General features: G+C 69.6%; 41 protein-coding genes and 6 pseudogenes (1 of these 47 cut by a window edge). 21 read left to right on the top strand and 26 right to left on the bottom strand.

All coding sequences use genetic code 11. The annotated features are described in order from the left end of the window. Nucleotides 1-129: 129 nt before the first annotated feature. The 7 genes and pseudogenes from ACZ592_RS34640 to ACZ592_RS34610 all read right to left on the bottom strand — a co-directional run bounded on the left by ACZ592_RS34640 (nt 130) and on the right by ACZ592_RS34610 (nt 9,049). Nucleotides 130-1,035 carry an AfsR/SARP family transcriptional regulator gene (locus ACZ592_RS34640; protein ID WP_471585672.1) on the bottom strand — a complete coding sequence of 302 codons (906 nt, stop codon included), beginning with the start codon at nt 1,033-1,035 and terminating at the stop codon, nt 130-132. Nucleotides 1,036-2,760: 1,725 nt separating this feature from the next. Beyond that, nucleotides 2,761-3,405 (bottom strand): ScbR family autoregulator-binding transcription factor, encoded by a 645-nt coding sequence (locus tag ACZ592_RS34635; protein ID WP_471585671.1) that lies wholly within the window; start codon nt 3,403-3,405, stop codon nt 2,761-2,763. 921 nt (nt 3,406-4,326) lie between these two features. Continuing rightward, on the bottom strand, nt 4,327-5,904 hold the full coding sequence (locus ACZ592_RS34630) for an acyl-CoA carboxylase subunit beta (protein ID WP_471585686.1): 1,578 nt from the start codon (nt 5,902-5,904) through the stop codon (nt 4,327-4,329). Between the two features lie 368 nt (nt 5,905-6,272). Then, nucleotides 6,273-6,482: pseudogene (locus tag ACZ592_RS34625) on the bottom strand (transposase family protein); the annotation flags it as partial. Between the two features lie 299 nt (nt 6,483-6,781). Then, the gene (locus ACZ592_RS34620) at nt 6,782-7,504 is read right to left on the bottom strand and encodes a hypothetical protein (RefSeq protein WP_471585670.1); all 723 of its coding nucleotides are present in this window, start codon (nt 7,502-7,504) and stop codon (nt 6,782-6,784) included. Nucleotides 7,505-7,638: 134 nt separating this feature from the next. Then, nucleotides 7,639-8,011: pseudogene (locus ACZ592_RS34615) on the bottom strand (transposase family protein); the annotation flags it as partial. A gap of 204 nt (nt 8,012-8,215) precedes the next feature. Beyond that, nucleotides 8,216-9,049 (bottom strand): enoyl-CoA hydratase/isomerase family protein, encoded by an 834-nt coding sequence (locus tag ACZ592_RS34610; RefSeq protein ID WP_471585669.1) that lies wholly within the window; start codon nt 9,047-9,049, stop codon nt 8,216-8,218. 106 nt (nt 9,050-9,155) lie between these two features. On the opposite strand from ACZ592_RS34610, the gene ACZ592_RS34605 reads away from it, so the two are divergent. Continuing rightward, nucleotides 9,156-9,548 carry a winged helix-turn-helix transcriptional regulator gene (locus ACZ592_RS34605; protein WP_471585668.1) on the top strand — a complete coding sequence of 131 codons (393 nt, stop codon included), beginning with the start codon at nt 9,156-9,158 and terminating at the stop codon, nt 9,546-9,548. A gap of 106 nt (nt 9,549-9,654) precedes the next feature. Here the strand turns inward: ACZ592_RS34605 and ACZ592_RS34600 are convergent. The 4 genes and pseudogenes from ACZ592_RS34600 to tuf all read right to left on the bottom strand — a co-directional run. Beyond that, a pseudogene (locus ACZ592_RS34600) lies at nt 9,655-9,762 on the bottom strand (IS5-like element IS4811 family transposase); the annotation flags it as partial. Between the two features lie 273 nt (nt 9,763-10,035). Next, nucleotides 10,036-10,362 (bottom strand): annotated as a pseudogene (locus ACZ592_RS34595) (phage tail protein); the annotation flags it as partial. A gap of 91 nt (nt 10,363-10,453) precedes the next feature. Further along, complete coding sequence (locus ACZ592_RS34590; RefSeq protein ID WP_471585667.1) at nt 10,454-10,687, bottom strand: hypothetical protein; 234 nt, start codon at nt 10,685-10,687, stop codon at nt 10,454-10,456. Between the two features lie 977 nt (nt 10,688-11,664). Continuing rightward, nucleotides 11,665-12,858 (bottom strand): elongation factor Tu, encoded by a 1,194-nt coding sequence (gene tuf, locus ACZ592_RS34585; RefSeq protein ID WP_471585666.1) that lies wholly within the window; start codon nt 12,856-12,858, stop codon nt 11,665-11,667. Nucleotides 12,859-13,491: 633 nt separating this feature from the next. On the opposite strand from tuf, the pseudogene ACZ592_RS34580 reads away from it, so the two are divergent. From ACZ592_RS34580 to ACZ592_RS34560, 5 genes and pseudogenes are all read left to right on the top strand, one after another. Beyond that, nucleotides 13,492-14,308, top strand: a pseudogene (locus ACZ592_RS34580) (IS5 family transposase). 213 nt (nt 14,309-14,521) lie between these two features. After that, a complete protein-coding gene (locus ACZ592_RS34575; RefSeq protein ID WP_471585665.1) occupies nt 14,522-15,604 on the top strand; it encodes a hypothetical protein in 1,083 nt (360 codons plus the stop codon). 736 nt (nt 15,605-16,340) lie between these two features. Next, nucleotides 16,341-16,541 (top strand): annotated as a pseudogene (locus ACZ592_RS34570) (transcriptional regulator); the annotation flags it as partial. A 336-nt stretch (nt 16,542-16,877) separates the two neighbouring features. Next, nucleotides 16,878-17,708: a TetR family transcriptional regulator gene (locus ACZ592_RS34565; RefSeq protein ID WP_471585664.1), complete on the top strand. Its 831-nt coding sequence runs from the start codon at nt 16,878-16,880 to the stop codon at nt 17,706-17,708. Nucleotides 17,709-18,084: 376 nt separating this feature from the next. Next, on the top strand, nt 18,085-18,855 hold the full coding sequence (locus tag ACZ592_RS34560; RefSeq protein WP_471585663.1) for a glucose 1-dehydrogenase: 771 nt from the start codon (nt 18,085-18,087) through the stop codon (nt 18,853-18,855). A gap of 285 nt (nt 18,856-19,140) precedes the next feature. Here the strand turns inward: ACZ592_RS34560 and ACZ592_RS34555 are convergent, their stop codons facing one another. Further along, entirely contained in the window at nt 19,141-19,806 is a 666-nt protein-coding gene (locus ACZ592_RS34555; RefSeq protein ID WP_471585662.1) for a ScbR family autoregulator-binding transcription factor, read from the bottom strand. A 521-nt stretch (nt 19,807-20,327) separates the two neighbouring features. Then, nucleotides 20,328-21,029: an HAD family hydrolase gene (locus ACZ592_RS34550; RefSeq protein ID WP_471585661.1), complete on the bottom strand. Its 702-nt coding sequence runs from the start codon at nt 21,027-21,029 to the stop codon at nt 20,328-20,330. 1,049 nt (nt 21,030-22,078) lie between these two features. Here ACZ592_RS34550 and ACZ592_RS34545 point away from each other — a divergent pair. The 3 genes from ACZ592_RS34545 (at nt 22,079) to ACZ592_RS34535 (ending at nt 26,214) form a co-directional block, all read left to right on the top strand. Next, a complete protein-coding gene (locus ACZ592_RS34545; protein ID WP_471585660.1) occupies nt 22,079-23,227 on the top strand; it encodes a ScbA/BarX family gamma-butyrolactone biosynthesis protein in 1,149 nt (382 codons plus the stop codon). A gap of 1,515 nt (nt 23,228-24,742) precedes the next feature. After that, a complete protein-coding gene (locus ACZ592_RS34540) occupies nt 24,743-25,960 on the top strand; it encodes a cytochrome P450 (RefSeq protein ID WP_471585659.1) in 1,218 nt (405 codons plus the stop codon). Continuing rightward, nucleotides 25,957-26,214 (top strand): ferredoxin, encoded by a 258-nt coding sequence (locus ACZ592_RS34535; protein WP_471585658.1) that lies wholly within the window; start codon nt 25,957-25,959, stop codon nt 26,212-26,214. The genes ACZ592_RS34540 and ACZ592_RS34535 overlap by 4 nt, the downstream gene beginning before the upstream one ends. Before the next feature lie 94 nt (nt 26,215-26,308). On the opposite strand, the gene ACZ592_RS34530 is transcribed toward ACZ592_RS34535, so the two are convergent. Beyond that, nucleotides 26,309-26,923 carry a TetR/AcrR family transcriptional regulator gene (locus ACZ592_RS34530; RefSeq protein WP_471585657.1) on the bottom strand — a complete coding sequence of 205 codons (615 nt, stop codon included), beginning with the start codon at nt 26,921-26,923 and terminating at the stop codon, nt 26,309-26,311. 197 nt (nt 26,924-27,120) lie between these two features. Here ACZ592_RS34530 and ACZ592_RS34525 point away from each other — a divergent pair, with 197 nt between their 5' ends. From ACZ592_RS34525 to ACZ592_RS34515, 3 genes are all read left to right on the top strand, one after another. Continuing rightward, entirely contained in the window at nt 27,121-28,578 is a 1,458-nt protein-coding gene (locus ACZ592_RS34525) for an MFS transporter (RefSeq protein ID WP_471585656.1), read from the top strand. 228 nt (nt 28,579-28,806) lie between these two features. Further along, entirely contained in the window at nt 28,807-29,418 is a 612-nt protein-coding gene (locus ACZ592_RS34520; RefSeq protein WP_471585655.1) for a zinc metalloprotease, read from the top strand. 26 nt (nt 29,419-29,444) lie between these two features. Next, nucleotides 29,445-29,975, top strand: a complete 531-nt coding sequence (locus tag ACZ592_RS34515; protein WP_471585654.1) for a hypothetical protein — start codon at nt 29,445-29,447, stop codon at nt 29,973-29,975. 3 nt (nt 29,976-29,978) lie between these two features. Here ACZ592_RS34515 and ACZ592_RS34510 read toward each other — a convergent pair whose 3' ends face one another. Beyond that, nucleotides 29,979-30,770 carry a 2-phosphosulfolactate phosphatase gene (locus ACZ592_RS34510; protein WP_471585653.1) on the bottom strand — a complete coding sequence of 264 codons (792 nt, stop codon included), beginning with the start codon at nt 30,768-30,770 and terminating at the stop codon, nt 29,979-29,981. Between the two features lie 93 nt (nt 30,771-30,863). Here ACZ592_RS34510 and ACZ592_RS34505 point away from each other — a divergent pair, with 93 nt between their 5' ends. Continuing rightward, complete coding sequence (locus tag ACZ592_RS34505; protein ID WP_471585652.1) at nt 30,864-31,247, top strand: VOC family protein; 384 nt, start codon at nt 30,864-30,866, stop codon at nt 31,245-31,247. 172 nt (nt 31,248-31,419) lie between these two features. Here ACZ592_RS34505 and ACZ592_RS34500 read toward each other — a convergent pair whose 3' ends face one another. Continuing rightward, the gene (locus ACZ592_RS34500; protein ID WP_471585651.1) at nt 31,420-32,019 is read right to left on the bottom strand and encodes a short chain dehydrogenase; all 600 of its coding nucleotides are present in this window, start codon (nt 32,017-32,019) and stop codon (nt 31,420-31,422) included. A 124-nt stretch (nt 32,020-32,143) separates the two neighbouring features. Here ACZ592_RS34500 and ACZ592_RS34495 point away from each other — a divergent pair, with 124 nt between their 5' ends. After that, entirely contained in the window at nt 32,144-33,010 is an 867-nt protein-coding gene (locus tag ACZ592_RS34495) for a LysR family transcriptional regulator (protein WP_471585650.1), read from the top strand. 13 nt (nt 33,011-33,023) lie between these two features. On the opposite strand, the gene ACZ592_RS34490 is transcribed toward ACZ592_RS34495, so the two are convergent. Beyond that, nucleotides 33,024-33,650 (bottom strand): TetR/AcrR family transcriptional regulator, encoded by a 627-nt coding sequence (locus ACZ592_RS34490; RefSeq protein ID WP_471585649.1) that lies wholly within the window; start codon nt 33,648-33,650, stop codon nt 33,024-33,026. Between the two features lie 66 nt (nt 33,651-33,716). On the opposite strand from ACZ592_RS34490, the gene ACZ592_RS34485 reads away from it, so the two are divergent. Continuing rightward, the gene (locus ACZ592_RS34485) at nt 33,717-34,694 is read left to right on the top strand and encodes a GNAT family N-acetyltransferase (RefSeq protein ID WP_471585648.1); all 978 of its coding nucleotides are present in this window, start codon (nt 33,717-33,719) and stop codon (nt 34,692-34,694) included. Between the two features lie 21 nt (nt 34,695-34,715). On the opposite strand, the gene ACZ592_RS34480 is transcribed toward ACZ592_RS34485, so the two are convergent. The 3 genes from ACZ592_RS34480 to ACZ592_RS34470 all read right to left on the bottom strand — a co-directional run bounded on the left by ACZ592_RS34480 (nt 34,716) and on the right by ACZ592_RS34470 (nt 38,179). Then, complete coding sequence (locus ACZ592_RS34480) at nt 34,716-35,381, bottom strand: SDR family NAD(P)-dependent oxidoreductase (RefSeq protein ID WP_471585647.1); 666 nt, start codon at nt 35,379-35,381, stop codon at nt 34,716-34,718. 157 nt (nt 35,382-35,538) lie between these two features. Then, on the bottom strand, nt 35,539-37,062 hold the full coding sequence (locus tag ACZ592_RS34475; RefSeq protein WP_471585646.1) for a catalase: 1,524 nt from the start codon (nt 37,060-37,062) through the stop codon (nt 35,539-35,541). 331 nt (nt 37,063-37,393) lie between these two features. Beyond that, nucleotides 37,394-38,179: an MgtC/SapB family protein gene (locus ACZ592_RS34470; RefSeq protein WP_471585645.1), complete on the bottom strand. Its 786-nt coding sequence runs from the start codon at nt 38,177-38,179 to the stop codon at nt 37,394-37,396. Between the two features lie 1,277 nt (nt 38,180-39,456). Between ACZ592_RS34470 and ACZ592_RS34465 the strand changes: the two genes are divergently transcribed. Beyond that, a complete protein-coding gene (locus ACZ592_RS34465; RefSeq protein WP_471585644.1) occupies nt 39,457-40,089 on the top strand; it encodes a TetR/AcrR family transcriptional regulator in 633 nt (210 codons plus the stop codon). Next, entirely contained in the window at nt 40,086-40,571 is a 486-nt protein-coding gene (locus ACZ592_RS34460; RefSeq protein WP_471585643.1) for a Dabb family protein, read from the top strand. The genes ACZ592_RS34465 and ACZ592_RS34460 overlap by 4 nt, the downstream gene beginning before the upstream one ends. Here the strand turns inward: ACZ592_RS34460 and ACZ592_RS34455 are convergent. Continuing rightward, a complete protein-coding gene (locus tag ACZ592_RS34455; protein WP_471585642.1) occupies nt 40,558-41,289 on the bottom strand; it encodes a S1 family peptidase in 732 nt (243 codons plus the stop codon). The genes ACZ592_RS34460 and ACZ592_RS34455 overlap by 14 nt on opposite strands. A gap of 177 nt (nt 41,290-41,466) precedes the next feature. Here ACZ592_RS34455 and ACZ592_RS34450 point away from each other — a divergent pair, with 177 nt between their 5' ends. Further along, complete coding sequence (locus ACZ592_RS34450; protein WP_471585641.1) at nt 41,467-42,126, top strand: MSMEG_1061 family FMN-dependent PPOX-type flavoprotein; 660 nt, start codon at nt 41,467-41,469, stop codon at nt 42,124-42,126. Nucleotides 42,127-42,408: 282 nt separating this feature from the next. On the opposite strand, the gene ACZ592_RS34445 is transcribed toward ACZ592_RS34450, so the two are convergent. Then, on the bottom strand, nt 42,409-42,618 hold the full coding sequence (locus tag ACZ592_RS34445) for a DUF6243 family protein (protein ID WP_471585640.1): 210 nt from the start codon (nt 42,616-42,618) through the stop codon (nt 42,409-42,411). Nucleotides 42,619-43,246: 628 nt separating this feature from the next. Between ACZ592_RS34445 and ACZ592_RS34440 the strand changes: the two genes are divergently transcribed. Together ACZ592_RS34440 and ACZ592_RS34435 are read left to right on the top strand one after the other, a co-directional pair. Beyond that, nucleotides 43,247-44,386, top strand: a complete 1,140-nt coding sequence (locus tag ACZ592_RS34440; protein ID WP_471585639.1) for a serine hydrolase domain-containing protein — start codon at nt 43,247-43,249, stop codon at nt 44,384-44,386. Between the two features lie 15 nt (nt 44,387-44,401). Then, nucleotides 44,402-44,605 carry a hypothetical protein gene (locus tag ACZ592_RS34435; RefSeq protein WP_471585638.1) on the top strand — a complete coding sequence of 68 codons (204 nt, stop codon included), beginning with the start codon at nt 44,402-44,404 and terminating at the stop codon, nt 44,603-44,605. Nucleotides 44,606-44,798: 193 nt separating this feature from the next. On the opposite strand, the gene ACZ592_RS34430 is transcribed toward ACZ592_RS34435, so the two are convergent. Further along, nucleotides 44,799-45,197, bottom strand: coding sequence for a hypothetical protein (locus tag ACZ592_RS34430; protein ID WP_471585637.1), 399 nt, complete (start codon nt 45,195-45,197; stop codon nt 44,799-44,801). Nucleotides 45,198-45,671: 474 nt separating this feature from the next. Between ACZ592_RS34430 and ACZ592_RS34425 the strand changes: the two genes are divergently transcribed. Further along, the gene (locus ACZ592_RS34425; RefSeq protein ID WP_471585636.1) at nt 45,672-46,637 is read left to right on the top strand and encodes a DUF4331 family protein; all 966 of its coding nucleotides are present in this window, start codon (nt 45,672-45,674) and stop codon (nt 46,635-46,637) included. A gap of 91 nt (nt 46,638-46,728) precedes the next feature. On the opposite strand, the gene ACZ592_RS34420 is transcribed toward ACZ592_RS34425, so the two are convergent. From ACZ592_RS34420 to ACZ592_RS34410, 3 genes are all read right to left on the bottom strand, one after another. After that, nucleotides 46,729-46,998: a hypothetical protein gene (locus ACZ592_RS34420; protein ID WP_471585635.1), complete on the bottom strand. Its 270-nt coding sequence runs from the start codon at nt 46,996-46,998 to the stop codon at nt 46,729-46,731. Between the two features lie 380 nt (nt 46,999-47,378). Beyond that, complete coding sequence (locus ACZ592_RS34415) at nt 47,379-47,597, bottom strand: TetR family transcriptional regulator C-terminal domain-containing protein (protein WP_471585634.1); 219 nt, start codon at nt 47,595-47,597, stop codon at nt 47,379-47,381. Nucleotides 47,598-47,750: 153 nt separating this feature from the next. Continuing rightward, a protein-coding gene (locus ACZ592_RS34410) for a trypsin-like peptidase domain-containing protein (protein ID WP_471585633.1) crosses the window boundary here: on the bottom strand, nt 47,751-51,615 show its 3' portion. It continues 350 nt past the right edge of the window; 3,865 of the gene's 4,215 nt are visible here — the last part of the coding sequence; its start codon lies beyond the right edge, outside the window; the stop codon is at nt 47,751-47,753.

The raw sequence follows: 51,615 nt of genomic DNA, 5'->3' as shown, positions 1-51,615 counted from the left end.
TGGGGGTGCGTGGTGTGTTTGTGGAGTGGGAACCCCCCCTTCCTTTCGTGTGCTTGTGGTGGGCGGTGGTGTGGGGGGGGGAGGGGCATTCGGTGGCCTCCCCGGGCCGCGGCCCGGGCAGGGAGGGGGTCACCCGGTGGGCAGCAGCCGCTGGGGGGCGGCGCGGGGCGGGTGCGGGGCGAGGTCGTGGCCGGCACTCAGGATGGAGCGCTGCAGCTGCCGCAGCCGGGCGGACGGCTCCAGGCCCAGGTCCTGCACCAGGGTGGTGCGCAGCCGCTGGTAGGCGTCCAGCGCCTCACCGCGCCGGCCCGAACGGTGCAGGGCCAGCATGAACTGGGCGTGCAGACTCTCATGCGTGCGGTAGCCGTTGACCAGCACGGTCAGCTCCGACAGCAGCTCACGGTGCCGGCCCAGCCTCAGATCGGCCTCGATCCGCCGGTCCAGCGCGCACAGCCGGCTCTCGTCCAGCCGCTTGATCTCCATCTCCAGCTGCGGACCGGCCTGCACATCGGCGAAAGCACCGCCCGACCACAGGGCCAGCGCCTCGCGCAGCTGACGCGCCGCCCCCGCACAGTCCCCGGCATCCATCGCCCGGTAACCGGCCCCCGCCAGACGCTCGAAGGCCCGCACATCACTGTGCCCGCCATCGGCCACCAGCAGATACCCCCCGGGCATCGTCACCAGCACATCCTTGGCCCGGCGCGGCGGCCCGTCCGCCGCACCCCGCCCGCCGGCCCCCTCCACACAGGCAGACCCCTCCACACGGGCAGACCCCTGCGGGCGGGCAGGCCCCTGCGGGCGGCGCAGCGCCGCGGCGATCAGCTCCCGCAGCTGCAGCACATACGTCTGCAGCGTGGTGCGGGCACTGCGCGGCGGGGCACTGCCCCACAGCTCCTCCGTCAGCGCCGACACCGGCACCATCCGGTCCGCGTGCAGCGCCAGCAGCGCCAGCACCTGCCGCGGCTTGGGCGCCGTGGGCGTGATCGAGTGACCGTTCTCCCGCACCGCCAGCGCGCCCAGTACCTCGATGTCCACAGCGTCCCCCTGAACGTCGGTGATGCCGTTCCCCGGGGAACCGGTCCCCCCTACCGCATCCAGATTCAATTAGATTCCAGGACCCCTGTCAATACAAAACCGCGTAGCTGGTTTCTACCCGTACTGGACCGCTTCTCAGGCGTTCCACCTGCCATTTCTTGAGCAGATATCGAGGAAGGTCCTGGTCACGAGGGCGCCACGCGACGGGCCGCGGCCCTCCGGTTTCTGCCCGGCCGGGACACCGGGGCCGGTCCGGGGGGCCGTCCGGACCGGCCCACGCATCAAAACAGCGACTTCCTGCTGTTTTACGGGGAGGGGCGGGAAGGACCGGGGCAGGGGGGTGCGGGGCCCAGGAAAAGGGGGCGGGGGCCGAACGGGAGGCGGCGGTCGGGGGGCGACGGTCGGGAGGCGGGGCGGGGAGCCCACGAGGGCCGGGGACTGCCTCCCCCGGGGCCGGGGGGATCGCCGGGGGCGCGGGGGTCGGAGCTAGACGGGGGGCGGGGCCTGGGCCGGGGCCGGACGGGAGGCGAGGCCGGGGCCGGGGCCGGACAGGGGGCGGGGGTCGGAGCGGGAGCCGGACCCGGGGGGGGCGGGCCGTGACCCGCCGGAACGGCAGGGCAGTGGGGCGCCGGGGGCGGCAGGTCGGTGGGGCGCCGGGGGCGGGGAGCCCGCGAGGGCCGGGGACTGCCCCGCCCCGGGGCCGGGGGGGGATCCCCGGGGCCGGGGGGGGGATCCCCGGGGGCGCGGGGGGGGGCGGAGCCGGACGGGGGGCGGGGCCTGGGCCGGGGCTGGACAGGGGGGCGAGGCCGGGGCCGGACAGAGGGCGGAGGTCGAAGCGGGGGTGTGGCCGGGGGGTGTGGCCGGGGCCGGACGGGGGGCGGGCCGTGACCCGCCGGGACGGCAGGGCGGTGGAGTGCCGGGGGCGGCAGGGCGGTGGGGTTCCGGGGGCGGGGAGTCCGCGAGGGCCGGGGGCTGCCCCGCCCCGGGGCCGGGTGGGGATTGCAGGGGGCGCGGTGACACCGCAGGCCTGCCCGGCCGGCTCCGGACCGCCGGCCGGGACCCAACGGGACCCAGCGGGACCCAGGGGGCACGAGGGCCCGGGGCGGGCGCGGGACGAGACGGTCCCCGGACCGCCCGGAAGACTAGCCCCCGGGGGGGGCCACCAGGAGGTGAGGGCGGCCCGGACTGCCCGGCCGGGACGGAGAGCCGCGACCGGCCCAGGACGGCAGGCGCCAAGGCACCACGGAAACGGGGCGGCCAGGACAGCGGGAACGCCCGGGACCCGGCCGGAACGTGCGGCGGCCCCAGCCCCAGGTCCAGGCCTGGTCCGGCACCGGCCCCGGACCCCGGCGCCGCCGCCCGGTGTCGCCGCCCGGTGTCGCCGCCCGGTGTCGCCGCCCGGTGTCGCCGCCCGGTGTCGCCGCCCGGTGTCGCCGGGGCCGGGGCTGCCCGGCGTCCGGGCAGCCCCGGGAACGACACCGGGCGGCCAGGGTTGTGGAGCAGCCCGGGACGCCGGACGCGTGGAACGCCGGGACGTCGGGACGCCGCACATGAAGCGGCCCGGGACGACGGACGTGGAGCAGCCCGGGGCGATGGGCGTGACGGGGAGGCGGCCCGGGGCGATGGGCGTGACGGGAGTGGCGGCCCGGGACGGTGGACGTGGAGCAGCCCGGGATGGCGGCCAGGCCAGGGCCCGGGGGCCCGAGGGTGGTGGTGGTGGTGGGGTTATGCGGGGTGGCCGGGCGGGTGAGGAGCGGCGGGGCCCACGTCCGCGGCGGCAGGGCCGGGGGCGGATGGGGTGAGGCGGGGCAGCAGCAGGTCCCAGTGCTGCTCCAGGGTGCGGCGCGAGACCCAGGCCCGATGGTGCAGGCCCAGCGCCGCGAAACCGACGGTCGCCGCGACGACGACGGCCGCCGCCCGGGCCGGCGAAACGTCCGGGGCCAGGGTGCCCTCACGGCGGGCGGTGTCCAGCAGCGTCTCCACCCAGCGCTGCCAGGCACCCCGCAGATCCAGCGGGGAGGTACGCCAGGGAGCCGGCCCCACCAGCTGGAAACCGGCCCGCACCACCGCATCCCGTTCCAGAGCACACAGCAGGGCCCGCTCGGCCGCGACCAGCCGCTGCAGCGCACCGGCATGCCGGGCATCAGCCTCCCGGGTAATGCGGTCCACACCCGCCAGAGCGGCCGCCTCCACCGCCCGCGCCAGGGCCTGCTTACCGGCGAAATGGAAGTGCAACGCCCCCGCACTGACACCCGCCCGGGCACTGATACCGCTGATCGTCGCGGCCACAAAACCCACCTCGGCGAAAACCTCCGCCGCCGCCCGCAGCACCGACTCCCGCGTACGCGCGGCACGCTCCTGCTGCACCATCCCCACTCCCCTCACCCACAACACATCAACAACCCCACCACACCCGACACCCGGATGCGCGACCACCCGACGAACAGCATCCCCAACACCCAGCACCCCACACACCCACCCACACCGGCAGAACTCCAGAACTCCAGAACTCCAGAACTCCGGAACTCCGGAACTCCGGAACTCCGGAACTCCGGAACTCCGCGACTCCGCGACTCCGCGACTCCGCGACACACAATCCCCCGGCGCCGGGCGCCCGGCGCATACCCGGCGCCGGCCGGTACCCCGTACACGAGGCGGTGTGCCTGGCGCGCCCCGCACCCGGTACCCGTACGCATGCGGCCCCGTGCACAGAGCGCCGCATCCACACAGCCGACCGGCCACGCACACCCACACCACCGAACCCCGAACAAACCACACAGACCGAACAGACCGAACAGGCCGCACGGACCACACGGACCGCGCAGGCGACATAGACCCCCGCCCCCGGCATCCCCGGACCAAGCGCCGCAGGACCACAGGCCGCAAGGGAGGCACGACCAGAGCCGCGCGGGCAGTGGACACCACAACTCACCCACACCCCCGAACCAGGCACCCAAGACCAGCACCCAGGGACCCAGGCATACGGAGACCGGGGCACCCGGGCCCAGGCACCCAGGCACCCAGGGGCCGGGGGCAGGCCGGGGCCGGCGGGGGCCGGGCATACAGGGACCCGGGGGCAGGCGGGGGCCGGGCACCCGGGGACCGGGCCCCGGCACACCCCGACGCCGCCGCCCGCACACCCCAACGCCACCCCGACGCCGCCCCTGCCCCTGGCCCCGGGCAGAACGCAAGCAACCGGCCCGAGAACACAGCACAGGCGCGGAGGCGGGGAACAACCGGAGCAGGGCAGGAACGGGAACAGCCGGGACGAGGGCGGGGGCGGGGGCGCTGCTACTGCGGGGGGTTGCCGTGCTTGCGCGAGGGCAGATCGGCGTGCTTGCTGCGGAGCATCGCCAGGGACTTGACCAGGACCTCACGGGTCTCGGCCGGATCGATGACATCATCGACCAGCCCCCGCTCGGCGGCGTAATACGGATGCATCAGCTCCGCCTTGTACTCCTTGACCATCCGCGTACGCATCGCCTCGGGGTCCTCGGCAGCGGCGATCTGCCGCCGGAAGATCACATTGGCCGCACCCTCGGCACCCATCACCGCGATCTCGTTCATCGGCCACGCATACGTCAGGTCGGCGCCGATGGACTGCGAGTCCATCACGATGTACGCGCCGCCGTAGGCCTTGCGCAGGATCAGCGAGATCCGCGGCACCGTCGCGTTGCAGTACGCGTAGAGCAGCTTGGCTCCGTGCCGGATGATCCCGCCGTGCTCCTGGTCGACGCCCGGCAGGAAGCCGGGGACGTCCAGGAGGGTGAGGATCGGGATGTTGAAGGCGTCACACATCTGCACGAAGCGGGCGGCCTTCTCCGACGCCTCGATGTCCAGCACACCCGCCAGCGCCTGCGGCTGATTGGCGACGATGCCCACCACCTGGCCGTCCAGACGCGCCAGGACACAGACGATGTTGCGTGCCCAGCGCTCGTGGACCTCAAGGTAGTCGCCGTCGTCGACGAGCTCCTCGATGACCTTGGTCATGTCGTAGGGCCGGTTGCCGTCCGCGGGAACCAGATCGAGCAGAACCTCCGAACGGCGCCCGGCAGGGTCCTGCGATGCGTGGGCCGGCGGGTTCTCCCGGTTGTTGGAGGGCAGCATCGAGATCAGGTAGCGGACCTCGGCCAGGCAGGTCTCTTCGTCGTCGTAGGCGAAGTGGCACACGCCCGAGGTCTCGGCGTGCACGTCCGCGCCGCCCAGACCGTTCTGCGTGATCTCCTCACCCGTCACCGCACGGACCACGTCCGGGCCGGTGATGAACATCTGCGAGGTCTCACGGACCATGAACACGAAATCGGTCAGCGCCGGCGAGTAGGCCGCGCCGCCCGCGCACGGGCCGAGCATCACGCTGATCTGCGGGATGACGCCGGACGCCTTCGTGTTGCGCTGGAAGATGCCGCCGTAGCCGGCCAGCGCCGAGACACCCTCCTGGATACGGGCACCCGCCCCGTCGTTGAGGGAGACCAGCGGGGCGCCGGCCGCGATGGCCATGTCCATGATCTTGTGGATCTTCGTGGCGTGCGCCTCGCCGAGCGCGCCGCCGAAGATCCGGAAGTCGTGCGCGTAGACGAAGACCGTACGGCCCTCCACCGTGCCCCACCCGGTGATGACACCGTCGGTGTAGGGCTTCTTGGCCTCCAGGCCGAAGCCGGTGGCCCGGTGCCTGCGCAGCTGCTCGACCTCGTTGAACGAGTCCGGGTCAAGGAGCAGCTCGATCCGCTCGCGCGCGGTCAGCTTGCCCTTGGCGTGCTGGGCCTCGGTCGCCGCCTCACCCGGCCCCCGCAGCGCCTCCGCACGGATCTCGTGCAACTCCGCCACCCGACCCCGCACACCACCCACAACACCCTCCCCAACACCAACCAACACCCCACCCCGCACAAAAGACCCCGACACCCTCACCACTCCCCACGCCACCACGCCCGGACACCCGCCCACATACCGGCCGGCCCACCCCCTCCCCCTCAACACCCCACGCTCAACCGCCACCCTCAAAACACACTCGGATATCCCTCGAACACCACCCCACACCCACCAACACCCCCAAGAACAAGCACCCGAAAACAGAGCACCCCCACGCCTCCCGCCCCCAGCGACCGGACACCAAGCACACACCCCGTGAAGCTGGCCCACACAGACCATGTGCCGGCCCTCGATGGTGACCATGGCCCGCTCGCCGAGGCAGCAAATCTCGGAGTGGGTGGTGTTGTGGCGACGCTTCCATCGCTTGAGTCGGCGGCCCCGAAACGGTACTCGGACGGATCCACCGGCGCCTTGGCATGCCTGGTCCGCCCAGCAGGTGAGCCCCACCTGGGCAAGGGCTTCGATGACCCCGTGCTGCCGCGCGGCGGTCAGATCTTGAGTCGCGCCGGGTAGAGCCGGCGAGGCCCAGAGCAGACGCCCGAAGGATCGGTGAGGACCTGGATGTTCATGCCGTGGCGTTTAGTAGGTGTCTTTGAACTCTGCCCGTGAGGCATTGTCGGCTGGTTGATCTGCCGTGTGGGGGCTGGCGGGACAGTCCGGCGGTTGCCGGGAGTGCGGTGATCCGCTGCCGGGCACCGCCCCTGATGAGCCGATGGCCCCGGACGGCACGGGCGCAGATCTCGTTGTAGCGCTGCACCCGCCGCCAGTGCCGGCTGCGGCCCCGTAACGTTGGTCAACCCGGGATATGTCGATGAGATCGTCGGTGCGCCGAAGGGCGCTGCCTGGGCGCCGGGGCTTGCTGTCCGCGTGGCTTGTTCGGTCATTTAATGCGTGCTGCAGGTGTTTTGCCTTCCGTGATTGCTCGGATGCGCTGTTCCAGCACGCGCGCCCAGGACCTCGCTGTCGGGCTCTTGCCGTTGCGAGGGGCATTGACGGACACCTCTACGGCGCCCACATGCATGACGATGTGCTCGAATCGCGCGCTCGTGAAGCGCAGACCACTGTCACCGACGCCGGCATCAGTCAGGTCGTAGCAGGAGTACAGAGATCGGTCGAGTTCGAGGTTCGCCTGGGCGGCGGCAATACGCTCGTCCCGCGTGGGCTTGCCGCCTGCCCCTCCTGAGCCCATGGGGACGCTCAGCGCGAAGTCGACGCCGTCCCCCTGAGCGCCGTTGCCGGCGCTCTTGCTCATCGAGTATTCGTGGGTGCTGCGCCCGGCGGCCTCCTGCGGAGTAGCTCCGCAGACAGTGCCGTAGGTGGCTTCGATGGAGGCCGCGCTGTCTCGCCAGCCCACGAAGTCCGAACCGGACAGACGCCATCCCCGAGGCAGTTCCCTTGCCGTCGGGAGCGCGGCCTTCAAACCGTGAAGAGTGGGCACTCCGTCTTCGACCGGCAGGGCCTCGCTGTCCGGCGGCGAGGGCCGCAGCGTGCTTTCTGTGGCGTGAGGAGATGCCGCCTCGCCGTCCGCGTCACCCGAGCATCCCGAGACGACCAATACCACAGCAGTTATCCCACCGGCGCATATGGCCGCACCGCGCTTCATCGCCAACTCCCCCATATGTACGGCAACTTACCAAGCGTAACGTCCCGTGTGGCCCAGAGGAAAGGGGTGATGACGCACGTACGAGATCAACAGAGCTTCAAAGACAGGCCCTTATGTTTACCGACGTAGTACTAGTACGGAGTGTCGGCGGCGATGCGGTCGATGGGGAGTAGGCAGTGGACAGTCGGCAGTGGACAGCAGGCTGCCGTCGAGGATGACGAACGCCTTCATCCGGAGCGTCGTCACTGCCTCACACAGGGACAGGGCGAGGGCGGCCAGGGACTCGACGGTTTCACGTATGCAGCGGTACACGGCCGCGATCCTGATGCCGAACCCGGCGGCCAGCTGGGCGCAAGCGTCACCGTCCCGCAGGCGGGCCAGGGCGAGCAGGGTCTGACGTCCGGCAGGAAGGCGTCGCCACCGCGTTCCGATCTCCTGCCGCCGGACTGCCAGTTGCCGGGCCAGTAACCGCAAGGTGCGGCTGGGCAGCTCAGCTGGACAGCTCAATCGAGGACGGACAGACAAGCACGCGAAGCTCCTGGCGGACACGGGCGATCTTGGTCAAGAATCCGTCTACCAGGAGCTTCATCGTTGCACAGGACAGTCCAACTCGCGGTCAGCACAGCCAACTTGAAATGGACTCAATGGCTTGATGTCCGAACAGGACGACTGTGGGGCCGTTCAGCGAGGTGTCATGCGCCCGTCCGGTAATCAGCGCGCGACGCTGCGCATCAGTCCCTCAAGGTCCCGTTCGCCAGCCGGTGTTTGTGCCCCACCCTGCAAGCCCCCGCTGATCAGGTGCTGAGCGGTCGGCAGACTGAACATCGAAGCCCAAGCATCGTTCTCACGGAGGAATCCTTCCCTGAAGTCATCGGCGGGCAGCGAGTGCTTGACTGCTTCGATGACACCGTCGGGCAGCGCGGCGATATTACGAGCGATACGGTCGACATACTCGTCGAGCTCGTCGGCCGGCAGGGCCCGATTGATCCAGCCGTAGGACGCTGCGGTCTCGGCATCGAACAAGTCGGCGGTGAGGATCACCTCCAGCGCGCGGTTGCGACCCACCCGGTCACGGAGGTACTGAGTTCCGCCTCCGCCGGGGATGATGCCCATCAGCGCTTCGATCTGACCGAGTCCAGCGGTCTCGGTGGCGGCGAAGGTCATATCCGCCGCAGCCACGAATTCCGCCCCGCCTCCGCGGGCCTTCCCGGCGAGCTTGACTATGGTCACCTGGGGCTGATGACGGATCAGCTCACCGACCGCCTGGAACACGTTGACGTCTGATGGCGCGGATGCGGCGAGTTCCTGGAGGATGTCCATTTCTTCCCCGATGTGCATGTCCACGTGCGCAATGAAGAATTCCGGGTCGGCGCTCGAGAAGACGATCACACGGACGGAAGAATCATCCCTGAGGCCCGTCAACACCGTCCGCAGCTCACGCATCATCGTCGTTCCGAGCGCGTTCACTGGCGGATTGTCGAGGACGATCCGGGCGACGCCATGTTCGCTGCTCACACGCAGCGTCGAGTGGGCATCGTTCGTCATGAGGTTCTCCCCTGGTTACCGCTGGGCATGTAGGTTTGCCATGCATACCTACCGTCGGCGGCGGCGCTCAGATGGTCAAGAACGCACTTTGGGAGCACCTAGGATCATGAGGGACACCGATCTGCATGGCGTTGACGCCGAAACCCGGACGATTTTCCGGGCGGACTGCCCCAGCCGACCGATCCTCGACCAGATAGCGGACAAGTGGTCGATGATGGTGATGACGCTGCTGGAGCGACCCACCCGGTTCAATGAACTGAAGCGAGGTCTGGAGGGCATCACGCAACGTGTCCTCACTCAGACACTGCGCCGTCTCGAGCGCAACGGCATGATTCAGCGCACGGTGCTGCCGACCTCACCGGTCGGCGTCGAGTACTCGCTCACGCCCTTGGGCAAGTCCCTGCGCGAGCCGTTCGGCCTGCTCTACGACTGGACCGTCGAGCACAGCGGTGAGATCCAGAACTGCCAGCGGGCGTACGACACCAGGGCTGACGCTTAACCGCCTGCTCAGTGATCACGACATGCAGGTGGATCGCAGTGGCACGGACCAGCAGTGCTCAGCCGGCCTGTATCAGTTTCCCTGTCCATCCGGGGGTGGCGCCCTACCGGGCAGGGCGCCTGCTCATGAGGGTGACGGCGTCCCAGGTGGTCAGGGTCTCGGAGTGCTGGACGAGCCGTTCGTAGCCCCTCGCGCGGCGACGAGCGTGCTTCATCCGGCGCCGGCGCGAGCCCCTCCTCCGGGCCCACCGACAGCTCTGATGCCCCGCCGCCGCACAGGAGCGCGAAGCGACGCCATTCGGAACCCCCCGCATCCGCGCCAAGTGCGGAACTGACCCCTGAGATCTGCGAGTTACTGGCACGTCCCCATTCCTTCGAGTGGAGTGCCGTCACACCCTCTTGTGCAGCACGAACTGCCCGCATGCGCCCACCCGAGCCCTCAACGAACCCGTCACCACTCCAGTTTGATGCCTACGGCCATGACAGCCACCAACACGGCAACCGGCACACCGGTGGAATTCGACACCACGCGCCACAACCGCCCTGCGCAGTTCTTCCGGCCACCCTGGGTCGGTCTGCCACCCTGGGTCGGTGTCGACGCCGACCCAGGAGGCCGGCCAGGTGAGAAGATCCGGGTGCGCGAGGGCCGGGTCGAGGTGGGCGGGCAGATTATCCAGCGTCGACAGCGCCGGGGCGAGGACCGTGTCGAGCCCCGCGGTGAACCGCTGCGCGAAGTCGTCCTCCGCTTACGGCGACGGCAGCAGATCGCCGATCCGATAACGGCTCTCCAGACCGGGCATCGCGGCTCTGGTCATCTCGTGTCGCCCCGTCCGGCTGTCGAGGCGCTCGCCACACCTGCAGAGTGCGGCGAAGTGCCCAACCCGCAGCCTTGGCAAGCGTGTCGGGCTACTCAGGGTTGAGCACGTTGCCGTTCGCACAGTGGTTCACCGTGTTGCCATTCCAGACGCCGCCCACGGGTACGACGGCGAGCTCCTGGATACACGTCGTAGCGGCTGAGAAGTTCCAGTTGTTCGCGGCGTTGACGCCCTCTCCAAAGTTGTTGTGGCTGTCAGCGTGGGCAGGTGCGGCCATGCCGGCCACGGCAAGAGCCAGACCGGCGACGCTAATGATCTTCTTCATGTCCGGCGAACGAGATCCCCCGCCTGATGGTTGCGGGCCGGTGCGAGGATCGCCCGCTCGGTGGACCATGCCTAGTCCAAGCACCCCGAGCGGAATCTCCGGCCGACAGTGCGGGCACGCGTCGACCTGATCGACGGTGAGGGTCCATCGCGTGGCCTGCTCGCGCGTTACTCCACAGCTCCTCGACGGTCGGGCGCCAGGCAGCAGTCGCCTGCATGGGCGGACACCGACGGACGTCCCTGCCGATGTCCTACTCGATGAGCCCGTCCGGGGCGGGCGGTCGGACCTGCTCGCCGCGGAACGGTTCGACCTCGTGTCGCGCCTCGTCCGCGATCCGTCCGAGGGTGCATGTGCGGTCACTCCCTTGCAAACGCTCCAGCAAGGGCACTACTGATGGGGAGAACTGCTGCGGAGGGGCACACCGACACGGTCGAATAGCGCTATGCCCCCGCCGCCCTCCCTCACCGACGCGGACGTCAGCGATGCGGACCTCACCGATGCAGACCTGACGAGGCAACAGCTCAATTCCACTCGCACCTACGCAAAGGCGAACCTGCCGTCCAAGTTCTCCTAGCCCTACAGCGGGACCTCTGAGCGCGATCGCCCTATGGTGGCCACATCTGGCCCGACATCTCGGCAGGTGCCCCATCAGAAGCCAAGGCCGACGGGCGCGAACTCACCGCGGACTGCCCGATCCACGCACCGGCGCACCGGCACCCACCACCGGCCCGGCCTGTACCTCCTCGAAGCCCACGGACGAACTGGGGAGCGCAGCAACATCCGGCTCCCTCCCCCACTCTCCATGACTGCCAGCAGGCCAGGCAGCACGGCAACCGCTCCTATTGAGGGGACTGTCTGTGCGAGCTCAAGGCACATCAAACAAGCGGTTCGAGAAAGGCTGACCCGTTCCGGGGTGGATGACGCTCCGGCTTTGCCGAACTCCGGCAGTCGCACCCCGGTCTCGCCGGTTCGGTTGGTCACCTGTTGATCTTGGCTACCTGGCCGGCGCCTACCGTGCGGCCGCCTTCGCGGATGGTGAAGCGCAGGCCTTCTTCCATGGCGACCGGCGAGATGAGGCTGACCGAGAAGGTGCTGTTGTCGCCCGGCATGACCATTTCGGTGCCCTCGGCGAGGGTGACGACACCGGTGACGTCGGTGGTCCGGAAGTAGAACTGGGGACGGTAGTTGTTGAAGAAGGGGGTGTGGCGGCCGCCTTCGTCCTTGGACAGGATGTACGCGGTGGCCTCGAACTCGGTGTGCGGGGTGACGGACCCGGGCTTGATGATGCACTGGCCGCGCTCGACGTCCTCGCGCTTGATGCCGCGCAGCAACAGGCCGACGTTCTCACCGGCCTGGCCCTCGTCGAGCAGCTTGCGGAACATCTCGATGCCGGTGACCGTGGTGGTGGTCTTGTCGAGTTTGATGCCGACGATGTCGACCGTCTCATTGACCTTGAGGACGCCGCGCTCGATTCGACCGGTGACGACGGTGCCGCGGCCGGTGATCGTGAAGACGTCCTCGATCGGCATCAGGAACGGCTTGTCGACGTCACGCTCGGGCTGCGGGATGTTCTCGTCGACCGCCTTCATCAACCCCAGGAGCTTCTCACTCCACTCCTTGTCCCCCTCCAGCGCCTTGAGGGCCGACACGTGAACCACCGGCGCGTTGTCCCCGTCGAACTCGTACTCGGAGAGGAGCTCGCGGACCTCCAGCTCGACCAGTTCCAGGATCTCTTCGTCCTCCACCATGTCGACCTTGTTCAGCGCGACCACGATGTAGGGGACGCCGGACTGGCGCGCCAGCAGAATGTGCTCCTTGGTCTGCGGCATCGGGCCGTCGGTGGCGGCGACCACGAGGATGGCGCCGTCCATCTGCGCCGCACCCGTGATCATGTTCTTGATGTAGTCCGCGTGACCGGGGCAGTCGACGTGCGCGTAGTGACGAGCCTCGGTCTGGTACTCGACGTGCGCGATCGAGATCGTGATGCCGCGCTGGCGCTCCTCGGGGGCCTTGTCGATCTCATCGAACGGGGTGAACGGGTTCAGGTCCGGGTACGCGTCGTGCAGCACCTTCGTGATGGCGGCCGTCAGCGTCGTCTTGCCGTGGTCGACGTGACCGATCGTGCCGATGTTGACGTGCGGCTTGGTCCGCTCGAACTTCGCCTTCGCCATGGGGGCGTCTCCTCATGCCTGGACAGGTGACACGCCGTCGCGCACCCGCCACACCGGTGTTGCTGGGGATGGCGCACGGGTGCGGCTACCAACTACCGAACCACTCCACACAGTTCACCACCGTTGGTAGTCGCACTCGCACGTGGGGTGATCATAGAGTTGGCCGGTGCCTGCGCGCGCCGGATGTCCAACAACCAGCCACAGCAGCCGAGAAGGCGTCAGGAATTGATCCTTCTCGGCGCTCCATGCGGGAGCAGTGACCGACTCGCCATCGCCGGACCGCGACAGGAGACCGTGCTCGCCGGTGCGGCAGTGGTCATGAGGCCACTCGCGGCGCGAGGGAACACTGCACTGGCTCGACGTCCCGAAGCCAGCCACAACCGCTGGCACACCCTGGTCACCACCCGGAGGCGCGAGGTCCGGGTACCCATCCCGTCGCCCAAGGTGGCCGCTGGGCTCCGCGCACGCACCATGTCGTGCGCGGAGCGAGGACCCACCGCGTCACGCCCAAGTGGACCCGCCTGCGAGGCGGACTGCGCCGCGTACCGCGTTCCCGAAGGGGCGTGGCCTTACTGGTTCTAACAAAAGCGGTTGATCATGTGACTGTTGGCGCGTCGGCTCGTTGGTCTGGTTGTGGCGAAACATCAGTCGCGGCCGTGGATCGTGTCGGATGAACTGTGGTCGCTCATCGAGCCGTTGCTGCCCGAGCCGGGACCGAAACTGGTACAGGGCAGACCTCGGGTGCCGGACCGGCAGGCCCTGTGCGGGATTTTGTTCGTGCTGCACACCGGCATCCAGTGGGAGTACCTGCCCCAGGAGTTGGGCTTCGGGTCGGGAATGACGTGCTGGCGGCGGCTGGCGGCCTGGAACGAGGCCGGCGTCTGGGACCAGCTCCACCTCGTCCTGCTGGGGAAGCTGCGCTCGAAGAACCAGCTCGACTGGTCGCGGGCGGTGATCGACTCCTCGCACGTCCGGGCCGCTCGACGGGGCCCAAAAGCGGCCCCAGCCCGGTCGACCGCGCACGGCCGGGCAGCAAGCACCACCTCATCACCGACGGCCAGGGCATTCCGCTCGCGGTCACGCTGACCGGCGGCAATCGCAACGATGTCACCCAACTCCTGCCCCTGCTCGACAAGATCCCGGCGGTGGCGGGCTGGTCGGCAGGCCACGTCGACGCCCTGACGCGCTGCTGGCCGACCGCGGCTACGACCATGACAAGTACCGGCGCCTGCTCTGGCAGCGCGGGATCCGCCCCGTGATCGCGAAACGAGGCGAGCCGCACGGCACTGGCCTGGGCATTTTCCGCTACGTCGTCGAACGCACCATCGCCTGGCTGCACGGCTTTCGCCGCCTGCGCATCCGCTGGGAACGACGCGACGACATTCATGAAGCCTTCCTCGGACTCGCTGTCTGTCTGATCACTCACCGCCACGTCCAACGGCTTTGTTAGCGCCTTTTAAGGGGCGTGGCTTTGCCGGCAGCGGATGGAGTGAAGGAGTCAGTCGCGGGGTGCCATCCCGGACCCGGTGCCGTCCGCCAGAGCCCGGCCCTCGCTGCATGAGTATTCCTGCTCTCCATACGGGAGCGCGTCCAGGAGTTCCGCCAGGGCTGTCCGCGCAGTCGGTGCACACTGCGAGAATAGGGAGCGCTCAGTTGTTCGGGGATGGTTCTGGAGGTCCGGGTGAGCCGGGAACGAGTACTGGTGATCGGTCCGGACGCGGAGCCGTGGCGGGCCAAGCAGACAAGTCTGTCCAGCAATGGCTTTCTGGAACGCACCAACCTTCAGCAATGGATCATCAAGGACCCAGCACTGCTGGAAGAAGATCTTCTGATCCTTGCTGAGGAATACGCTTCCTGGGAGACAGCAGACGACTCCAAGGTTTCCAAGCGCATCGACCTCCTGGCTCTCGATGCCCAGGGACGGCTTGTGGTCATCGAGCTCAAGCGAGACGACGCGCCTCGCGACGTACACCTCCAGGCGATCACGTACGCGGCGATGGTGTCTCGCTTCACCGAGAAGACGCTCAGTGACGTCTACGCCCAGTTCCTGACCCACACCACGGGTACCGCGGTGTCGCCGGAGGAGGCCTTGGAGAAGATCGCCGACCACTGCGAGAGTGAATTCGATCCTCATGAGCTCAAGCGGCCTCGCCTGATGCTCGTCGCAGGCGGCTTCCCCCGTGAGGTGACGAGTTCCGCAGTGTGGCTGACTGAGATGGGCATCGATGTCGACCTCGTCGAAACCCGTGCGTGGAACACCGGCACAGGCACCGTGGTGACATTCTCCAAGCTGTACCCCGTTCCCGGCCTGGAGACGTTCACCGTGACGCCGGCTCGCGCCGAACAGGCTGAGATCAAGGCCCGCGCCGAGCGCCGCAGGCTTTCCGCACACAGCGTGAAACGAATCCAGGACGCCGGCGCACTGCCCGAGGGAACGGCGATACAGCTCAGCTTCGCCTACGCCGGGCAGGCGCCGCCCCGGTACCAGCAGCTGCTGGCATGGGCACAGGAACAGCCGGAACGCGCACGCGCGACATGGACCAACGAGGACCACCGGGGCTTGAAGTGGGCTGTCGACGGCGAGCTGTACAAGCCGACGACCTTGGTCAAGCACATGTACCTGCAGGCCACGGGCACGAAACACCCCAACTTGCCGGGGCCGGACTACTGGGTCGTGGCCGTCGGGGAGGCAGGCCTGCAGGGCAAGAACCTCAGGGAAATCGCTGAAGGCGTCGACGCCACCTGAGTGAACAGAACCATCGCTCCGACGACCAAGGTCCGGGCCGGACAAGGCGGTTGGTCACCACGGCTGTCCGTCGGCCCCAGTCCCACTCGACCTCGGCGAAGGTGCCTTCGATGCCGTCGGCGACCGTGGGCCAGTCCAAGGTCGGGTGTCGTTCGGGGACATCACGTACTGGCCATACGACAAGAAGGGCCCGAGACCGCGGCGACCTCGACACCGGTGGGCACCGTACGGGCGAACTCCGGCCGGATCACGGCCAGGCTCATCTGATACGGCCCTCTTCCGCGTTCGGCCGCGTTCGGGAGGGAGGGGCCCATTCGGGCATACCCCCATCGCGTCGAGGACCCGCTCGGTGTCGCCTCGTCCATCGAGCACGACCTCGGCCCCGGCGCCGCCCCTCTGAATTTCAGCCCGCGACGTCTTGCCCCTCGCGACCGTCACCACCTGCCCCCCCCCCCGCATCGCGCCACCCGCCACGTCGGGAGGGGTGCCTCCGAGGAACACGGCGTCCTCGGCGACGCCGTGGACATTGCCGGTCACCACCGACTGCCGCACCTCGCGCGCGTCGAGCGCCGCCAGGACCGTAGCGGCACCGGGCAGCGCATGCCCGCGCTCACGCACCTCGTCCGCCCGCCGGAAGTGGCCGGCGCCGAGTGTGTCAGCGCACCGCAGGAACAGATCGCCGCTGCATGGGATCCCGTGCAGACATGCCGTTTCCTGGATTCCCGTGTCCCCCTCGAGGACTACGACGGACCTGTACGGCCTGCTCCACTCGTACCTGCGCCAGCACGGACCGCGTGGACCCGGCCACCCTCGCGGCGGACCGGGCGATGCGGGCTGCGGAGGACGCCGACGATCCGCTCCGTATTGCCGCGGCGCAGTGGAACTTGAGGTGGGGCACGTCCTCCTAGCCACTCAACAGTCGGCCGCAGTGGAGGAGCCAAGGGCAGTCGAGGCCGATCCATGGTTAAATACAAACCGCACGTACGGTTTTTATAGAGGCGACGGCGCAACCCCGCCTCCCCCATACGTCCCGCACGCCCGGCGCGCCGCGGCCGGAACCGACCCCCCGGCTTCCGGCCAAAGCGCCGCCGGGCGGGCGGGACCCACCTCGCACGGCCTGACGAGGTGACCCGCCGTACGGCCCCCGTGACCGCACAGACGGAACACGTCACACCCAACCCCGCCGGGAACCGGGCTGCACCAGCCTCTAGAGATAAAACCGGCACGTTGGTTTTATACGTCGGGTGAAAACCATCCCCGACAGGAGCCACCCGTGACCCAACAGGAACGGGCCACCCGCACCCGCAACGCTCTCATCCACGCCGCCTCCGCCCTGTTCGAACGCCACGGTTACCCCCAGACCAGCCTCGACGACATCAGCACCCACGCCGGCGTCAGCCGGGGCGCCCTCCACTTCCACTTCCCCAACAAAGCCACCCTCGCCCACGCCATCCACCACACCGCCACTCAAACCCTCCACCACACCACCCAACAACTACCCCACGACCCCAATAACCCCCTCCAAGAACTCATCAACCTCACCCACCACCTCACCACCCTCCTCCACCACAACACCCACATCCGTGCGGCCTTCCGCCTCAGCCACCACACCCCCCACCCCGACCCCGGCCTGAACCAGCACCACAACCAGCACCAAGACCCGAATCAAGACCCGAATCAAGGCCGAGGCTCAGCCCCGGACCCACAGCTCGACCTCCATCACCAATGGCACGCCCACATCCACCACCACGTCACCCAAGCTGCCCCCGCCCTCAAACCCCACATCAACCCCCACACCCTCACCACCACGCTCCACGCCACCACCACTGGCCTCCACATCCTCAACCACAGCAATCACCACCGCCCCACTCCCAACCCTCACGGCACCCCACCAACCACATCCCTCACGACCCTCTGGCAGCTCCTCATCCCCACCATCACCAACCCCGCCACCCAAACCACCCCACCCAACCCCAACGGCACCCACCACCACACCGCCCACACCCACGGCGCCGACGACAACACACCAACACCAGCAACCCCTGAACCAACCAACACCGCACCAGGCCAAAGCCCCCGTAACCAAGACACCCTGCCCACCTGAGCACCACCAGGTCGGGCGCCACCATGCCCCCAGAGACCCCCAGACCCCCCAGAGCCCCATCAGCAACAGCCGGCCAGACCCGACAACGGAGCGCCCGGCACCCGCGCTCCACGACGCGAGACACAGGGCCCTGGCGCAATCCGCCAGTCGATGGACGACAGGCAAGAGGCCAGTTGACCGGACAGGGCGAGCGGGAAGATAGGGCGAGCGAGGGTGGGCAGGACACGGCCCGCCCGGATGCAGTGTTCAAGATCGGGTAATGCGCCCTCCGTTATCGAACGCGCACGCTAAGCTGCCGAGCGTCGTCACGCCCCCCGGACGTGAGCGGCAGCCCGTTGGGCGGCGTGCGCCGCACCGAGCAAGGAGAGTGCGCAGGATGACGCAGGATCAGGGTTCACTCGCGGGGAAGGTCGCCCTGATCACCGGGGCGAGCAGCGGGATCGGCGCCGCCGCGGCCCGGGTGTTCGTACGCGAGGGAGCCCACGTCGTTTTGGTCTCCCGGCGCGAGGACCGCCTGCAACTGTTGACCAAAGAGTTGCGCGCGCAGGGCGCGCAGGCCACGTACTGCGCCGCCGATGTACAGGTCGCCGCCGACATGCGCCGGGCCGTCGCCTGCGCGGTGGACACCTACGGCCGCCTGGACGCGGCCTTCAACAACGCCGGAGCCGCAGCGGAGAAGACACCCCTGCACCTCATGGATGACACCACCTATGACCTGATCATGGACACCAACGTGCGCGGCGTCTGGAACTGCCTGCGCCCCCAGATCGCCGCGATGCTCGAGAACGGCGGTGGCTCGATCGTGAACACCAGCAGCGTGGCCGGCCTGGTCGCCACCTCCGTCGCCGCCCCTTACATAGCCGCGAAGCACGCCGTCATCGGCCTCACCAAAGTCGCCGCCGTGGAGTACGCGCCCCACCACATCCGCGTCAACGCCATCGCCCCCGGCCTGGCCCGCTCCGAAATGACCGAGGACTGGTTCGCCCGCTTCCCCGGCCAGGAAGCCAAGAGCAAAGCCTCCTCCCCCCAGAACCGCATGGCCGAACCCGAGGAAATGGCCGAGGCCGCCGCCTGGCTGTGCAGCGACCGCGCCTCCTTCGTCACCGGCGCCACCCTGCCCGTCGACGGCGGCGCCACGACCTGGTAGCCCCGCCGCACACCACCACCTGGCCCAGCCCGCCCCGGACCGACACGGCCCGCCTCACCCGTCACGGCGCAGGCCACCCACCGCACGCCCCCACCAACAGACCCAGGGAAACCGACGGCGCCACCTGCCCCGTCAGGCAGATGGAAACGACAACGCCCCAGCGCCAGACAGACTCCCGGTTCAGGGATCCCGGTCCAGCACCAGGGCACAAGACATCACAAAGAGACGAAGAGAAGCGCTACGAGGGGGGGGAAGCTGGGTCTGGGCTTCCGGGACAGCCAATGTTCAGCGCGCGGTGTCCACCAGCGCCGAGGGCTGCGGGAACGAGGAAGCCTGCGCGAACAGACGCGCACCCCGATCCGGCGCCAGATCCAGTCGCGCCAGCACCGCCGGCACCGTGATCGCCGGTATCACATGGTCGTAGAGCACCGAGATCCGCCGCTCGACGTCAGCAAGCCCGCATTCCAGCTGCGAGAACAACTGCACCCCGTGAAAGGCGCTGACGATCAACTCCGCGCTCTGCCGCGGCACCACATGCGAAAGGATCTCGCCCCGGTCCTTGGCCTCGGTGAGCGTTTGCGCCGACATCTCGATCCATGTCGGCCAGGCACTGCCGTACTGCTCCCGGCCCTGCGGATCCGAGGACAACACCGCCCCCGCCCGAACCACCGGATCCCGCGGCAGCCGATGAGCCAGCAACAGCCCCGCGTCCACCCACTCCTGAACCTTCAGCTCCTGGGGCGGCCCGGCATAGGAGACCTGCGCCTGCAGCACCCCCCGCGCCAGAGCTTCCTTGGAATCGAAGTGGAAATACAGCGCACCCTTGGTTACCCCGGCCGCCTGGAGGATGTCCGACACCGTGGCCGCCGAGTATCCATGCTCGGCAAACACCACAGCAGCCGCCTCCAACACCGCGCGGCGGGTGCGAACAGCACGTTCCTGCTGCGCCACGTGTCCTCCCCTGCACTCCGTGTCGTATCGGGTATGCAGCGGACCCGAAAAGAAACCGTCGTGGAGGTACCTTACCCACAACCGTGCCAGCAGACGCTGCCAAAGATCATGACCCTCACCCTCTCCACACCCCGCACGTCCGACAAATCCTCACTCACCCCCACACACTCGCCACCATCAGCCCCACGATGCTCGAACCTCGCACAATTAATCCACCGCCCCAGTCCGAGGTGCAGTCACACAGCGACACCAACACCCCCGCCCACGCTTACCACTTCACTCCTCTTTACTCCTCCGGGGCTGGAGCCTGACCGGCGTCACGCCGCGTGACGCGGTCCACCCACCCGCGATCGGACCGGCCCACACCACCAGGGCAGCACTACCCGCCACCAAGCCTCCCGTACGCCGTGGAGACACAAACGCGCGCCCGAGCCCAAGACAGTCCGAGCCCGGGCGCACCCCGGACACATCGGGAACAAGAAACCGGATACAGGGGGCAAGGGGCTGGGGCGGGGAAACGCTCAGGCCCCCGAGGGCTCCTGCGGCCAGCTGCTGCCTGCCGCGGCCTCGGCGTCCACCCGCCGCAACAGGTCCTCATCGATCTCGTCCAGCGAACGCACCAGGTGCCGAACCCCGGACCGCTCCATCAGCGGCCGCTGGTAGCCGTTCTCGAAATCACTGGGGTGCCCGATGAACGCCACGCCCAGCTCCCGTGCCGCCTGCGCCACCCGCGCCACATCATCGATGAACACCACCCGGTCCAGACCCAGTCCGAACAGCTCGGCGATCTCCTTGATCCCCGGACGGAAATCGTTGGTGCACACATACACCGGCTCGTCGAAGAACCCGGCCAGATCTCCCAGGTACTGGTCGAAGTGCGCCCGCTCCAGCCCTCCGTAACACACCACGCGCACCCCCAACCCCCGCAACCGGCCCAACAACTCCGCCGCCCCCGGCAGCACCCGCACCGGATGCTCCTTCACATACCGATCCCGCTCCTCGAAGTACGCGGCCAGCAACTCCTGCGGGCTGCCCCCCAGTACCTCCGCCGCCGCCCGGGCCGCCACCAGCTGCGACTGCGACAGCAGCGCTTGCTCCAACTCCGCGCCGTACCGGCCGCCCCGCGACTCCACCAACCGCCGGATCACCGGACCGAAACTGTCGTTCAACAAGACACCATCGATATTCACCGCCACCAGGTCGACATGGCCCAGCCCGGCCACCGACCCGGGCTCCTCCCCCACACCGGCCTCCGCGCCAGAGCGATCCGACCCGCCAAGAACATCCCGACCCATGACAACCCCCATCAATCCACGCGACGTTCCCGCCGCATCGCGACAAACCCGACCCGGAGCACGCCCGGGCCAGCCCCACACAACCAACACGACCAGCCCGACCAAAACAACCAGTTCAAGCAACCAGTACGAGTAGGCCGTACGAGTCGTACGAGCAACAACAGCCGGATCAGCCCAGCCGCGGCAGCAACCAAGCAACCCGACCCCACAAGACGTGCGTCCCCACCAAGCAGAAGCCCAGAGTTCGCGATCCGACGAGGGGTCGGGCGGCCGTTCCCGCAGGGACGGCCAAGTACGGCTGGACCTGGCCGCGGCCCGGCCAACCGCCCTCCTCACCAACCGGCCGACGGCAGCCCCGACCGACCAACCGACCGCTCGACCTCCCGGCCGAGGTCCGGCCGGCCCGTCCGCACCCCTCGAAGCCCGATAGGCACAAAAGCAATCGGCCAGGCAACCATCAACCAGCAAAAAGCAACCGCCACATGAACAACCAGAACGAGGACGACACCGAGACCGAACACGGCCAGCAGCGGGCCAACCGGCGCGTCGGCGCAAGAACAACCGCCCCGCGCCGGCCGGGCATCACGGCCCAACACTCCGTCACCCAGCACCTGGCTCCGCCAAAACCCTCCGACCAGCACGAACCAGCCCGGACCAGGCCCAATTTCCGGCCACAGTCCGCCCAATGCCCCGCACCTGGACAAACGCCCGGCCAACTCCGGCGGCGCAAAAGCATAACAAGGGAACCGCTCAGCCGGTTTCCGCCCGATAAACGGACGGAATTATTCCCCTTAACCCTGGAACCCCTTCCCGCTCCTCACCAGGAACGCAACTACCCAGCGTCACGAGAAACGGGGAAACGGCAGAGATTCTTTTCCCCGCAGAGCCCACATGTAATCGCCACCGACCCTTGAAAAGGAAACCGGTGGGTATGTATGTTATGGCCTCACTTTCATTCACCTCCGGGGGAGAGGTCCATGAGCATGAGCAGTCTCGTACTGCCCCAGTCGAAAGACTCCCAGGGCACCCGCACCATCCGCGACGCGCACATCGCAGGCAGCACGAACATCACGCCGACCGCGCACACCGCAGACACCACACCCGCCGCCGCCGGCACCGAGCAAACGGCCCCCGGCGCTCTCGCCGAACCCGCCACCGCGCCCACCGCGCCCGTCGTGCAGCCGGCATCCGCCGCACCCGTGGCGGCCGCGTCCGGCCGGAAGCCCACACCGCCGCCCGCCCTCACCACCACCGTGCCCCGCGAGTACGTCCACCGCGCCGCGCACGCCGAGGTCTTCCTGACCGCCCACACGAAGACCGGCGCCGACACCTACACCCTCACCGGTCAATGGCCCCGCGCCCACGCCTTCTTCACCACTGCCGACGGACGCAGCCACGACCACCTCCTGGCCTGCGAAACCCTCCGCCAGACCGGCATCTACCTCGCCCACACCGAACACCAGATACCCCTGGGCCACCACTTCGTCATGCAGGACATGACCGTCACCACCCACCCTCAGCACCTCACCATCACCGACACCCCCACCAATCTCGCCCTCCACGCCACCCTCACGACCCCCCGTCGCGGCAACTTCACCATTGCCCTCACCATCCGCAACGGCCCGCACGTCCTCGCCACCGGCAGTGGTCACTTCACCTGCCTCTCCCCCAACGCCTACAACCGACTCCGCACTCCCCACACCGCACACACCTCCACCAGCACCCCCAACTACACCCCCACCGGCCAAAACCCCACCATCTTCGGCCGCGTCCGCCCTCACGACCTCGTGCTGGCCCCCACACACCAGCCCCACACCTGGCTCCTCAACCCCAACCCCCACCACCCCACCCTCTTCGATCACCCCACCGACCACATCCCTGGCATGGTCCTCATCGAAGCCGCCCGTCAGGCCGCCCACCCCCACCTCCCCGCCAACACCCATCCCACCCACAGCCACACCCAGTTCCACCACTACGTCGAGAACACCACTCCCTGCTACATCACCACCACCGCCCACCCCGCCGACCCCAACACGCCCCACACGCAAACCCACACCATCACCAGCCACCAGAACAACCGGCCCACCCACACCACCACACTCACCACCACCACCCTCCCGGAGTGAGAACGGCCAAGGTGAGATCGGCTCAAGGAAACGGAATGCCGTCTCCGAAAAGTCAATACGTGGAAGGCGAGAAGCGAAGACAGAGGACATGTGGCTTCAGCCGAAGAGGTTGAGCGGGCGGAGCGCTCCGCGCGCGCCGGGCGGCGGGGAATTCACACGCGCCCGCACCTAGCGCGATGACGTGAGCGTCAACGCAGAGGCAGTCAGGTTCACCAATGCAACCCGCGCCGCAAAAGGAGCACCGGAGGCGGCAATTCCGGGCGCCGCCACAATTCACGGTCCGTGACGCCCCGTCAATACCCCCCACCCTCGCCGGCCCTCAAAGCGGCAGGACGCCGATCGCGGGCTTCATCGGCTTCATGAACATCAGCAGAAGAAACGCAGCGGCCCGCGCCAACGGGGAACGCCATGCGCCGTTCAGCCCTATCGGGCGGGACCGTCCCTGGCGCCTGCCGCGAAGCGTCTGCGGCGCGTCGGCTGTGCGGTGCGCAGGGCCGAGTCGAGTAGGTCGATCATGGCCCGCTTACGCACCACGGCCGTCCCGTCCGCCCGCGGAACCCGCCACGCACGGCCGCCTTTTCCCTAGGACGCCTCCAGCCTCGACCGCCGCCAGACCGCGCTCGAGGCTGGACGCGCAGCGGTATTCAGCGACCCCGTTCGGACGGGGGCAGCTGGCGCACGCGCATCACACCGGTTACTCCGCGCCGCGAGATGCGCCGGCTGCATCGGTGGGCAGACCTGCGCCCGTGCGACGCGGACCGTGACGGAGAGCGAGGTCGCCACCGTCGACGAACCTCTGCGCGCTGCGCACCGCCTGCGCAGCCGAAGCGTCCTCCGCGCCGCACTACGTGCTCGACGCCGACGCCAATTCCATCGCCGATGTGCACGGCCCTCGCCCCTCCCCGGGAGTCTCCTGGACAACTGGGGAGTTGGGGAGTTGGAGATGAGGGTACTGGCCGCTGTTCTCGGGCTCGTCCCCTCGGACTCGCTCGCCCCCGTCCGACCGCACATCCTTCGCCACATTCCCCAGCCCTCGCTCGCCCGGCCGAGCGGACTGCCATCGCACACCACGGGTGCATCTCCGCCCGTCCGACCGGTCCTGTCGTGGGCGTCATGGCAGCCGAACCGCCGAACCGCTCATCACGCCGCGCCGACCAATCCGCGCGCCCACCTGCGCTGTTGATCATTGCGCGCACCCTCGGAAAGTACCGGTTCGCAGAGGTCGGACCGCCTGCACAGCCGCCGGGGGGGCGCAGCCGGGGCGACGGCGGTGAGCCCTCCTCGCCACCCGGCCGGAATCCGCCGCTCCATCTGATAGCCGCGTATCGATTATGTTAGGTTCGAGGTAAGAGATAGTCGAGTCTCACTTAGTGACGAGGTGGCAGCGCCCGTTGTCGTCCGTGACCGGGTCGGGGCCGTGAGGCTCCGTCAGATGTTGTCGCCGCCAACGCCCGGACCCGGGGCGTTGCCCCGCCGGTCAGGGCCCCCGTCGCATACGTCAGCGAGGAGAAGCTCATGACAGCGCCCGCCTCCGCACCGCGACTGCCGTTCGACCGGCCCAACGTCCTGGACCTGGCCCCGTTATTCGGGTTGCTCCGCCGAGGGCAGGGGCCGCTGGCGCGGGTGACCACTCCGGCCGGTGACCCGGCCTGGCTGGTGACGGCCTACGAAGAGTCCCGCGCCGTACTGGGAGACAAGCGGTTCGGCAAGGCGCACCCGGCACCGGAAGAGGCGTCGAAGATCTCGGAGGCCGCGATCCAGGCAGGACCGGCCGGCAGCTTCGAGGACGAACGACGCGAGCACGCGCGCATGCGCAAAGTCCTGACGCCCGCCTTCTCCGCCCCGCGCATGCGACGCCTGGGCGCACGGATCGAGGAACTGACCGACCGCTGCCTCGACCGCATGGAAGACGTCCGTGCACGGCGACCCGGCGTACCGGTCAACCTGCACGATCACCTTTCCTTCCCGCTGCCCGTACAGGTCATCTGCGAACTCCTCGGTGTCGACCAGGGCGACCGCGACCTGCTGCGCGGGTGGTCCGAGCGCGTCGGCGTCCTGGACGGCGGCGCGGACGCGCAGCAGGCGATGGCCGACTTCCAGTCGTACATGGGCCGCCTGGCCGCGGCCAAGAGGGCGCGGCCAGGCCCGGATGTGGTGAGCGACATCGTCGCCGTCCAGACGCGGGATCCCTCGTTCACCGAAGACGACATGACCCGGCTGGCCGCCGGGCTGCTCTTCGCCGGCCACGAGACGACGTCCGCCCGGATCGACTTCGGTGTGTTGTTCCTGCTGAGCGACCTCGCCCGCAGGGACGCGTTCGCCACCGACCCCGGTGGACTGGTCCAGTCCACGGTCGAGGAGGTGCTGAGGCTGGCCGCCCCTGGAGGACTGGGACTGCTGCGTTACGCCCGTGAGGACGTGACCCTCGCGGGCGTCACCGTCCTCCGGGGGGACGCCGTCCTGATCGCGATCAACGCCGCCAACCGCGACGGGGACGTGTTCGCCGAGCCGGAGGCCTTCCGGCCGGAGCGTGCCTCCAACGCCCATCTGGCGTTCGGGCACGGCGGTCACTACTGCATCGGCAACACGCTGGCCCGAACCGAGATGCGCATCGCGTTCACTCGGCTCTTCACCCGGTTCCCCGGCCTGCGTCTCGCCATTGACGCGTACTCCCTCACCGAGCATTCGGAGCGTCTGACCGGAGGCCTGAGCGAGGTGCCGTTCCTGTGGTGAACGCGGAGAGCAACGTCTTTGCCGGTACGGGGAGTTCCGCGGGTGACGCCCTACGGGTGGAGGCCGATCCGGCCAAGTGTGTCGGGTCCGGGCAGTGCGCCATGACCGCGCCCGAGGTGTTCGACCAGAGCGACGAGGACGGCACGGTCGTCGTGCTGGACCCGGCCCCTCCGTACGCCGTGCACGGCCGGGCCGGACAGGCTGCCGCCATGTGTCCGGGCAACGCCATCACCCTGCGTGCAGACGGATCGTAGGAGCATCGCCCGATCGCGGGGACATCGCGGAGCAGCCAGTGGCAGACGCGGCCCCGCGCACCCGCCCAGTGGTAGCGCTGATCCGCGTCGCGGTTTACGGCTCGCGGCGCAGCAGGGCGGGAGCCGGGCAGGGAAGCGGGCCTGCGGCGGCCGGAGAAAGGCCGTCCAGGATCAGCGCCACGTAGCGTCGCCAGCCGTCCTCGCCCGGTTCCATCGTCCACAACAGGCTCACCAGCATGGCCATGATCCGGCGCAGGTCCTCCGGCACGAGGTCGTCCCGGATCACCCCCGCCTGCTTTCCGCGCTCCACGAGCTGCTCCAGGGCCACGAAGAACCGGTCGCTCGTGTCCGCGGACAGCACGCCCGCATTCCGTGCCGCGGCCAGCACGTGGTAGTCGTCCATCGCCGAGGACAGGGCGGCCTCCAGCACCAGAGTCAGCCCCCGACGAGGGTCGGTGTCCTCCATCGCCCTCTCCAGTGCCGGTGCCACCTGCTCGCGGAACTGAAGGTCCATCACCGCTCGCAGCAGGGACCCCTTGTCGGGGAAGCGCCGGAACAGCGTCGCGATCCCCACCCCCGCCTGCCGCGCGACGTCGTCCAACGGTGCGTCCGGGCCGCGTTGGGCGTACACCTCACGCGCAGCCCTGACGATCTTCTCCGCGTTGCGCGCCGCATCTGCGCGCAACGGCTTGCGGGTATCCGGGGTCATGCCGCCATCCTATCAAGTGATAGTCGAGGCTCACTTTTGGTTGACAGGGTGGCCGTGCCATTCGATAGTTGACTACTGCTTACTTGCTCGGGTTTCCGACACCCGTTACCCGCTCGGGACTCCCGCACCCGCCAACTCCGCCGCCCTGCCCGGCGCGCACACGAACCGGTCCTCCTTCCCGAACCGAGGAAACCTCCATGGCTCACCCCACCGTCGAGCATCGCTCCGGCCCCGTCGTCGCGACGCTGGCCGTCGCCGGCATCACGGCGGCGGTGATGCAGACACTCGTCACCCCACTCCTCGCCGACCTGCCGCGCCTGCTCCACACGACCCCGTCCAACGCGGCCTGGGTCGTCACCGCCACCCTCCTGGTCGCCGGAGTGTGCGTACCCATCAGCGGACGGCTGGGCGACATGCTCGGCAAACGACGCATGCTGCTGGCCTGCACCGTGCCGCTCGTCGTCGGATCGGTCGTCTGTGCGCTGGCCGGCAGCGTCGTACCAATGATCATCGGGCGGGGCCTGCAGGGCATCGGCATGGGCATGATCCCCCTCGGCATAGCCCTCCTGCGCGACGTCGTCCCCGCGGAGAAGCTCAGCTCTTCCATCGCCCTGGTCAGCGCGTCCATGGGCATCGGCGGCGGGCTCGGCCTCCCGCTGGCCGCGGCCGTCGCCCAGTACGCCAGTTGGCGCCTGCTGTTCTGGGGCGCGGCGGCCCTGGCCGTGGCCGTCGCCGTCATGATCCTCGCCTTCGTCCCCGACGTCCCCGCTCCCGCCAAGGGGCAGCGCTTCGACGCCGTCGGGGCACTCGGACTGGCCGTCGGCCTGGTCTCCCTGCTCCTCGCGGTCTCCAAGGGCGCCGACTGGGGCTGGAGTTCAGCCACCACCCTCGCGCTGTTCGCCGTCGCCGTACTGTCGCTGTCCGCCTGGGGCCTGTTCGAATGGCGCACCCGTCAGCCGCTGGTCGACCTGCGCACCACGGCCCGTCCCCGCGTGCTGCTCACCAACATCGCCTCCGTCTTCATCGGCTTCGGCATGTACGCGAGCATGCTCATCGTCCCCCAGATCCTCCAGTACCCCGAGGCGACCGGCTTCGGCCTGGGCCAGTCCATGCTCGCGGCCGGTCTGTGGATGTTGCCCGGCGGCCTGATGATGATGGTCGTATCGCCCCTCGGCGGAAAGCTCACCAACTCCCGCGGCCCGAAGACCACCCTCATCTGTGGAGCACTCGTTCTCGCCGCCGGATACCTCGCCTCGCTGCTGCTCGCCGGCACGGCCTGGGGCCTCATGATCGCGATGATGGTCATGAACAGTGGCGTCGCCCTCGCCTACGGAGCCATGCCCGCCCTGATCATGGGCTCCGTCCCCGTCGCCGAGACCGGTGCGGCCAACGGCTTCAACGCCCTCATGCGCTCCTTGGGTACCTCGATCGGAGCCGCGGCCATCGGCGTCGTCCTCGCCCAGATGACCACCACTCTCGGCGGCCACACCTTCACCTCCGAGAACGGCTTCCGCACCGGACTGGTCATCGGCTGTGTCCTCGCCCTGGTCTCCGCCGCCATCGCGGCCCTGATCCCCCCCCCGGCCACCGCACCCACACTTGCGGCTGCGCCCACGGCCGACACCGAACAGAGCACCGCCCCGGCCGGCACCTGAGCAAAGAAGCGCCGCCAGAACCCTGCTGAGGCGCACGCCTTGGGCGCCGCCGCCAGGTGGTGCCAGGGCGGCCGCGGGATGCCGCACCTCGTCGGGCAGCAGGTGACCTGTCGGCCGGCCAGGGCAGGTCGGGCCCCCGCATACGGGTGAGTCCCGGCCCGCCCGTGCTCCCCTGCGGCCGTCAGCGGGCTACGAAGGTCCCATGGCGTGAACTTCGATTGGAGCCGCATGCGCACATCCTTCGCCGTCCCGGGCCGCCCGCTGGGCCCCCGGCCTTCGAGCGCCTTGCTGTCCGCCACGGCGCTGGCCCTGGTCCTCGTCACCGCACCGCCCGCCTCCGCGCAGCTTGCCGCCTCGGCACGGTGCTTGAACGGGCTGGAGGACTCGCGCGGGCACTCGTCCGTGGACAGCGGCGAGATCGCGTGGGAGGACGAGACCCGGTTCGACGACGCACGACGGCACGCGCACCACGTCTGGAGCCGGCACGGACTCCATCGGGTGAAGTTTCCCGCCGACGACGCGAGCCGCATCGCCGACCTGGAATGGTCGGACGTCAACACCGCTCGGGCCCCGTGGAAGAACATCCTCGGGCGTTGGAAAGGGGTGCGGGGCACCGACACCCTGAAGCTGAACACCGCATACCTGGGGGCCGGCAAGGCATACGGGCACACCAAGTACCGGCGGATGATCGCCGCGCACGAGCTCGGCCACGCTCTGGGGTTCTGCCACAAGAACCCTGTGGCCTACCGCTCGTTGATGGCACCGAACACGTTCGACATGCCCTCCGACGGCGCGCCGACCCGACGGGACCGGGAGAACTACCACGCGCTGTGGGGCTGAAGGGCGCGGGGCTGAGAGGCTGAGCCATGAGTGATCTTCGCCGCCGCCTGGCGGTCGTCGCGGCCGGAATGGCGGTGTTGCTGGGGTCCGCCTGGAGCCTGTACACCCTGACCGGCGCCGCCGAGTCCGGCAGTCCCGGCGAGGCCGTCACGCTCTACGACCCGGGCGACGCGCGGCAGGTGGCGGGGACCGCGGACGACGTGTTCGCCGGCACCGTGGTGCGCCGGGTCGGCGAGCGTGACGTGTACGGCGTCTACTCCGACCTCTACGCCGTCCGCGTCGGGCACTCCTTCAAGGGGAATCTCCGGGGGACCGTCGCCGTCACGTACGACCACGGCGAACAGCCGCTCGCCGAGGGCGACTCGTACGTCTTCGCCACCGGTCGCGTACCGGACGGACGGAGTCAGGCGGTGCTCCTGGAGACCACCCCCTCCCCCATCACCGGCGCGGCCGCCCCGGCCCGGACCACGTCCGCCGTCGCCTCGGCCGACAGCCGTACGGTCGCCGAGTACTGGGCCTGGGCCGTGGCCCACGAAATCGATGTCTCACCCCGGTAACCGTCATGGGGCGGGTGCGAAGGCCCCGTCGACGAGTACGGGCACCACGGTGGAGAGGTCCGGCTCTGTGGCGACGGCGACGTCCTCGGCGTATCCCCCGTCGATCAGTTCTCGTCCGGAGGAGCTCGCGGCCACCGCGGCGCCGACGTCCGAGGTCGCCCGGAAGGCCGCCTCCGCGAGTGCGGCTTCCGGCGACGGCGAGAGCGGAAGCGGGAGCCCGCGCCCCCTCTCGAAGGCGTCGGCCGAGGCTTTGGTCAGCGCGCTGACGACGGCACCCGCGCCGAGAAAGTCCTCCATCGCCGGCCGCAGGCTCCCGTCCGGCCACCGCTCGCCGGAAGCGATCACCGCGACCGGACGGTCAATGGTCCCGTACCCCTGACGGGTGAGCCATTGGCCCACAGCTGTCGCGTTCCGGAGGGTGCCGGCGACCACGGACGACTCGCCTGCCGAGGCCGAGATGGCGGAACCGTTGGGCGAGGGGAGCACCAGGCGGGGCGTGAAGGGGGCTCGTCGTAGTGCGGCCGGAGAGAGGGACCAGGGTGACGAGGCGGTCGCCGACCGGCGCCCGACGGCCAGGTCCGCATCCCTCTCTTCCGCGAACGCGGAAGCGCTCTCGTCGCGCCAGCGGTAGGGAAAGACGCGCGTCCCTGCCTCGACGGCGACCGTCACCGACGTGGTGAACGACAGGACATCGACGACCACGACGCAGGCAACGTCTGCCGCCAGTCGTTCCGCACCGGTGGGGCCCCACTCGAAACGGATCCCGTGGCCAGTCTGCAGGTGCTTGTCGTCCATGGCCGATGATCCTCCCAGAGCGGGCGAGTGAGAGGGCCGAGCCCGGGACGGAAATGAGTGGTGGATCACTGATCGGTCCGGCAGGCTCTGCCCATGGTCTCTGTTGTGCAGAATGTGGCGATCGATTGCGCGAACGCCTATGAACTGGCCCGCTTTTGGAGTGAGGTGACCGGCCGGCCGTTGCATCCCGCGGACCGGCCGGGCGACCGGGAGACTCAGGTGATGCTGTCGGCGGGACCGATCCTGCACTTCAATCAGGTGCCCGAACCGAAGACGGCGAAGAACAGGTTCCACCTGTGTCTGCGGCCCGGGACCACGCGCGAGGCGGAGGTCGAGCGGCTGCTGGGTCTCGGCGCCACGGCGGTCGTCGACCGCCGCAACCACGACGGTTCGGGGTGGGCTGTCCTCGCGGACCCCGAGGGCAACGAGTTCTGCGTCCTGCGCAGCGAATCCGACCGCGCCGCCACGACCCTGTGAGCTCACTGCCGGGGGCGGAGCGGCCCCCGACCCCCGACCACCTGACGAACACCGTCTGGCGTGAGCCGCGCGGCGGCGATGTTGACGGGGCGGCGGGAGCGGACACGAGGGAGGACTGAGCGGAAACCCACCCCGACGGCCCCGGCGGACAGGGGCCCAGTGGGCCTGGCGCCTATCGGACCCGGTAGACCTGCCCCGTCTGCGCGCCCTCGATCGAACGGATGAAGGCCGTCGCCACGCGCGCCGCCGGCACCGCCTCCATGCCGACGAAGAACGGGCCGTAGGACGACAGGGACTCCTCGGCGACCGTGGGGCTCACCGCGTTGATCCGCTGGGGCGGGAGTTCGATCGCGGCCGCACGTACGAAAGCCTCGACCGCGCCGTTGGCCGCCGAGGCCGCCGCCCCCGCGGCGATCGGCTCCTCGGTGAGGACTCCGCTGATCAGCGTGAACGAACCCGTCGCGGCTACCTGCCCCGCGCCCTGACGGACCAGCTCGAGCTGGCTCAGCGCCTTGCCGCGGAACGTCGCCGCGAAGTCGTCGGCCGTCAGCTCGCCCAGCGGCTTGAACACGGCGTCGCCCGCCGCGACCGCCACCGCGTCCAGCGGACCGGCCTCCGCGTAGAGGCGCGCGACAGCCTGCGGATCGGTGACATCGGCGACAAGGTCACCGCCGGAACGGCCCACACCGATCACCTCGTGCTCACGCTCCACGAGCGCCCGCCGCACCGCGCCGCCCAGCGTGCCGCCCGCACCGATCAGAAGAATCCTCATGGTCCACCGTCCATCACGTGTCGAGAAGGAAACCCGGGCGGGAAACACCCGGACGCCTGCCACGCTACGAACCCCTCCCCCACTCCCGGAAATGCCTTCTGGGCAGGGACTATGCTCCATAGGCATGGATGAAGTGGAACTGCGTCACCTCAGGGCCCTCGACGCGGTGGCCGAGGCCGGCACCATCACCGCGGCGGCCGCCCGGCTGCACATGACGCAGCCCGCGCTCTCCCGCACCCTCGCCAAGCTGGAGGCACGCGTCGGCGTCCGCCTCGTCGACCGCACCTCGCGGCGTCTGGCCCTCACGCCTGCGGGTACGAAGCTGCTCGGGCACGGGCGGGCGATCCTCGCCCACGTGGACGCGGCCCTCGCCGACACCCGGGCGCTCTCCCGTCCGCTCCGGCTCGGTTACACCTGCGCCGTGCTGGGACAGCAGACGGTTCCGCTCCTGCGCTCGTGGCGCCGCACGCACCCCCATACGCCCCTCGACGTGGTCCGGCGGGACAACAGCACCGCGGGACTAGCCACCGGGGACACCGATGTGGCGGTGCTGCGGACCGTCCCCGACGACCCGCGCATCCGTACCGAAGCCCTGTACACCGAGGACCGTGTCGCCGCCCTGCCCGACGACCATCCGCTCGCGGCCCGCACCCGGGTGCGGCTCGCCGAGCTCACCGTCGACCCCGGACTCCCGCTCGCTCTGTGGCCGGACACCGGCACCGCCTCGCCCGACCTGTGGCCGCCGCGGCAGCGCCCGGCCCGTACCGTCGAGGTGACGAACGTGGACGAGTGGCTGAACCTCATCGCCACCGGCGGCGCCTTCGGTCTCGGCGCCGCGGGCACGGCGGAGAGCCACGGTCACCCGGGCGTCTGCTTCGTCCCCGTCTCCGACGCCCCGGCCACCACCGTCTACCTCGCCCGCCCCGCCCATCCCACTCACCCGCGGACGGAGGACTTCGTCTCGGCCGTGAGGGACGTGGTCAGCGCGTGACGGGGAGCCCGTGTCAGGTGGGCGACCCGCTGCCGCCCCTCGGGGAGTGAGACCGCCCGGTCGACGCGAGGAAGTCGTCGACCATGGCCGACTGCACGCGTTCGGGGAAGCGGTCGGGGTCGAAGAGGGCCTGGACGACGAGGCCGTGGGTGAAGGCGACGGCGGCTGCGGCCAGTCGTTCCGGGTCGGCGTCCGCGGGGAGCTCGCCGAGGTCACGGGCCTCTTCGAGATGCGGGCGGATGGTGGAGCGCAGCCTGGTGTAGCGGTCGGCCTGTTCGCCGGTCAGCCCGTCGTCGGCGAGGGAGAGGTCCCAGGAGCTGACCCAGATGCGGTTGCGGGCGGTGTCGCCCGGGGTCAGCGGCAGGATGTCCAGGAGCATCACGCGCACGGTGGCGAGGCCCGGCGCGGGGCGCGCGCGGCGGGGCCGCTCCGCGGTGCGCTTCTCCAGGAGGTCCAGGGCATGCGTGATCAGGGCACGTTTCGTCGGGAAGTAGTGCATGAGCATCCCCGTCGAGACGCCCATGGCGGCGGCGACCGCGCGCAGGGTCAGCCCGCCGAATCCCTTCTCGGCCAGTACGTTCCACACCGCCTCGGACACGTCCTTGCGGCGGGCTTCACGGTCTCCGGGTGCGGGCGGCATGCTGCTACCTTACGTACCGAACGCTTGTTACGTACAGACCGAGAGAGACCGGAGAGCGAGGCACTCATGTTCACCCTGCCGCTCGGCGACCATGCCCGACTCAGCCCCCTGGAGCCCTGGCAGGCGCGGGAGTTCCTCACTCACATCGATCGTGCCCGGGACTCCGTGGACCCGTGGATACCCTGGGCGACCTTCAGCACCGACCTCGAATCGGCCACGGCCACCCTCCAGCGCTACTCGGACCGGCTGGCCCAGGACGCCGGCCGGATCTACGGGATCTGGCTCGAGGGGACGCTGGTCGGCGGTGTCATGTTCACCCGCTTCGACAGCGCGACCGGGGTGTGCGAGGTCGGCTGCTGGACCGAGCCGGCCGGGGAGGGGCGGGGCCTGGTGACCCGGGCCTGCCGGATGTTGATCGACTGGGCGTTCCAGGAACGCGGGATGAGCCGTGTCGAATGGTGGGTCGCGGCGGGCAACACCCGCAGCATCACCGTCGCGCGACGGCTGGGCATGACGCGTGAAGGCGTACTGCGCCGGCACTCCGCGTACCGAGGCGTGCGGCGCGATACCGAGGTCTGGTCGGTTCTCGCCGAGGAATGGCCTGCGCTCTCCGCCGGCGCGGAGCCCGGAGCCGACGTCCATGCCGAACTGGACCGGCTGATGGGTGCGTTCATGGGCGCTTTCACCACCACCGGGGACGTCGAGCCCGACCTCGGCGTCATCCGCGACCTCTTCGTTCCGCAGGGGATGATCATCTCGAACGTCGGGGCCGAGCCCGTGGTCTACGACGTCGAGGCGTTCATCGAGCCCCGGCAGAAGATGCTCACGGACGGGACGCTGACGGAGTTCTCCGAACGGGAGGTCTCCCAACGGACCGAGGTCTTCGGGTCGATCGCGCACCGGTTCAGCGCGTACCGCAAGTCCGGCTACCACCACGGCACGTGGTTCGAGGGCTCCGGCCACAAGACCACGCAGTTCCTGCTCACTCCGTCGGGGTGGCGGATGTCCTCTCTGGCCTGGGACGACGCTCCCGGCCCTGCGTGACTGCCGGGCCCCGGGAGCGGATCAGCGCGCGGTCCATCCCCCGTCGACCACCAGGTCCGCACCCGTCATGAACGAGGACTCCTCCGACGCCAGGAAGAGCGCCGCCGACGCGATCTCCTCGGGCCGTCCCATGCGCCCCAGGAGAATCCGGCGCGTGAAGTCGGCGCGCAGGGCGTCCGGGTCGTCGCTCGCCTCGAACACGCCCTCCATCAGCTCGGTGGAGACCGGGCCGGGGCAGAGCGTGTTGGCGCGTACGCCGTGAGCCGCGTGGTCGACCGCGACGGCCCTGGTCAGCTGGCGCACACCGCCCTTGGACGCGCAGTACGCGGCCACGCCGGCGTCGGCGACCAGCGCCAGTTCGGAGGCGACGTTGACGATGACACCGCCGCCGCGCTCCACCATGACGGGGATGGCGTACTTGGAGCAGCGGAACACCCCTCGCAGGTTGACCGCCATGAGGCCGTCCCACTCGTCCGCCGTCGTGTCGACCAGCGTCTTGGCGAACTCCACACCGGCGTTGTTGACCAGCACGTCCAGGCCGCTGAACGTGTCGGTGACGTACGCGGCCAGGGCCTTGACCGACTCCTCGTCGGTGACGTCGCACGTGAAGGGACGCGCGCCGAGGGCCTGGCCTGCGCGTCGAGCACGTCGGCGAGGACGACCGTGGCGCCCTCCCGGACGAAGCACCGGTCGATCTCAAGCCCCAGGCCGCGCTTGCCGCCGGTCACGACGGCCACCTTGCCTTCGAGCCGCAAGGGGTTCTTCCTTTCCCACGAGCCCTGCCCTCCGCACGCCGCAGCGGCCCTCGACGAAAGAACGGTCGGGGCCGCTGTGCCGGGCAGGCTCAGGCCTTGGCCTGCATGTCCCGTCGTGCGGGGTTGCCCTGCTCCTCCGCCTTGGGGTCCTTCTCTCCGGCCTTGGCGCGAACGCCCTGCTCGATGCGCTCACCGATGGACTTGTCGATGTTCGACCAGTACTGGAAGGCGCGCTGCAGTACGGGTTCGGTCACTCCGTTGAGGAGATGGCCGACGACGTTGTCCACCAGCCGGTCGCGCGCCGCGTCGTCGAGGACCTCGCGCACCATGGTGCCGGGCTGGCCCCAGTCGTCGTCCTCGGCGTGCGAGACGTAGGCGGCCCGGGTGATGTCCCCGTCCGCGTACCAGCTGGGCGGGTTGCCGTAGCGGTCGGTGTCGGCCGCCGGGCCGCCCTTGGAGTTCGGCGCGTAGACCGGGTCGCTGGTCTTGCGGTACGCCATCGCCCCGTCCTTCGAGTACGTGTGCACCGGGGCGACGGGGGCGTTGACCGGCAGCTGCTGGTAGTTGCCGCCGATGCGGTGACGGTGGGCGTCCGCGTACGAGAACAGCCGGGCCAGCAGCATCCGGTCCGGGCTCGGGCCGATGCCGGGAACGAGGTTGTTGGGCTGGAAGGCCGCCTGCTCGATCTCGGCGTGGTTGTCCGTGGGGTTGCGGTCCAAGGTCATCCGGCCGACCTCGATCAGCGGGTAGTCGGCGTGCGGCCACACCTTGGTGAGGTCGAAGGGGTTGAACCGGTAGTCCTTCGCGTCCTCGTACGGCATGACCTGCACGTGCAGCGTCCAGCTCGGGTACTCGCCGTCGCGGATGTGCTCGAACAGATCCCTGGTGTGGTAGTCCGTGTCGGCCGCGGCCATCTGGTCGGCCTCGTGCTGGGTGAAGTGTTCGATGCCCTGGTCGGTCTTGAAGTGGTACTTCACCCAGAAGCGCTCGCCCTGCGCGTTGATCCACATGTACGTGTGGGACGTGTACCCATTCATGTGCCGCCAGGTACGCGGGATACCGCGGTCGCCCATCAGCCAGGTGACCTGGTGCGCCGACTCCGGCGAGAGGGTCCAGAAGTCCCACTGCATGTCGTGGTCGCGCAGGTTGTTGTCGGCCCTGCGTTTCTGGGACCGGATGAAGTGCTGGAACTTCATCGGGTCCTTCACGAAGAACACGGGGGTGTTGTTGCCCACCATGTCGTAGTTGCCTTCGCTGGTGTAGAACTTCACCGCGAAGCCGCGGGGGTCCCGCCAGGTGTCGGGGCTGCCGCGCTCGCCCGCGACGGTGGAGAAGCGGGTGACCAGATCGGTCCGGGTGCCGGGCTGGAAGACGGCCGCCTTGGTGTAGGCGCTGACGTCGTTGGTCACCTCGAAGTGGCCGAAGGCGCCGCTTCCCTTGGCATGCGGCTGACGCTCGGGGATCCGCTCCCGGTTGAACTGCGCCATCTGCTCGATCAGATAGGCGTCCTGCAGCAGGATCGGACCGCCCGGGCCGACGGTGAGCGAGTGCTCGTCACTCTCCACCGGGGCGCCGGAATCGGTGGTGGTCGGCTTGCGTGAATCGTCGGTCATCGGTCTGCCTTCCGTTCAGCGGCCTGGGCCGCGACGTCGCTCGGACAAACGCCCACAGAACAGCGTCGCGATACTCCGGTTAACCGTGACGCGAGGAGACCAAACATGGGCGACTCCGATACCCCTCACCACGCGACCCCGGCCGTGAAGACCTCATCACGTCGCTCCCCCGGGCAATGCGTCATTTCCTGGGACATTCTCCGATCATAGGGCGGGGCGAGCACCTGGGCAGCGGGGTGACTGTCAGCGACCTACCCCCACCGCTGTCACCGAAAGTGACATCCGGGCCGCGGTCATGGCTGCACCACCGCCCGCCGCCCGGCGCCCGGCGTCACTCGGTCGCGTCGGCCGCCGCGCCGAGACCGACCTCTCGGATGCCGTCGACCTGGGACAGCTCCTCCACCAAGGGGTGGATCTCCGCCGTTCCCTCCAGCCTGAGCGCCGCCCGGGCCCGCGTCGGCGCACCGCCCTCGTCGCCCTCCTGTGTCACTCGTATCGCCGCCACCCGGAACCCAGCACTCGTTGTCCGTTCAAGCACCTGGCCCAGCAGTCCGCGCTCGCGGTCGTACACCACCGCCAGGTCCACCGGCCGCGACCGGGCCTTGAGCGGGATGCGGTCCGTCAGACGCGGAAGCCCTCGCACGACCAGGAAGTGCACGGCCGTGGCCCCGAGGGCCAGCAGCGGAAGCCCGCCGCCGCACGCCATCCCGATCCCACAGGTCAGCCAGATGGTCGCGGCCGTGGTCAGCCCCTGCACGGCATCCCGTTTGACGAAGATCAGCCCGCCGCCGATGAAGCCGATCCCGGACACGATCTGGGCGGCCACGCGCGACGGGTCGAACGACACCCCCGCGAGGTCGGCGGCGCCGCCGAAGCCGTGGATGGAGACCGACATGAACAGCGCGCTGCCCACGCCGACCAGCGTGTGCGTCCGCATCCCCGCGCTCTTCTGCCGCGCCTCGCGTTCCACCCCGATGAGCAGGGACAGCAGGAGGGCGAGCCCGAGCTCGGCGAACTGGCGTGCGCCCTGCCCTGCGCTCGTATCGAAGAGTGGGGCCGCCCTCGCGTCGAGGAGCGGGGCAGCGCTCGACTGGAGCGCGTGAGCGGTCGACAACATGCGCCGATTGTTCCACTTCGATCCGCCACGGTGATGACGTGATCCACCACGGCTCCGGCTTGTCGCGTTCCGGGGCGAGGGCGGGTTTCATCCATGGCGCCGCCGGTCCACGCGGCGTCACGCCCCGGGGCCGACCGCCCCTCGGACGTCGTCCGCGTCTCGTGGACTTCCTCGGTGTCGGTGAAGCTTCCCCTCGCCACCGCCCCGCCCAGGAGCGCGGCCAGCAGGACCGCCGCGCCGGCACGGACCCAGCGTGACCGCCGGGGCGGTGACAGCCACCCCGGCGCGCGCGGCCGTTCCGACGCTCGGGCCCGTTCCGGCTCTCGCGGTCGCTTCTCACCCCGCACGGTCTGTTCCACGTACGGAGCCGGTGTGCCCCCGCAAGCGATGGCGGTGTGAGCCGCCGGTCACCCCCGCGCCCCGGTCTCCCCCACCCCGCACGCCGCCACGAACGCGGCCACCCTTTCCTTGCGCGGCCACCGCTTCCTTGCGCGGCAGCCGGTCCCTGCCCGGCGGCGTCGCCGCCGCGGAGTGGGGAAGAACGTGCCCGGCCGCTGCCGCCCCGCGGTCCAACTGCCGGAAGCTCAGGCCGGACCACGCCTTGAATCGCATGGCCCTGCCCCACCACTCCCGCCGCCGTGTCGCCACTGCGGCCACCACCGCTATGAGCACCACGGCCGCCGCCCTCCTGGCAGCACTGCTGGCGCCGGCGTCGCTGAGCGGGCGTTCCGATCGGCGAACCGCCCGCTCACCCACCGCGCACGGAACCCGCTCGGCCTCGGGGCCAGTCGCCGCCTTCCTTCACCCGCGACGGCCGCACCGGGCGCCTCGCGTGGCACCACGGCGGCAACGGGTGGTCGCCGGCCCTCCTCTCCCGCTCCCTGCGCGACGGCGTCCTCGTGTACTGGGTGTACTGGGTGTACTGGGTCAGCAACCACGCCTGCCAAAAGGGGAAATGGAACCTGGAGGATCAAGCCGGGGAGCTGACACTGGGCATCCCCGATCGCGGCCGCGCCGAGCGTGAGTGAGCGAGGACGAGGATCGGCACACCGTCGTGGTGGGCTCCCTGGTTTCCGTCTCCCCCGCAGGGCACCGGGATCCGGCGCGTGCTGGTCCGTCCGCCGAGGGGACGGGAAGGCCGCGGGGAAGACATCAGGTGATCGGCGAACTCGTCGGCCCGACTGCCGTCGCTTCCGGCCGTGCCGACGGCTTGACGGGCGCGGGGACACACACAATACTAACGGCGTTAGATTTCCTAACAGCGTTAGGGGTTTGTGGTGGGGAAGCGGGAAGAGGTACGGCAGCGGACGTTCGCCGAGATCCTGGAGACAGCGGGCCGGATGGCCGAGGCAGAGGGCTGGCGGGCAGTGACCATCCGGCGGATCGCCGCCGAGATCGGCTACAGCGCGCCGGTGATCTACCAGCACTTCCCGAGCAAAGAGGCCGTACTGCACACGCTGTTGGAGCGGGTCAACGGCGAGCTGGCGCAGCGGATGCGCGCCGCGGTGGCCGGTGGACCGGCGTCACGGGGCCCACATCTGGCCGCGGCCGCGTATCTGGAGTTCGCCCGGTCGCGGCCGGTCCTGTACCAGCTCATGTCGGGCACACCCGGCACGGATGTCGACGCCGCCACCCGCCGCGCCGCCGCCACCGACGTCATCGCCTTCACCAGGCAACTCATCAGCGCGTGGGCGGCCGAGACCGCGGCCGAGCCAGTCTGTGTCGAGGATGCCTGCGACCTGCTGTGGGGCACGTTGCACGGCCTCGCGTGCATCGGGTCGATCGATGACGTCGGCTTCGACCGCGCCCTGCGCCTGGCCGACCAGGCGGTGACGGCGCTGCTCAGCTACTGGTCGGCCTCGGCCGCGACCCCGCAAGGCCACCTTCGAACCGTCAAGGGAGAGAAATGATCTACCACCACAACCGTTTCACCTTCAAGGCGACGGCCACCGCCCAGCAGCGCGAGGAGGCTCTCGCCAGCCTGCGCAACCAGGGCGAGTCGATCGACGCGGTCACACGGTACGTCGTCGGCCGAGACATCGGCGGCGAGTTCGAGTACGGCGCCGTCTTCGTCCTCGACGACCTCGACGGGTACTGGGAGTACCTGATGGCTCCCTCCCACGCCCACACCGACCGGATCGGTCTGCCGCTGCTGGAGTCCTTCGTCTCCTACGACACCACAGACCAGGACGACCCTGACATGGCCCAGAAGATCGCCGATCTGCACGCGCGACGCTACGCGGGCGATCCGGCCCTCACCAAGCTGGTCGCCGACCTGCCCTCCTACTCCGGCAGCAGCGCGCCGACCCCCACCAATCCCGCCGACGCGCACCGGCCCGCCGGGGCACCGAAGCCCGCCCACGGCACTGAGCAGCCGACTACCGCCGAATGACTGACCGGATCCAGGAGAGTTGCTGGGAGACCTCACCGGCCTCGGCGCTCTTCTCCCGGTCGGAGCCGTTGAAGACGCCGATGAGGGTTTCGGTGCCGCGCGGGCCGACGGTCATCGTCGGCCCGCCGGAGTCGCCCCCTGCGGGGATCCCGGAGACCTTCTTCATGCAGAAGTCGGGTCCGCCCGGGGCGGTGTGACCCGCGCACAGGGGGTCGTCGGCCCGTACGACCTTCAGGTCCGACTGCTTGAGGACGGGAGACTGGCAGGCGCTCTCATCCCTGGTGCAGGTGGCGCCCCACCCGTACACGCGCACCGCCTGGCCGCGGTGGACGCCGACCGTGGCCAGGCGCGCCGTGCGGACATTCATCGGCGGGACCTTGACGAGCATCATGTCGGCGTGCGAGCTGCCCACGCGCTGACGAGGGATGGGGCGGACCGTGGTGCCTCTCCGCATGTCGAGATTGCCCACCCGGAAGGAGATCCGCTTGTCGGCGACCGGCCGGGCCTGCTCGTAGAAGCAGTGGGAGGCGGTGAGGATCCACTGGCGGGCGACGGCTGTCCCGGTGCACGCGGGTTTGCCGTCGACGAGCATCCGTACGGCCCATGGGGCGTAGGTGCTCTTGGATCCGCCGATGACGGCGAAGGCCGGAGCGGACGACATCACCGAGCCCGCGACCAGGACCAGGACGGTCAGCAGCAGTACACGAAAACGACGCATTCTGAAGAACAACTCCTCACAGGGGGCGCACAGCCGTACAGGTAGTGAGAGACCCTGCTGAGCAAAAGCGTTCCGTCCGAGCGCCGCGACATCGCCCTGCCACGTCGCCCTGCGGCACCGGGGCAGCACGGTGACCCGTAAAGATCGGCGACACGTCGGCCCCATAGGGTCGCAGACATGACGACACCCTTTGCCAACAGCGCGTTTGACTCGCTCCGTCTCGACGCCGTGGCCGACATGGAGACGCTGCGCCGGTCCTACGAACTCCCCAAGGACGCGGCCGTGCGCAAGCAGATGACCGAACTCACTGACCAGACACGGAGGTTGATCGGCTGCTCATCACTGGTCCTGGTCGCCAGCGCGGACGCCCACGGCAACTGCGATGTCTCCCCGCGTGGCGGTCCCGCCGGGTTCGTCGCCGTCCTGGACACGCGGACGGTGGCGATACCGGACGCGACCGGCAACAAGCGTCTGGACACCCTGCAGAACGTCATCGCCACCGGACGGGCCGGGCTGCTGTTCATCGTCCCGGGGCGCACCACGACGCTCAGGGTGAATGGCCGGGCCTGTGTCTCCACCCGCCCGGAACTGCTGTCGCAGCTGACCGCCGTGGGCAAGCCGCCGGCCAGTGCGCTGGTGCTGGGGATCGAAGAGGTGTACCCGCACTGCCCCAAGTCGCTCCTGCGCAGCAGCGCTTGGAAGCCGGAGCAATGGCTGGCGGCGGACGCCCAGCCCGCCTCGGCCGAGGTGACACTGGCCCAACTGCGGATGCCGGAGCTTACGATCGCCGACATCGAGCAGGCGGAGGCGGACTCGCTGAAGTACCGCTACGAGTAACGGGCCGGCCAACCGATACTGAACCCCGGCCCCGAGGATCGAAAACTCGCCGCCAACAGCATGCGATGGATCCGACCGGCGTCGTCATCGACACGAGCGGCGACATCCTGACAGCCACCCATGCGGCCGGCGAGGTCCGCTCGGCCGGGGCGCGGGTCCGGGCGGCGGGCCGCCGCTGCCCGGGCCCACGCCTGCATCGCGCCGGGCCGGGCCGGGCCGCGCATCATGCGCTTCGCGACCCGGCCCCGCCCCGTGCGGGTGCCGCCCGGCTGTGGCGGTGCGTCAGCTCTGGGCGGAGTCGTCGCCCGTCTGCCCGGCGGCCTCGGCTCCGCCTACCTTCTCGCGCATCTTGCGCACCAGCTCCGCCTTCTGCTCGGCGGCACCCTGGCGGTCGAGGTTGCGGTGCGGACCGTTGTTCTGCCGCTCGGCGCGCGACAGCTTCTTGCGCTTGCCGCCGCCCATGCCCACGGGGTTGTTGATGTTCTTGCTCACGGGTTCTCCCGGAATGATGTGAAGTGATCTACGGATTCATCGGTGGGGAACGGGCGCGGCGACGCAGCAGGACGTCGGCAGGGGCCCGTCACGCTCTTACTCGTAAATCAGTGTCTGGAAGAACATGACCAAGACGTTACCCGGTTCTTTCGGCCCCGCACACCACGTTTTGGCCGTCCAGGCGTCGGACGGACCTTCGGCGAGCACCCGGGACCAGCCGTTCCCATTCGGTCGGGTCGGTCGGGTGGGTCGGGTCGGTCGGGTCGGTCGGGTCGGTCGGGTCGGTCGTCGGACCGTACCGGTCGTCCGAGGCGCAGGGGCCGGCGACGTACTCACGCAACCCCAGCCCCACCGCGCATCGGTGCCCGGCTTCAGCCAGCTGGAGGTCAGTGCGGACGCCTGCCGCCGGATTCGGCATCCTGCCCTGGTCGGACGTGGGCGGAGCATGGTCGGCCCCAGGTCCTGATCACGTAGTACCACGGTCCCCACCTTCGCCCCACGGCCAACTGTGCAGCCCAAGGCCGACGTCACACACAGCACAGGGGCACAACCGGCCCCTCGGAGACGATGATCTGGAGACAACACCATGAAGCGGTGGGCTGCACGTACGACGTCATGCGCGACCCTGATGGCCGCACTGTTGGGCGCGGTCACCATCGCTCCCCCGGTGCACGCGGTGGATCGGCCGGATCGGGGGCACGCAGCGACCCGGGCCGCGCTGCGTACGTTGGTCGAGGAGGGGGAGCTGCCCGGCGTCGCCGCCACGGTCCGTGACAGCAAGGGGCGTTGGGCAGGCAAGGCCGGGTACGCCGACACCGGAACAGGGCGTGAGAGGTCGGCCGCCGATCACTTCCGCGGGGGCAGTATCACCAAGACCTTCATCGCGACCGTCCTGCTCCAGCTGGAGGCAGAGGGGAGGCTGAGTCTGGACGACACCGTCGACGCATGGCTGCCGGGTCTGGTCCGGGGCAACGGGTACGACGGCAGCAAGATCACTCTGCGCCGCCTGCTCAACCACACCAGCGGCATCGCCAACTACACCGAAGACCCCGTCATCGCCCACAACTCCGCGGGTCCCGGATTCCGGGAGCATCGCTACGACACCTACACACCCGAAGAGCTCGTGGCGACGGCGCTGAAGCAGCCGCCGCACCCTGAACCGGAGAAAGCGCCCCAATATTCGAACACCAACTACGTGATCGCCGGGATGGTCATCGAGAAGGCGACGGGGCACGGGTACGCGCGGGAGATCACCCGCCGGATCATCGGCCCACTGAAACTGCGCGGGACGTCGTTCCCCGGCACGGCGCCACAGCTGCCGAACCCCCACCCCGTCGGATACTCCCGGCTCCATCAGAAGGCCCCCGACGCCGACGTGGTCGATGCCACGGAGCAGAACATGACGTGGCTCGGCGCGGCAGGCGACATCATCTCCACCACGAGTGACCTCAATCGTTTCCAGCGGGCCCTGATGCGCGGTGAGTTGCTGCCGCGGGCGCAGATGAGGGAGATGCTCGACGAAGTACCGGACGGAGGGGGCATCGGGTACGGGCTCGGCGTCGAGTTCGCCGAGCTGTCCTGCGGGGTTCAGGTGGTGGGCAAGAGTGGCCGCACCAACGGCTCGCTGTCCGCGATGGTCGGCACGGCGGACGCCAAGCATCAGCTGACGTTCAACATCAACGGCGACTGGCTGCGGGACAGCTCGATGTACACCGATGTGATCGAGGCCGAGTTCTGCGGCAAGGTCCCTGCGCGGGGCGTGAGTTAGGGGCGTCGGCGCCTCTTGAACCAGCCCATTCGCCTCGTCGGCGACAGGGCGTGCTCCTTTCTGCCCGCAACCGCTGCTGCCGCCGCCCTCCAGGAGGAGTTGACCGCCCTGGAAGCCCTCACCTTCCTCCTCGCCGAGCACATCAACCGCCACACCGACGACCCCGACTTCGGCATCCGCATGTTCGCCGAAGCGCTGTCCCGTGCGGCCGAGGACTGATGTGCCGGGCCCTCCCGGACACACACGCGCAGCGCATCACCCTGGCCAGTGCAGGCGTCCACCGGTGCGCGGCGGCGGACCGGATCACCGACATGCTCGGCATCCCGGACCTGGCCGTCTACGGTGAGGCATCGAGTCGCCGTACGAGCGGATGCGCGGGGCCGGCGCGTGGGCAGATCGGTGGCACCGGTGATCAGCCACGGTCCTGGGTGCGACCGACGGTGATCGCTCGGAACAGCTCGCGAGCCCGCTCGCAGAACTGCTCGATCTCCGTGATGTCAGGCTCGAAACCGTCCGCCAGCATCCGGGCCTGGAGCTGCTCGGAGCGCAACCCGCCATAGCGTGCGATCACCTCGGCCGTCACCGGTTGGACCGCGATGTGCAGGTGCTTGCGGGCGTCGCGGCCATGCGACCACGTACATACGTAGGTCTGCTCAGGCCTGCACAACGACTCCACGACACGAGCGGTGTCGCGCAGCAGTGGCCCCAGTGCCGCCGCCGCTGGGTCGTCGAGCTCCGCGACGGCCACGACATGCTCCCGCGGACCGACGATCAAGGTCCCGAGATTCATCGGACCGACGACGTGATTCACCACCCATCCAGCGGTTTCGTGCAGGATGCCCCCAGGCAAGTCCCGCCGCCCTGCCAAAAGGTCGCACCCAAGACACCCCCTCACATCCATGCGCACCAACCTATACGGCGCCCATAGAGATGCACCGAGGCGCAACTTGGCCGAAATACTCGCCAGTTGGCCTGCATGCGCAAGGAAGCTGCCGACTACCGATCTGCTCGCCTTCCCAGCACCGCACCGCAAATACGCCGGATGACGGATATGCAGCCGACGGCGACAGGAAGACCGTTGCTCTCGACATTCCTCACGCCAGGAGGGACGCACGCAACGACGTACGAGCAAGTCGGCAACGGGTGATCGTCCCGGAGCGGGAGGGCAGCGCCGGGCCCCGCGTCATGCGCGACGAACTGCCCAACGCTCCACCGCACGCCGCTCCACCGCACGCCGCACCGCCGTGCAACTCGGCCCGCACAGCCACCCGATGGGAGTCGCGTCATGGCACACCACGTCTCCGGCCTGGGCATCAGCCCCACGAGCATGGATCCCAGGGGCCACATCACCGACCTCTACGTGTTTCAGAAGCCAGGCGATGCGAGCAAGACGATCCTGGTGGTCAACATCAATCCGACCTCACCGATCACCGACGACGCCGTCGACCACGAGTCGGTCTACGAGCTCGGCGTGGACACCGACGCCGACGCGGTCACCGACATCGCCTTCCGCATACGCTTCTCACCGGTGCGGGAGAACGCCCAGACCGCGAGTCTGCAACTGGCGACCGGCCGGGAGGCCGCTGCCGACCTCGGCGCCGGGGACACGATCCTTCTCGACGCGCCGGTAACCTTCGACTCCGAGCCTCGGATCACCGTGGCGGGCGACTTCAGGCTCTTCGCCGGGCTCCGCAGCGACCCGTTCTTCGCCGACCCGGTCGGCGCGAGCGACAAGTTCCAGTGGACAGGCGAGGACTTCTTCGCCGACAAGAACGTGTTCGGCATCGTGCTGGAGGTCCCCAACAGTGCGCTCGGCCCGAACCCGCAGGTGGGTGTCTGGGCCAGGGTCCTGGTTCCGCACGAGGGCCGGCTGGTCCAGGGCGACCGGGCCGGGCGGCCCGGAGTCGACGCCAACTTCAACCAGAGCGACGACGACAAGCGCGTATGGAACCAACAGGAACCGTCTCACGACCGCGAGGGCTTCCTCGACAAGTTCGCGCGCGTCTTCGAACAGGCGGGCCACCCCAAGGAGCGCGCCGCCGCTCTCGCGGAAGGCTTGCTCCCGGACCTGCAGACGTATGACTACGCGAGCGCCGCGGGATTCCCCAACGGCCGCAACCTCACCGACGATGTCATCAACATGGGGATCGCCCAACTGAGCAACGGCACGGTGCCCCACGACGGGCTGCGGCCCCACACCGACCTTCGTAGCGACTTTCCCTACCTGGGGAATCCGCACGCGCGTGACTGACCCGGACAAGGCCACGGCCCCTGCTCCGTGAGCGTGGGCCGTGGCCTCGCCCGGTCGGGCCTCGTACGCGATCAGCCCCTGGACGCCCCGCTCAGCGCATCCACTCCGAGTAGAAGTTGGGGAGGCCCGGCTGGGGGTCGCTGACGCAGGTGGCCTCGTGGTACTGCGGGTTCAGCGCGAGATCACTCTGCATCTGGTCGTAGCAGGCCTGCCAGGAGTTGAACGACTCGCCGCCGACCGGCTGCCAGCCGTCACCGGGCGGCGGACCCGCCGCGAAGGCACTGGTACTGGTCAGCGGAATGGCGACCGCCGCCGCTCCGACAGCGAGACCGACCCCGATACGAGTACGCCACGACTTCATACTTGTCTCCTTGCTTGTCTTTCACCTCTGGGCTGGTCACGCCCAGGGATCGGCGAGCCGACCGCACCAGTCTCACGCGGAGAGCCCGCACACCTCCAGAGACTCACAGGCAACCTTGCGGAAGCGAACGGGCACGAGACCTTGCCCGGGCGTGCACCCGAAAACACGTCTCGACTTGCCGTAACCGGGCAGGTGAGCGGAGGACACCAGAGAGGTCGTCGTGGTCATGTCGTATTGCCGCGGGCGATGGTGAGGTTCGTATCTGTGAAGCCACAGGGGCAGGAGAGAGCCGGGGGGGGCCGTGGGCGAAGGTCCCGAGCAGACGGCCGACTTCACCGAGGCGGTTCATGACCTCGGCGTCACGCACGACACACTCGCGGTCAGGACCGGTCCAAGGCCCGTTCGATGGCGCGGCGGGACCGGTCCGCGGCCGACCGGTCGTGCTGGAGCCGCATGGCCGCGTTCAGTGCGAGACCGGTGGCGACGAACTCGCACAGCGCCTGCTCGACGTCGAACCCGACAGGCAGCTCGCCGTCGTCCACCGCCGCGGTCAGGTCCGCCCGCAGTTGGTCCCGCCGGCGCGACCACACCTCGGCCACCGCGTCGCGGACCCGGCCGGGGCGGCCGTCGTACGCGGGCGGCCGCGCCGGATCCGAGGCAGGCCGCCGCGGCGGCGGAGGTCCTCGACGCCCGGTACGCGGTCCGATGCATAACGAGACGGAGCACCCGCAGCGCCTCGTCCTTCGCCGCCTTCATCCCGTACGGTCCGCGACCTTCCCGTGGCCGTCGAGTTCCGCGAGCACCATCTCGCCTGCCCGCAGGACGGCTTCGGGAGCCACATGTGTGAGCACCGGCACCGCATAATGCCAGCCGTCGGCGGTGAGCGCCTCCGCCAACAGGTCCTTGGCGTGCGGGATGTCGGGGCCCGACGACGGGGACAGGAGCAGCGAGGTCAGCCGGTGGAAGAGAGGCAGGATGTCGTCCCACCCCTCGAAGAGCGGTGCCGCCGCATCGGTCGGCAGGCAGGCGACATAGGCCGCGACACGCGACCGCACCTCCGCGCGCCCGAACCCGCCGCGGCTCCGGCGTGCCTGGACCGACGCGGTGTCGTGATCGGAGAGGGCCGCGTACGCGAGCGCGAACGCCCCGGCCTGCGGGGCCGGAAGCGGTGCGTCGCCGTGCTCGTCGGCCAGGGCGTCCAGGTAGTCACTGCGCGCGTGCTCGGGGTCCGTCGTGGCCTCCAGGACGCAGGCCAGCATCAGGTCCAACCAGTGGGGCGTGTGGTACCCGAACGCCGAGGCCCACCGTTGCCGTGAACGTTTGAGGTAGAAGCGGTAGGAACGGGGAGCGCGCGCCTCTAGAAGCTCCGTCACCGCCGAGGCGCGTACGGCGTCCCGGTGGCCGATGGCGGCGAGCAGTTCGGCGACGATCACGAATTCGTCCTCGTCCTCGGTCAGGCTCCGGAGCACCTCGTCGGCCATGCGACCCGCCGCCCGCGGGTCGTGTGCCCACAAGGGCGGTATCAGCCGGATCCTCATCCGACGCAGGTAGGACTCGGAACGTGCGCTGGTGGGCGCGTGTTCCTTGAACACGCGCAATGCGCTGCGCTTCGCACCTGCGCACACCAGTGCCTGGGCGACGGCGGTGGCCGCGCCCGGTGACTCGCCCAAGTCGACGTCGGCGGGCAGCAGCGACACGGCGCGCCGAGCCAGCCGCAGGGCGCGCAGTCGGCTGTCCGGCCGGACAGCGAGAGAGACGGCGCTCCAGCCGCGGGCCTGCACGGCTCTGTCGGTGAGAGCTGCCACCAGGCGTTCGGCGTCGTGGCGGCGCCCCGCCGACGCCATTCCGGCCGCGAGCTCGACGAACTGGTTCTGCTGGTAGAGGGAGAGTTCGCGCCGCTGCCCGGGAAAGCCGTGCACAGCCCGGTCGAGCAGACGCAGCGCACGCCCCGGGTCCCCCGTCACATGGTGGAGGGCCAGGGCCGACAATGCCTCGGCGGCCGCCTTCCGCGGGACCTCGGTCGCCGTCGCAAGCCAGGCCTCGGCCTCCTCGCTGCGCCCGGCCTCCGCGAGCAGCCCGGCGACGGTCCCCGCGCTGCCACCCTCGTAGGGGACACCGTTGCTCCACGTGGTCGCGAGCGCGCCCCACGCGGCTTCGGTCCCGCCCTCGCGCGCCCACCCCTCTGCCAGGTACTGCGCGATGGCCCGTTCGTCGTACATCTTGGGGCTCCCGGGCAGGGGGGCATCGCCGCGTTCCGTCTTGCGCAGGAGACGCCGCACCTCGTCCATGCTGCGCGTGGCGACCAGGGCGTACACGGCGTCGGGCGTGCGGCTGACCCATCCGGGCGCATGCGGCCGGTCCTGCCCGAGGGCACGCGTCAGGAGTCTCCGCGCCGTCTCGGGACGCGTAGGCCGCAGGGCGTCCACGGCGATGGGTACGAACTGCCGATCCGTCGGGGTCGAGTCGACCAGGTCGAGCAGCGCGTCGTGAAGGCGCTCGCGTTCCTCCGGACGACCGCAGTCGGCCCACGCCTGCGCGAGACCGGACAGGAGTTGGGCACGGGCCGCCCGGTGGACGACGTCTCCGAGAACGGCCTCGGCGGCACGCAGCGGCCCGTCCATGGCCTGCGCGTCCCGCACGAATTCAGCTGCGAGGGTCACGGCCATGACCAGACCTGTCGCGTCGTCGGAGGTCGAGGGGCAGGGCAGTTCCGAGAGCAGGAGGACGGCCCGCTCCTTGTGACCGGTCGCCGCCAGAGCTCCGGCCTGTATGCCCTTCGCCCGCCACCAGGAGTGCGTCGCCGTCATCGGGTGGCGTCCGCCGATTTCGGTGTCGATCAGCCGTACGGCCTCCTGCGCCAGGTTCACCGCACGCCGGTCACCCGCCTCTGCCACGGCGCGGGCCAGCTTCGTCAGGGCGATGCCCCGGTTCAGCGGGTGGAAGACACTGCGGGCCAGCCCGGTCGCGAACCGGACCCTGCCCAGTCGTCCGTGGACCGCCGGTACGTCCAGGTGCAGTTCCTCGTTGCGGCGGGCCATCAGGTCCCCCGCCACCGCCAGTGCCGTCAGCGCGGTCAGATCCTGTGTGCCGGACCGGCGCACACTGTCGTGCACGGCGGCGATCTCGGCGAGACACGCCGCGTCGTTCCGCGTCGCGGCGTGCAGCCGAGCGTGTCGCGAAGGGTCCGTGGCGAGCTGGACGGCCAGCCGGATGCCCGCTGGGTCCGTCACAGTCGCGGCCATGCGGCCGTAGGGCTGCAGCAGGTACGCCGGGGTGGTGGCCGGCCAGCCCTCCCTGGCGTACCCGGCCGCCCAGGCGTGCAGCCGCTCCAGATGGGGTGCGAGGTCCCGGCCGAACTCCTGTCGGGCCACCGCGAGCAGCGTCTCGTGGGCCAGCACGTAACCGGGTTCGCTCGCGGAGAGGGCTGCATCGTCCCTGCCTCTCGCCCTGTCCCCGTCCCCGGGCTGTTCCATCGGGACGCTGCCGCTGCGCCGCAGGATGCGGCCGAAGCGGCTGTCCAGCAGATGGCGCAGTGTGAACTCCGGCTCCCGGGTGAGGGCGCACAGGTCCTCGACCTTCAGCGGTCCGCGTGCCGCGGTGAACAGCGCGACCAGGTCGCGTTCCGTGCCGGCGCCGTTCAGCGCTGTCCGGAGCTCGTGCCGAGCCTCGTGTTCGGTGTGCAGCGACGCGGCGTTCGCGGTGAGGGACAGGACCCGGCACTCGCGCAGCGGGTGGCCTCCTGTGACGTCGGAGGGGACGCCGGGGCCGGGCCGGCTGGTGACCAGGACGCGGACTCCGGGCGGTAGACGCTCGGGCAGCTGGGAGGCGACGCTGGGACCCGAACCGGTGGGCTGGAGCGACTGGTCCTCGTCGAGACCGTCGACGATCAGCAGCAGGGTGCGCCCCTGGCTCTGTACGCGTTCGGCCGCCTGGCGCAGCAGCAGGCTGCGTTCCCCGTTGTGGGCGGCCGACGTGGGCCGGGCCGACGGTTCGCGTCCGGCGATCACGGCGAGCTGGTCGACCAGGGCTTCGGAGAAGGCGAGGCTGTCCGCCTGTCCGGCGTAGCGCGCGGTGACGAAGTACCAGACCGGCACCACCCCGCGCGGCGGGTGGAGGGCGAACCACGCGGCCAGTGCGGTCTTGCCCGCCCAGGGCGGGCCCTGGATCCACAGGTAGGGATCGTTGCCGCCGCAGAACTCGACGAGGTGCGCGAGTTCAGCACGTCGGTCCTTCAGGTCCTCCGGCGCGAAGTCGCGCAGGTGTGCCCGGTAAGACTCTCGAAGGAGGTCCTGAGGGGAGGGAGGTATGACGTCCGGGAGCAGCTGAGGACGCAGAGGGGACTTCAGCACCTCCTCCAGCGCGCCTAGTTCGTCGGGTGCCAGGGCCTGCGCCCACCGGTCCACCCGGCCGGCCGCGATGCGCCCTGGGCCCTCGGACAAGTGGTGGCGGGTGACGACGCCGATCAGGTGCTTGCCGCTGAATACGGCCGCGCCGGACATTCCCGCCCAGCCGCCCGGTGGGGGCGAGTCCACGTTGAGGTCGAGGGTCCCCTCGCGCCGGTTGGACAGGGCGGCGCAGCTGGCCTGCACGTGTTCCGCGTCGCGGAAGCGCGAACCG

Source organism: Streptomyces sp. NPDC040622, from assembly GCF_055593965.1.
This window is presented reverse-complemented; position numbering and strand designations above follow the sequence as displayed.

Coding starts and splice junctions, on each gene's coding strand:
- ACZ592_RS34635 (WP_471585671.1), bottom strand. CDS start 3,405: ATGGTGCAGCAGGAGCGTGCCGCGCGTACGCGGGAGTCGGTGCTGCGG.
- ACZ592_RS34620 (WP_471585670.1), bottom strand. CDS start 7,504: ATGAAGCGCGGTGCGGCCATATGCGCCGGTGGGATAACTGCTGTGGTA.
- ACZ592_RS34610 (WP_471585669.1), bottom strand. CDS start 9,049: ATGACGAACGATGCCCACTCGACGCTGCGTGTGAGCAGCGAACATGGC.
- ACZ592_RS34605 (WP_471585668.1), top strand. CDS start 9,156: ATGAGGGACACCGATCTGCATGGCGTTGACGCCGAAACCCGGACGATT.
- ACZ592_RS34590 (WP_471585667.1), bottom strand. CDS start 10,687: ATGAAGAAGATCATTAGCGTCGCCGGTCTGGCTCTTGCCGTGGCCGGC.
- tuf (WP_471585666.1), bottom strand. CDS start 12,858: ATGGCGAAGGCGAAGTTCGAGCGGACCAAGCCGCACGTCAACATCGGC.
- ACZ592_RS34575 (WP_471585665.1), top strand. CDS start 14,522: ATGGTTCTGGAGGTCCGGGTGAGCCGGGAACGAGTACTGGTGATCGGT.
- ACZ592_RS34560 (WP_471585663.1), top strand. CDS start 18,085: ATGACGCAGGATCAGGGTTCACTCGCGGGGAAGGTCGCCCTGATCACC.
- ACZ592_RS34545 (WP_471585660.1), top strand. CDS start 22,079: ATGAGCATGAGCAGTCTCGTACTGCCCCAGTCGAAAGACTCCCAGGGC.
- ACZ592_RS34540 (WP_471585659.1), top strand. CDS start 24,743: ATGACAGCGCCCGCCTCCGCACCGCGACTGCCGTTCGACCGGCCCAAC.
- ACZ592_RS34530 (WP_471585657.1), bottom strand. CDS start 26,923: ATGACCCCGGATACCCGCAAGCCGTTGCGCGCAGATGCGGCGCGCAAC.
- ACZ592_RS34525 (WP_471585656.1), top strand. CDS start 27,121: ATGGCTCACCCCACCGTCGAGCATCGCTCCGGCCCCGTCGTCGCGACG.
- ACZ592_RS34520 (WP_471585655.1), top strand. CDS start 28,807: ATGCGCACATCCTTCGCCGTCCCGGGCCGCCCGCTGGGCCCCCGGCCT.
- ACZ592_RS34515 (WP_471585654.1), top strand. CDS start 29,445: ATGAGTGATCTTCGCCGCCGCCTGGCGGTCGTCGCGGCCGGAATGGCG.
- ACZ592_RS34510 (WP_471585653.1), bottom strand. CDS start 30,770: ATGGACGACAAGCACCTGCAGACTGGCCACGGGATCCGTTTCGAGTGG.
- ACZ592_RS34505 (WP_471585652.1), top strand. CDS start 30,864: ATGGTCTCTGTTGTGCAGAATGTGGCGATCGATTGCGCGAACGCCTAT.
- ACZ592_RS34500 (WP_471585651.1), bottom strand. CDS start 32,019: ATGAGGATTCTTCTGATCGGTGCGGGCGGCACGCTGGGCGGCGCGGTG.
- ACZ592_RS34495 (WP_471585650.1), top strand. CDS start 32,144: ATGGATGAAGTGGAACTGCGTCACCTCAGGGCCCTCGACGCGGTGGCC.
- ACZ592_RS34490 (WP_471585649.1), bottom strand. CDS start 33,650: ATGCCGCCCGCACCCGGAGACCGTGAAGCCCGCCGCAAGGACGTGTCC.
- ACZ592_RS34485 (WP_471585648.1), top strand. CDS start 33,717: ATGTTCACCCTGCCGCTCGGCGACCATGCCCGACTCAGCCCCCTGGAG.
- ACZ592_RS34475 (WP_471585646.1), bottom strand. CDS start 37,062: ATGACCGACGATTCACGCAAGCCGACCACCACCGATTCCGGCGCCCCG.
- ACZ592_RS34470 (WP_471585645.1), bottom strand. CDS start 38,179: ATGTTGTCGACCGCTCACGCGCTCCAGTCGAGCGCTGCCCCGCTCCTC.
- ACZ592_RS34460 (WP_471585643.1), top strand. CDS start 40,086: ATGATCTACCACCACAACCGTTTCACCTTCAAGGCGACGGCCACCGCC.
- ACZ592_RS34455 (WP_471585642.1), bottom strand. CDS start 41,289: ATGCGTCGTTTTCGTGTACTGCTGCTGACCGTCCTGGTCCTGGTCGCG.
- ACZ592_RS34450 (WP_471585641.1), top strand. CDS start 41,467: ATGACGACACCCTTTGCCAACAGCGCGTTTGACTCGCTCCGTCTCGAC.
- ACZ592_RS34440 (WP_471585639.1), top strand. CDS start 43,247: ATGGCCGCACTGTTGGGCGCGGTCACCATCGCTCCCCCGGTGCACGCG.
- ACZ592_RS34425 (WP_471585636.1), top strand. CDS start 45,672: ATGGCACACCACGTCTCCGGCCTGGGCATCAGCCCCACGAGCATGGAT.
- ACZ592_RS34420 (WP_471585635.1), bottom strand. CDS start 46,998: ATGAAGTCGTGGCGTACTCGTATCGGGGTCGGTCTCGCTGTCGGAGCG.